Source organism: Variovorax sp. RCC_210, assembly GCF_041355175.1.
GTDB lineage: Bacteria > Pseudomonadota > Gammaproteobacteria > Burkholderiales > Burkholderiaceae_C > Variovorax.
In genome coordinates this window covers 1-55,782 of the sequence record NZ_JBFUPJ010000004.1, presented here as the reverse complement: position 1 = coordinate 55,782, position 55,782 = coordinate 1, and the positions used below count along the sequence as shown (strand labels likewise).

Below are 55,782 nucleotides of genomic sequence, written 5' to 3'. Positions count from 1 at the left end.
GCGTCACGTGCACGAACCGCCCCTCGCGCACCACCGAATAGAGCAGCGAGCCGCACCGGCCGCAGTGCATGTCGCCCGCGTCGGGCGCGCCGTAGACCATCAGCGCGTCCGCGCCCTGGGTGATCGACAGCTTGCTCCGCTCGATGCCCGCGAAGGGCTTGAACGCCGAGCCGGTGGCGCGCCGGCAGTTCCCGCAGTGGCAGTTCAGTGCGTACGCGAACTCGTCCGCCACCGCGTACTGGACGGCGCCGCAGAGGCACTTTCCCGCGAGCATGTGGCTGAGCGCGTGGTTTCGGTGTGGGTACCGGTCAGCCCGCCAGCCCCACGAACACGTTCTGCACGTCGTCGTTCGCGTCGATGGCGGCCAGGAAGGTCTCGACCTCTTCCAGGTCTTCCGCGCTCAGGCTGGCCGGATCGACCGGGTTCTTCGGCTTGTAGCCCAGCTTGGCCGACAGCACGGTAAAGCCCTGCGCCGGCAGCGCGCGGCTCACGAGGTCGAGGTCGGTCGGGTCGGTCAGGAAGACGGCGGGGTGGCCTTCGCCGGCCGGTTCGAAGTCTTGCGCGCCGGCTTCGATGGCGGCCACCTCGGGGTCGGCGTCGGGCTTGGCGGGTTCGGCCTCGATCATGCCGACGTGGTCGAAGTCCCACGACACCGAACCCGAGGTGCCCAGCTGGCCCTTGCGGAACAACACGCGCATTTCAGGCGCGGTGCGGTTCACGTTGTCGGTCAGGCACTCGACCATCACCGGCACGCGGTGCGGCGCGAAGCCTTCGTAGATCACATGCTCGAAGTGCACGGCCTCGCCGGTGAGGCCGGCGCCTTTCTTGATGGCACGGTCCAGCGTGTCCTTGGGCATCGAGACCTTGCGGGCCTGTTCCACCACGAGGCGAAGCCGCGAATTGCCGGCCGGATCGGCGCCGTTGCGCGCGGCCATCATGATTTCCTTGGCGAGCTTGCCGAACAGCCGGCCCTTGGCATTGGCCGCCAGATCCTTGTGTTTAGCTTTCCATTGGGCGCCCATGTCTGTGTCCTTGAATGTGTGGTTGCGGCCTGGCCTGGCAGTTGTCTGGCGCGTGTGGAGCGCGTGGCAGAAAGAAGGGCTGTATGACCGGATCGGGGCGACTACTGTAGCTGGAGCGCGCACGGGTGGAAACCTTGGCGTGCGCCTGCCACCTTCTGACCCATCTGCCCCATCCGCCCCCGCCTGCTACGCTGCCCAGCCTTCTGAAACCTGTTGTTGCACGAACGGAGTTCTGTCATGACGGCCACGCCTCACCCCCTCTACCCCACGCCCTTCGAAAGCGGCAACGGCAACCAGACCGCCACCTGGGCCGAGTGCATCGCCTTCTACGAGCAGCTGGCCCAGCGATTCCCCGGCGTGCTGCAGTGGCGCCGCATCGGCGTGTCCGACACCGGCATTCCGATGCACGCCGGCGTGGTCACGGCCGACGGCGTGTTCGAGCGCGAGGCGCTGCAGCGCCAGCGCCGCCCCGTGTTCTTCAACAACAACGGCATCCACCCCGGCGAGCCCGAGGGCATCGACGCCTGCATGGCGCTGGTGCGCGACTTCTGCACGCAGCCCGAGCGGCTGGCGGCGCTGGGCGACACGGTGTTCCTGTTCATTCCGGTCTACAACGTCGACGGTTGCCTGAACCGCCAGAACACCTCGCGCGTGAACCAGCTGGGGCCGGAGTCGTTCGGCTTTCGCGGCAACGGCCTGCACCTGGACCTGAACCGCGACTTCATCAAGTGCGACAGCCTGGCCGCGCAGGTGTTCAACCGCTTCTTCACCGCGTGGGACCCCGACGTGATGGTCGACACCCACACCTCGAACGGCGCCGACTACGCCTGCACCATGACGCTGATTCCGACCCAGCCCGACAAGCTGGGCGGCACGCTGGGCGACTTCCTGCGCGAGCGCATGCTGCCCGCGATCTACGGCGACATGGACCGGCGCGGCTGGCCGACCTGCCCCTACGTCAACCTGCTGGGCGAGACGCCCGACGAGGGCATCGAAGACTTCCTGGACCTGCCGCGCTTTTCCACCGGCTACGCCGCGCTGCACCACACCATCGGCTTCATGCCCGAGACCCACATGCTCAAGCCCTACGCCGACCGCGTGGCCGCGATGCGCACGCTGGTGGAGGTGGTGCTGGGATTCACCGTGGCGCACGCGGCACGCATCCAGGGGCTGCGTCGCGACGCGCGAGCGGCCGCAGCGCTTCAGGCGCGCTGGCCGCTCGCATGGCGCAACGACCACAGCCGGCCCGCCACGCTGCGCTTCAAGGGCTACGAGGCGGTGCGCACGCCCAGCCAGCTCGGCAGCTACCAGCGCCTGGCCTACGACCGCAACCAGCCGTGGGAGAAAGACATCGTGCACTTCGACCGCTGCGTGGAAGAAGCGGTCGTCGCCGCGCCCAGGGCCTACCTGGTGCCGCAGGCCTGGCGCGAGGTGATCGAGCGGCTCGAATGGAACGGCGTGCTGCTGCGGCGCCTGGAGGCAGACCAACTGTTCGATGCGGCGCGCGTGTACCGCGTGCAGGAGGCCGTGCCGCGCCCGAACGCCTACGAAGGCCACATGTTCCACGACCGCGTGGTGCTCGCCACGCACACCGAGGCCTTCCAGGCGCGCGCGGGCGACGTGTGGGTGCCGCTGGACCAGCCCGCCGCGCGCTACGCCGTCGAAACGCTGGAGCCCGAGGCGCACGACAGCTTCTTTCGCTGGGGCTTCTTCAACAGCGTGCTGGAGAAGAAGGAGGCCTTCTCCGCCTACGTGTTCGAGGACACCGCGCTGCGGATGCTGCAGGACGAGCCCGCGTTGAAGCACGCGTTCGAACAGTGGAAGGTGGCGCACCCCGAGCTGCTGTCCGATCCGCAGGCGGTGCTGGGTTTTCTCTTCGCGCACGGCCAGCGCCATGCGGAGCGCGGGTGGCGGCGCTACCCGGTGGTCGCGCTGATGTAGGCCGCGCCGCTCATGTAGGCCGCGGCGCTCATGCGGGCCGGAACCCCGGCAGCGCATGCATGCGCGCGCGCAGCGCCTCCACGAACGCGGTGACGCGCGCCGGCCGGTACAGCCCCGGCGGCAGCGCCACGTACACCCCGATGGGCTCCAGCCACCAGTTGGGCAGCACGCGCTTCAGGCGGCCGGCCTGCATGTCGTCGTGGCACATCCAGGGCGCGGCCGCGCCGATGCCCGCACCGTTCAACACCGCGCGGTAGCTTGCGAGCAGGCTGTCGGTGCGCATGGGCGTGTCCAGCGCCACCATGCGCGAGCGCCCGCCCCGGTCGATGAGCCGCACGCTGCCCGTCACGTACGGCACCAGGCCCACGCAAGGCAGCTGCGGCAGCCGGGCCATCGTGACGGGGCCGATGCGCTTGAGCAGCTCGGGCGTGGCGATCAGCACGCGCTCCATGCGGCCCAGCGGCCGGCTCACCAGGCCGGGGTCGCGCACCTCGCCCACGCACACCCAGCATTCGGCGCCGGAGGCCGCGAGGTCGACCACGCGGTCGGTCAGCGTGAGCTCCACGCGCACCTGCGGATGCGCCGCGTGCAGGTCGGTCACCGCGTCGGTCAAAAAGCCCGTGCCGTAGCCCGACGGGCCGATCACGCGCAGCGTGCCCTCGGGCCGGCTCTGGCCGCCCAGCAGCCGCTGCGACAGGCCCGACCAGCGGTCGGTGAGGTCGTGCGCCTCGGCCAGCAGCGAGCGGCCCTCGTCGGTGAGCGAGAAGTTGGCGGTGTTGCGAATGGCCAGCTTGCAGCCCAGCAGGCGCTCCAGCTCCAGCAGGCGGCGGCTCACCGTGGGCTGCGTGGTGCCCAGCAGGCGTGCCGCCTTGCTGAGCGAGCCGCTCTCGCCGATCTTGATGAAGGTGTCCAGCAGGTCGAGTCGGTCGTGGGTGTTCTTCATGCGCCAGACGTATAGCACTTCATCGCTTGATACGTCTACCCATGGCGGCGGCCTCTGCCTATCGTCGGGCCGTTCAAGACAAGCGAATGGAAATTCACCGATGAGCGCCACGATCGAAGACACCGCCCGCACCGTGGGCGACACGCCCAAGGGCGGCTCCGTGCTCGGCTTCTATGCCGCCAAGGGCACGCCCCGGCCGCCGCGCATCGCGCGCGGCGAAGGCATCTACCTGTGGGACACCGGCGGGCGCCGCTTTCTCGACGCCACGGCGGGCGCGGTGGTCGCCAACATCGGCCACGGCAACCCGCGCGTGCTGGCCGCCATGCAGGCGCAGGCGGCGAAGGTGACCTTCGCCTACCCGCGGTTCTTCGAGAGCGAGCACAGCATCGAACTGGCCGACCGCGTGTGCAAGCTGGCGGGCGAAGGCTTCGACCGCGCCTTCTTCGTCTCGGGCGGCTCGGAGGCCAACGAGTCGGCCTTGAAGCTGGCGCGGCAGTACGCGGTGGTCACGGGCCAGCCGCGCCGCGCCAAGGTCATCTCGCGCAACCCGAGCTACCACGGCTCCACGCTGGGCGCGCTGGCCGTCACGGGCGATGCGCACACGCACTCCCTGTACGGCCCGATGGTGCGCGAGATGCCGAAGGTGGCCGCGCCGCTGTCGTATCGCGTGCCCGAGGGCCACACGGTGGAGTCGCATGCCATGGCCTGCGCCGACGAGCTCGAGGCGACCATCGTGCGCGAAGGGCCCGACACCGTGCTCGCCTTCATCCTGGAGCCCATTGGCGGGCTGTCGACCGGCGCGGTGGTGTCGGGCGCGGCGTACTTCGAGCGCGTGCGGCAGATCTGCGACCGCCACGGCGTGCTGCTGATCTACGACGAGATCATGAGCGGCGCCGGGCGCACCGGCGCCTTTCTGGCGGCGCACCACTGGGCCGGCGCGCGGCCCGACCTGGTCACGCTGGCCAAGGGGCTGGCCGCGGGCTACACGCCGCTGGGCGCCATGCTGGCACCCAACCGCATCGTCGACGCCGTCGCGCAGAGCGGCGGCTTCGTGCACGGCCACACCTACTTCACCAACCCGCTGTCGTGCGCGGTGGCCAACGCGGTGGTGGGCGAGGTGATCGGGCAAGACCTGGTGCGGCGCGCGCGCGACAGCGGCGAGCTGCTGATGGCCCGCCTGCGCGAGGTGGCCGCGCGCTCGCCCATCGTGGGCGACGTGCGCGGCAAGGGGCTCTTCACCGCCATCGAGATCGTGGCCGACAAGGCCACCCGGCGCCAGCTGCCGGCCAGCTTCAACGCGCCGGCGCGGCTCACCGAGCACGGGCTGAAGCACGGCATCGCGCTGTACAACCGGCGCGCCAACCTGGGCGCCTTCGGCGACTTCCAGATGATCACGCCGCCGCTGACCATCTCGCCCGCGGAAATCGACGAGCTGGCCGACCTGCTGGAGCGCTCGCTGCGCGACCTGGCCGACGAGATCGCGGCCAGCGGCCTGGCTGTCTCGGCGTGATGCAGGACGCCTGCATGCCCAAGCCCATGCCTCATCCCATGCCACCGTTGCCGCCCCACCGCGGCCTGCACGTGCCCGGCGTGCACGGCTACACCGACCGCAAGAGCGTGGCCGCCGGCGAGGTGGTGCGCTTTCACCTGAGCAGCGACGTGCCCTGCACGCTGTCGGTGTGCCAGCTCGGGCCCGATGTCGAAGGCCGCTCGGCCGACACCGTGCTGCACACCTTCGCGCCTTCGCCGGCGCGCGCGCATCCGATCTACCCCGGCTCCTACGTGCAGGTGGCGCGCGGGCTCGACCAGCCGCTGCGCGCGCTCACGCTCGAATGCTGGGTGCAGGTGTGGAGCACGGGCACGCGGCAGAGCGTGCTCGGGCAGTTCGACCTGCCGGCTGCCTGCGGCTACGGGCTCTTCATCGATGAAGACGCCCGCGCGGTCTTCTACCTGGGCGACGGCGGTGCGTTCTACGGCCAGGGCCAGCTCGCGGGCGGCGCCTTGCGCCCCAAGCGCTGGCACCACCTGGTGGCGACCTGGGACGGGCAGGAGACGGTGCTGTGGGTCGACGGCGAGGTGGTGGCGCGCGGCCGATGGAGCGGCAGTGCGCAGCCCGGCCGCGGAAGCGGCTCTCTGCAACCGGGCACTGCACCGCTGCGCCTGGGCAGCAGCGGCATCGACGGCCTGGCGGACGCGTTCCTCGAAGGCGACATCGTCATGCCCGCCATCTATTCGCATGCCCTGCAGCCCGACGAGGTGCGCGCGCGTTTCGCCGACCGCGGCCTGCACACGCCGCGCGGGCGCACGGTGCTGGCCTGCTGGCCGCTTCGCGAGGAGCGCGGCGACACGGTGGCCGACGCCAGCGGGCACCAGCGCACGGGGCGCATCGTCAACCACGGCACCTGGATGATCGTGGGCCCGGCCTTCGAGCCGAAGCGCGTGAACGAGTTTTCGGACGACGGCTACGACCCGCTGGCCGACCCCACGCGCGGCCACGGCCTGCGACTGGCGAGCGACGACCTGTACGACTGCCGCTGGCCCGAGAGCCACGCCTTTCGCATTCCCGAGACTGCGAAGTCGGGCGTGTACGTGGGGCGCGTGCACTTCCTGCTCGACGGCGAACCGGCCGTGTACGACATCACTTTCATCGTGCGCCGCGCCGCGCACCGGGCGCCCGCGCCGGTGCTGGTGCTGTGCGCCACCAACAGCTGGCTGGCCTATGCGAGCACGCCCTTCGCGAAGAACGTGGCGAGCGACCCGGTGTGGCCGCGGCGCTCGGTCGGGCTGGAAAACAGCCACCCCGACGCGCCCGCCTACAGCAGCTACACCTACCACCGCGGCGGCCAGCCGACCTACCAGGTCGGCCTGCGCATGCCGTGGCCCAACGCCAGCCCCAACGCGCTGTACGACCCGGACGACGCGGGCTTCAGCCAGTGGACGCGGCTGGAGCGCCGCCTGCACGTGTGGCTGGACCAGGCGGGCTACGACTACGACGTGGTGAGCGACCTGGACCTGCACCGCGACCCGGGCCTGCTGAAGGCCTACAAGACCGTGGTCATCAACGGCCACAGCGAGTACTGGTCGCTGCCGGCCTGCGACGGGCTGGACGACTATCTCTCGGGCGGCGGCACGGCCGTGGTGCTGTCGGGCAACACCATGTACCTGCGCGTGAGCTACGACGAAGACGGCACGGTGATGGAGCAGCGCAAGGTGCTCGGCCCGAACGACGCAGACTGCGAGCATGGCGAGCGTGGCGAGGAGGCCGCCCAGGCGGCCCAGGCCTCCCAGGTGCGCCCGCCCGCCGGCCCCTTCGGCGAGCAGTACCACGCGCAGGACTGGGCGCGCGGCGGCCAGTTCCGCCAGGCCGGGCGCTCGTGCGCCGAGCTCATCGGGCTGGAGTCGGCGGGCTGGGCCTTTGCCGAGGGCAGCGACTTCGGCGTGTACCACGCGACGCAGCCGCGCCACTTCCTGTTCACGCAGCCGCACCCGCTGGGCCTGGCCGAGGGCGCGACCTTCGGCCACGCGCCGGGCGGCGGCCTGCCGCGTGCCATCGGCCACGAGTGGGACCTGAGCGTGGCCACGCTGCGCCGCATGACGCACACGCTGCCCGCGGGCCAGCAGTTGCCCGAGCCGCAGCGCGGCATCGAGGTCATCGCGCAGGGGCGCCGGCTGCAGCCGGGCCGGCTCGATGCGTACCTGGACTACTTCTCGAACCTGACCGACTCGCTGGACGGGCTCTCGGCCGAGATGATCTATTGGGAGCGCCCGCAGGGCGGCCGCGTGTTCAACGCCGGTGCCGTCGGTGCGAGCTGGGTGCTCGGTGTCGATCCCTTGTTCGAAGGGGTGCTGCGCAACGTGCTGCACCATTTCGGCGTTCGCCCCGCCACGGGGGCGGACCGCCCGGTTCAACCATCCCTGGAGCACGCAACGCCATGAGCACACTCGCCCCACGCACCGCCGGCCTGCCGGAGCAGGCCGATTCGGCACAACCTGCCCAACCCGTCGAGCCCGCCGAGGCCGCCGTTGTGCGGCAAAGCACCCTGCGCGTCATCACCGCCATTTCCATCGGCAACGCGCTGGAGTGGTTCGAGATCGTGATCTACGGCTTCCTGGCCGTGACCATCTCCAAGCTGTTCTTTCCCGCGGAGAACGAGAGCGTGTCGCTGCTCATCACGCTGGGCACCTTCGGCGTGACCTTCGTGATGCGCCCGGTCGGCTCGCTGGTGCTCGGCGCCTACGCCGACGCACGCGGACGCAAGAACGCGCTGACGCTGTCGATGGCGATCATGCTGTGCGGCACGCTGCTGATCGCGGTGTCGCCGACCTTCGCGCAGATCGGGCTGTGGGCGCCGGGGCTGGTCATCCTCGCGCGGCTGCTGCAGGGCTTTGCCGCGGGCGGCGAGTTCGGCAGCGCCACCGCGCTGCTGGCCGAGCAGGACCCGCGCCGGCGCGGCTTCTTCGCCAGCTGGCAGTTCGCGAGCCAGGGCATCACCACCTTCCTGGCGGCGGGTTTCGGCATGGGGCTGAACACGCTGCTCACGCCCGAGCAACTGCTGGCGTGGGGCTGGCGCATTCCGTTCTTCTTTGGGCTGCTGATCGGGCCGGCCGGCCTGTACATCCGCCGCCACCTCGACGAGGGGCAGGAGTTCAAGCGCGCGGCGCAACAGGTGCAGCAAGCCACGCCGGTGCGCACCACGCTGGTCGAGCAGCGCGGGCGCACGCTGGCGGCCATGGGGCTCATCATCCTGGCCACGGTGGTGGCCTACACGGGGCTGTTCATGCCCACCTTCGCGGTGCGCCAGCTGGGCCTGCCGGCGTCGATGGCGTTCGCGGGCACCTTCTGGTTCGGCGTGCTGCAGTTTGTGCTGGTGCCGGTGTTCGGCGGCCTGTCGGACCGTGTGGGGCGCGTGGTCATCATGCGCGGCGCGGCGCTGGTGATGGGCGTGATGATCGTGCCGCTGTTCTACCTGCTGGTGAACCATCCGTCGGTGCCGGCGCTGATGCTCGCGCTCACCGCGATGGGCGTGGTGGCCTCGGCGTACTGGGGGCCGATCTCGGCGGCGATGTCGGAGCTGTTCCCCGCGGCCACGCGCGGCACGGGGCTGTCGGTGAGCTACAGCTTCGGCGTGGCGATCTTCGGCGGCTTCGCGCCCTTCATCAGCGCCTGGCTCATCGCGGCCACGGGCAGCAAGATCGCGCCGTCGTTCTACGTGGCCTTCGGCGTGGTGGTGAGCCTGGTGGCGCTGCGGGCGGCGCGGCGCTACGGAGTGAAATGAGGTTCACCGGCCGGTGGCGGTGAGGTGAGTTCGCCGGCCGGCGCCGCGAACAGCAGTTTTTTCCAAGTCGGGCCGGTGCATCGTAGGTAGGCTGCGTTCATTCCCACTCCTTCGGAACGAACGACCATGCGGCCCAGCGACGCGCAATGCCAGACAGACGTCTTCCATCAACTGCACACGCGCTCCGAGCCGCTCGTGCTCGTGAACGCGTGGGACGCCGTCAGTGCCCGCGTCGTCGAGCGCGCCGGGGCGACGGCCATCGGCACCACCAGCGCGGGCATGGCCTGGTCGCTGGGCTACGCGGACGGCGAGCGCATGCCGGCGAGCGAGCTGCTCGCGGCCTGCGCGCGCATCTGCCGCGCGAGCGCCGTGCCGGTGAGCGTCGACATCGAGAGCGGCTTCGGCGAGAGCACGCAGGCGGTGGTCGACGTGGCGGGCGCGCTGATCGACATGGGTGTGGCCGGCATCAACATCGAGGACGGCACGCGGCCCGGCACCCGTGAGCTGGCACCGGCCGATGTGCTGTGCGAGCGCATCGCCGCCATCCGCGAGCTGGACGCGCGCTTCTTCATCAACGCGCGCACCGACGCCTACTTCGTGCCCTGGGACGATCCCGCGGCCCGCTTCGAAGAGGCGAAGCGCCGCGCGCGGCTGTGCGAGGCGGCGGGCGCGAGCGGCATCTTCGTGCCCGGCATGGCCGGGCTGGACGAGATCGCCGGGCTCGCGAGCGCGGTGCGCCTGCCGGTGAACGTGTACGCGGGCTATGCCGGCGCGCCGCCGGCCGGCGACCTGGCGCGCGCCGGGGCCCGGCGCATCAGCCTGGGCTGCGGGCCGCTGCAGTCGGCGCTGGGGCTGGTGCAGCGCATCGCCACGGAGGCCTTCGCGCAGGGGCGCTTCGCCGCGATGGGCGAGGGCATGCTGTCGGTCGGGGAGATCAACGGGCTGTTTCCCGCCGCGCGCTGAGCACCCCGTCCGCAGGGCGGGTTCAGATGCCGACCCGCAGGGCGGGTTTGGGGCCGGTCCGCAGTGCGGGTTCGGGTACAGTGGGCGCCCCTTGCAGCAGCCCACCCCGCCCGAAACCCGTTCCCCGCACAGCATCCGCCTCGACGCGGTGACGCTGGTGCGCGGCAGCCAGCACGTGTTCGAGGGGCTCACGCTGAGCCTGCACGAGGCGCGCATCGGCCTGGTCGGCGACAACGGCGCGGGCAAGAGCAGCCTGTTTCGGCTGATCAGCGGGCTGGAGCAGCCGCAGCAGGGCCGGGTCACGGTGCACGGCTTCGACACGCAGACCGACCGCAAGCAGCTGTCGAAGCACGTCGGCCTGATGTTCCAGAACCCCGACGACCAAATCATCTTTCCCACCGTGGCCGAGGAACTGGCCTTCAGCCTCACGGCGCGCGGCGAAACCCGCCAAGCCGCGCGGCAGCAGGCGCGCGAGTTTCTTGCGCGGCGGGGGCTCGAAGCCTGGGCCGGGCGCGCCGTGGGCGAACTGAGCCAGGGGCAGCGCCAGCAGGTGTGCCTGCTGGCCTTGCAGATCAGCGAGCCCGCCACGCTGCTGCTGGACGAGCCCTTCGCCAGCCTCGACCTGCTGAGCCAGGCGCGGCTCGCGGCGCAACTCGAGGCCACCGACCACCAGATCGTGCTGTCCACGCACCTGCTGGACCACGTGGTCGATTTCGAGCGCGTGCTGTGGCTCGAACAGGGCAAGGTGCGCGCCGACGGCCCGGGCCGCGAGGTGTGCGAGGCCTATGCCGCGAACGTGCGCGAGCGCGCCGCGCTGGAGCGGGCCCGCCATGCGTAGCCTCTATTCGGACCAGCCGACGTGGATGCACGCAATGGCCGCGTGGGTCAAGCTCGCGGTGCTGTCGGTGTGCGGCACGCTGCTGGTGCTGGTGGAGCGGCCCGTGGTGCTGGCCGTGGCCTGCGCGGTGGTGCTTGCGATCTTCGCGTCGCTCGGGCCGCCTGCGTGGCGCCGCGCGCGCATGCTGCTGGGCGTGGCCATCGCGGGCGCGATGATCGTCGGCTTCCACTGGGCCATGGGCACCACGTCGTTCGGCGTGGTGAGCGCGCTGCGCCTGGCCAGCGCCGCCACGCTCGCGCTGATGCTCACGCTCACCACCCGCTTCGAGGACCTGCTGGCGGTGCTGGAGGCGGTGCTGCACCCGCTGCGGCGCCTGGGCGTGCCGACCGAGCGCATCGCGCTGGGCCTGGGGCTCATGCTGCGCTTCGCCGAAAATTTCTACGTGCAGTGGCAGCGCCTGGACGACGCCTACCGCGCGCGCACCGGCCACGGCGGCGGCCTGCGGCTGCTGGCGCCGCTGACCATCCGCACGCTGCAGACGGCCGAGCGCGTGGCCGACGCGCTGGCGGCGCGGCTGGGCCGCTGACCTTTCATTTCTTCACCGATCCACCGATCGCGATTGCATTGCCATGACCACCACCGGCTCCCTCACTTCGTCCCGCTCCCTGTCGTACATCGCGCTGTTCGCGGCGCTGATGGCGGTGTTCGGCCTGATTCCGAAGATCGACCTGCCGTTCGGCGTGCCGATCACGCTGCAGTCGCTGGGCGTGATGCTGGCGGGCTGCCTGCTGGGGCCGCGCCGCGGCTTCCTGGCCATCGGGCTGTTCCTGCTGGCGGTGGCGCTGGGGCTGCCGCTGCTGTCGGGAGGGCGCGGCGGCCTGGCGGTGTTCGTGGGGCCGACCTCGGGCTTCTTGTTCGGCTGGCTGTTCGGGGCCTTCGCTTGCGGCTTGGCGATGCGGCTGCTGATGCGCGTGGCGGTGCGCCGTGGCACGGGTGCCGCAAGTGCAGCGGGGGCTTCGAGCGCTTCCGGTGCTTCCGGTGTTGGAGGCCTGCCGCTGCTGGCCGCGGCCTTCGTGTCGTCGGTGCTGGGCGGCATCGGGGTGGTCTACGCCATCGGCATCGTCGGGCTGTCGTGGGTGGCCCACATGTCGCTGGCGCAGGCCACGCTGGCCATGCTGGTGTTCATTCCGGGCGACCTGATCAAGTGCGGCATCTGCGCGATGCTCGTGCAGACGGTGGCGCGCGGCATGCCGGGCTGGCGGCTGGACCGCGACTGAGCGCCCGAGCTACCCGGCGCGGCGCCTGAAGACGGTGGCCGACAGGTAGTCCTTGCGCGGGCCGTGCACCGTGTGGCGGATGGTGAAGCTGCCGTCCGGCAGGAAGCAGTAGGCGCTGTCGTAGGTGTCGGGCGTGCACAGGTGCGTGGCCGAGCCGGCGAGCGCGTCGCCCTCGGGCAAGACCGCGATGGCATGGAACAGCCGCCGCGGCGTTTCCGCGAAGTGCACCACGAAGCCACCCGGGGCGCGCTCGAACACGTAGTCGCGGTGCCCGTCGAACTCCTTGCCGTCGGCAAGGCGGATGCGGCCTTCTTCCCGGTACTTCAGCAGGCCGGCCTCCAGCGGGGTGAACACGGCGGTGCCGGACATCGTGGCCTGGCCCTCGATGGTTCGCTCCAGCGCCCAGGCGCCGGGCAGGCGATCGAACACGGTTTCGGGGGTGCCCCACGAGGCGAAAGAAGGCAAAGGGGGCAAAAAGGAGGGGGCCGGCGCGCGCATCCGACGACTCTACGACAAGGCCGCAGGCCGCCTTCGGGCTGCGTGATTGTTTCCAGAGTGTGAACACCGCGGTTCTGGTTCATAAGGGTTTTTACTTAGATCCAGGCGCACAATTCATTCACAGACCGGCCCCCAAGCCGATCTGGGTGAACAGGGCCCCGAGCGAGGTGGCCGCCCCCCGGAGGGACGGTGACCCACCCAAGACCGGTTCGAAATCATCCAAGCAAGAACAAACGAATTGAAGGAAATCCAAATGACCGCCTCGAAGCTCCTCTCCGCCATCTCCATCGCCCTGCTGGCCGCTGCCGGTGCAGCCCACGCCGAAACCTACGAAGGCGTGCACCAGCTGACCTCGGCCGCCAGCCGCGCCGACGTCGCCAGCCAGGCCGTGGTTGCAGCGCACAGCGCCAACCCCTACGCCACCGGCGCCAACTCGGGCCCGGCCCCGGTGATCGTGTCGACGGCCGACCGCGCCATCGTCCGCTCTGAAGCCGTTGCCGCCGCCCACAGCGCCGACCCGTACGCCGAAGGCGCCAACTCCGGCGTCGCACCGCTGGTGGCCAGCTCGGTGGACCGCGCCGCGGTGCGTGCCGCAGCCCGCGCTGCCGCCCATGGCGACGCTCTGCCGCTGTAAACATGGCGCCGTAAGCATCGGCCTTCTTGTCGGCCTGCCCGCTTCTGCGGGCACCGACCCGGACCTGGAAAAAGCCGGGCCCTGCGTGTGCAGGGCCCGGCTTTTTTCTGCGCGGGCCGTATCGCTCATGAAGGGCTCAGACCGCCTGGCTACGATGGCCAGGATGCAATCCCTCGACCTGAACCCCCACCAGACCGCCCTCATTTCCATCGACCTGCAGCGCAGCAATGTCGGCCGCCAGCTCGGCCCGCACACTGCCGCCGACGTGGTGCAGCGAAGCAAGCGCATCGCCGACGCGCTGCGCGCCGCCGGCGGTACCGTGGTGTGGGTGCGGGTGGACGTGGCCGCGCTGCTGAGCCTGCCGGCCGACGCCTCCATCAGCCGCCCGGCCGGCTCGCCGGTGCCGCCGCCCGAGTTCTCCGAGCTGGTGCCCGAGTTGCAGGTGCAGCCGGCCGATGTGCTGGTCACCAAGCGCCAGTGGGGCGCCTTCTACGGCACCGACCTCGACCAGCAACTGCGCCGCCGCGGCATCAAGACCTTGGTGATGAGCGGCATCGCGACCAACTTCGGCGTGGAGTCGACCGCGCGCGCCGCCTTCGACCGGGGCTACGAACTGGTGTTCGCCGAGGACGCGATGAGTTCGCTGGCGGCCGAGCCGCACGACTTCGCGAACAGGGAGCTGTTCCCGCGCATGGGCCGCGTGCGCAGCACCGACACGCTGCTCGCGGCCATCGCCTCGGCCGCGCAGCGCTGAGTCAGCGCGCGGGCAGCAGCCGCAGCGCCGCGACCATGAAGGGCGCGGCGGGGGCAGCGGTGGCGTCGTGCAGCGCTAGCCACCATTGCGCGGTCGTTGCCGAAGGAGCGTCGGCAGCCTCTAGGGGCGCGCGCAGCTCGCAGGCGTAGCGCAACCTGCCGTCGCGCTCGTCTTCGCGAAGGGCGATGGCCTCGTCGCGGCATTCGTCCACCAGCGTCCAGCCGCCGTCGGCCTCGCCGCGAACGGATCGGCGCATCAGGCGCACCGTGATGCGCTCGGGCGGCACCGTGCGTTCATCGTCCTTCGCCGGGACGGCCACCGTCGCGCGCAGGCGCAGCGCGAGCGGCTCGCCCACGCGAAAGCCCTCGCCGCGTTCCAGCGCCATGTTGTCCAGCGCCACGCAAATGCGCCTGCGCTCGCGCACCCGCTCCACGACCATCCGCACGGCCGACACCGCGAAGACGCCGAACAGCGGTGGCCCGACCAGCAGCCACAGCCAGTTCCAGCCGCCACGCAGCGCCCAGGTCATCGCCTGGAAGCCGAAGGCCGCGAAGTACAGCAGCACCGCGAGCGCGACCAGCCACGCCACCCAGTCGGAAGCCGGCTTCGCCGTGCGCTCCGTGGCCTGCGGCGCGTCGGAACGCCACTCGATGGGCAGTTGCTCCTGCAATGGCGGCAGGCCGACCGCGCGCGGGTCGGGCCAGGGCTGCCAGAAGCCGGGCGGTGCGATGTCGGCGTCGGTGTCCGCATCAGCGTGGGCCAGCCCGATCCACTGCACATCGGTCCACGCGGGCATGCAGGCGGTGGCGGTTTCCTCGCCTTCCACGCGCAACGCGGGGGCCGGCGTGCCGGGCGGGGGTGCGTCGTCGAATTCACGCGGGTACACGCCGGGGGCGCGGTGCATGCGCTGCGTGTGCAGGTCGACGATCACGGTGTCGGCGCCGACCAGCGCCGCCTGGTAGCGGCCGTCGGACGAAGCGAAGCCGTAGCCCGGCGATGCGCCCTGCAAGTGGGCGATCAGGTCGATGGAGGGGTGGCGTTGCTGCATAAAGAGCCGCCGAGCATAGCCACTGGCCTTCGCGGCACCACGCCGGTGCGCCGTGCCGGGCAGGCTCGCCCAGCTTTGCGTGAGCCCGAGGGCCTGCGCCAAACGGCGCATTGCCTTGCCACCGCGCATCCTTCATGATGGCGCGGACCGGAGGGGGTGGCTGCACGGCCATCATGCTTTTGCATTACTGCGCCATCCTGGTGCAGTGGGCGAAAATACGAAGGCGCTCCCGCCCGCAAACAAGAAAGCATGATTCGTCGCCGCCACCGCGGCAACCCAACACGCATGGCCCTCACTCTCGCCCCTGAAGACACGCGCGGACGCATCCACGACCTGGTGTGGAGCGGCTTTCATCCCGATGCCGACATCGAATGGATGATCACCGACGAGTACCTCGATCCGGACGAGCTCACCGCCGAAGACCGTGCCTGGGTCAAGGAAGAGGCCGCGCGCGCCTGCGCCGCCAAGCATGCCGACGAGGCCACCTGGCCCGCGCTGACCGAATACGACCGCCTCGAAGCGGTGTTCGCGCAGCTGCGCGGCGAGAAGATCATTGCGCTGCACCGCGCGGGCAACACGCTGGCCGACGGCCACGACGACGTGCGCGAGCACTGGCGCGCTGCGGGCCGGCAAGACTCGGGCATTCGCGGCTGCTGCTTCTATCACTCGCAAGACCTGGACACCGCGGTGCGCACCGGCCGCCTGCACCTGGCCTTCAGCGGCGGCATGATCCCCGAGATCGAGCAGCGCGAGGCCAACACCGTGGTGGTGGGCCACCGCATCGTCGAACTGCTGCGCGCCGCCGGCTTCGGCGCGCACTGGAGCGGCAACATCGAAGAGCGCATCGAGGCCGACCTCGGCCAATGGCGCAAGCGAGGCCCCGCCGCGTGAGCGTGCAGGCCTGGCAGCCGCCGCGCCGCATCGACGCGATCGACTTCTGGCTGCGCTCGCGGCTGCTCGCCACGGTCCACGCACTGCGCGAAACGCTGCGGCCGTCGGCGCGACGCTGGCAGGTCGGCCACGCGCTGGCCGACGCGCCTGTGCTCGCGCACTGCCGCACGCCCTTGTGGGCCGACGGTCGAGCGGACGAATTTCCCCTGGTGGCGGGCAAGGTGCAGAACCTGCGCGTGGCGCGCCGCGCGTTCGACGCCATCGAGGTGCCTGCCGGCGAGGTGCTGAGCTTCTGGCGCCAGCTGGGCCGGCCCGGCGCATGGCGCGGCTTCGTCGTGGGCCGCGAGCTGCGCGGCGGTTGCGTGGTGCCGACGCTGGCAGGCGGCCTGTGCCAGTTGTCGAACGCCTTGGCCACCGTCGCCGCGCGCGCGGGTTTCGAGCTGGTCGAGCGCCATGGGCACAGCGCGCGCATCGAGCAGGCTGGGAGCGCCGGCGGCGATGCCATCGACGCCACCGTGTTCTGGAACTACGTCGACCTGAAGCTGCGGGCCCGGCACGCGTGGCGGCTCGAGGTGGAGCTGACCGACAGCGAACTGGTGCTGCGCATTCGCGCGCGTTCGCCGCTGGTGTCGAAGCCCGCGCTGGTGCTGCGGCGCGCGAACGAAGCTGGCGAAGTTGGCGACACCCCGGTGCTGCCGCTCGCGCGCGGCTGCCTGAGCTGCGACCAGACCACCTGCTTTCGCCATCGCCCGCCCGTCGATGTCGGGCCGCGCGGGCGCACCGCCGTGCTGGTCGATGGCTGGACGCCCGAGTTCGCGCGCTACCTTCATGCGCATCACCCCGACGCGCAACGCATGCAGCCGCTGCCCTTGCGGCTCGCGTTCTGGCGGCGGCCTGCGACGGGCTGGCACCGCGAACCGGTCGCCGAAGGCACGCCGCCGCCGCAATCGCCGGCCGCCGTGAGCGTGCGCCGCGCGCTGTGGCAGCGGTTGTGGGCGCGGCAGGCGGGGCGGCGGCAGGCCAGCCTGATCGACGGCCAGCGCTGGCTTGCGCTCGCCTTCGCGGCGCGCCTGGAGCCCGCGCACACGCACCTGGTCGTCGAGCAGGCGCTGTTGCCGCACCTGCAGCGCATCGGCGCGCTCGATGGCCGCCGCGTCACGGTGCTGGCCGGTGCGTTGCCGATGGCCGAGGTGGAAGCACGGCTCGACGCCGCGGCCCGGCAGTGGCCTGAAGACGCCACGCTGCGCGACTTTCGCGCCGACCCGCTGCTTGTGCGCGCCGAGGCGCTTGCGCTGGCGCGCGCGGCCGTCGTGGTGACGCCGCACGCCGAGGTCGCGCGGCATCTGGGCGTGCTGGTGCCGCAGGCCACGCTGCAGCCGCTCGATTGGGTGCTGCCTGAAATGAAGGCAACCGCGATCGAGCGTGAGCACGAGCGCTTGCCGCTCGTCGTGTTCGCCGCCAGCGCGTTGGCGCGCAAGGGCGCACGCGAGCTCGCCGCCGCGCTGCAGGGCATGCCGTGCCGGCTGCGCGTGTGGGGCTCGCCGTCGGACGACGCACGCCTGTGGCAAGGCATTGCGCACGTCGAACACATGAACTGGCGCGGCGATGCACTGGCGGGTGCCAGCGTCGTCGTGCTTCCGGCGCACATCGAACACGCGCCGCGCGCCTTGCTGCGCGCCGTGGCGGCCGGCGTGCCGGTGGTGGCGTCCACTGCCTGTGGCCTGTCGGGCCTCGGCGTGCGCGAAGTCGCGCCCGGCGACGTGGCCGCCTTGCACACCGCACTGCAGGCTGCCTGCAACCCCTGAACGGAGAAAAAACTTGGCATCGATCGAACAGGCCCGCGCGGCCCTCGCTCCCCACGGCGCGCTGGCAACGCAGACGGCCGCGGACCACTGGCGCGGCGACATCGCGCTGCCGCCGGCCATCGCCACTTTCTACGAGCAGGTGGGGCCGCTGGGCGAATGGATCAACGAGCGCGTCGGCCATGCCGGCCTCACGGTGCCCACCGCCGGCAACCCCTTCAGCATTCCGCCGCTCTCGCGCCTGTGGCAGCTGCAGGCGGGCTACCGCTGGCAGGGCATCACCGGCGAGCGGCTGGCCGACTGGCCCGAGCACTGGCTGGTGGTGGCCGACCAGGGCGCCGACCCGTTCATCTTCGACCTGCGCACGGGCGCGATCCAGTTCGCGATGCACGGCGCGGGCGCCTGGGAAGACAACGGGCCGCTGTTTGACGACATCTTTCAGATGGCCGCGTGCCTGGGCACCATCGGCCAGGTGTGGGACGAGGCGGGCGACGAGATCTTCACAAACGAGGACGACTGCGAGGTCGACCCCGTGCACCGCGCCCGCCTGATCGAACGCCTTGCGCCGCTGCTCGGCGGCGCGAGCGCGGCCGAGGACATTGCCGACACCTTCGGCTGGTAAGAACCAACGCATGACCATCGACCTCCAGACGCTCAAGTGCGGCGAATGCGGCAGCAGCGTGCTCAAGCGCACGGGCCTGAACGAATACACCTGCGAGCACTGCGGCTCGGTCACGCTGGTGGAAGACAAGGTGTCCGACCGGCTCGAGCGCGTGCTCGACCAGGTGAAGAACGAGGCCGGCCGGCGGCTCGCGGCGGAAGAGGCGCTGCGGCAGAAGCTGATGCTGCGCAAGGCCGGCATCGGCGTGGCCATCGTGCTGGGCGCGGTGCTGGTGTTCCAGGTGGTGGGGCTGCTGTTCTTCAAGTCGCGCGGCACGTCCGATGCGCAGCGGCCCACGGTCGCGGCGCTGGTGGACCGCACCATTCCCACCGACGGCGTGAAGCTCGGCGAGCCGCGCCAGGTGCTGGTGGGCAGCGGCAGCTCGGCACAGCCCAAGCTGCTGGTGGTGGCGCGCAACGAGACCGGCAAGCCGCTGTCGCGCGCCAGCATCCGCGCGGTGTACTACGACGGCGACAGCCGCCTCGACGAGCGCAGCGAGACGCTGCCCATCGCCGTGCTGGAGCCCGGCGAGAGCGCGCCCGCGCTCATCGACATGCCCAGCGGCAAGAACGTCACGCGCCAGGAGCTGCGCGTGCAGAAGCTCAGCGAGCCCTACAGCAGCGTGCAGGGGCCGCGCCTGGCCTTCGCGCGGGCGCGGCTCGTGCAGCAGGGCGAGCGCGTGCGGCTGGTGGGCCGCGTGGCCAACGACCGCAAGGACGCCACCGCCATCGGCGGCATCGAGGTGCTGGTCACGCTGTACGACGACGCGGGCCAGGTGATCGGCTTCGGCCACGGCTACGGGCAGGCCAACGAACTGGCGCCCGGCGCGCGCACCTCGGTGGACGTGAGCATCGCGCGCTTCGGCCGCGCCGCCGCCATTGCGGCGTGGGATTACCGCATCGGCTACAGCACGCTCGAAAGCAGCGGCGCGCGCACGCCGGTGCGCAGCGCCGACCGCGTGATTCGCACGGCCGGCGGCCCGGAAAACTTCAACCCCGACCTGCGCCTGGGCACCGACGACCTGCTGGCCGAAGACAGCGAGCGCTTCGACGACAGGCAGCTTGAGCTGCTGCCGCTGGTGGACGGGCGCAACAACATCCAGCAGCGGCTGTTCCTGGGCGAGCTGGTCAACCGCAGCACCGACGCGGTGGTGCTCGCGCCGGGCGGCGTGATCTCGCGCTACAGCGGCAACAAGTTCCACGGCACCACCAACATCGCGGGGCTGGCGTACCTGTATCCGGGCGAACGCTTTCCGATCTTCCTGGAGCCGGAGGACATGGAGCGCATCACGCAGACGCGCATCGAATGGAAGCCCATGCGCCGTGCCGCGCTGCCGGGCCCGCGCAAGCCCATGGAGGTGAAGGTGACGGGCACGAAGGCCGAGACCGGCAGCGTGCTGCTCAACTTCAGCCAGCGCTTCACCTACAAGAGCGTGGAGGTCACGGGCAGCGTGAAGAACCCGGGCAGCAGCATCGTCGGCAAGGTGCGCCTGTGGGTGAGCCTGCGCGACCGCAACGGGCAGCTCACCGGCTTCAAGCTGGTGGACAACCTGCCGGCCATCGCGCCCGGGGAAAGCGTGCCGTTCCAGGTGAACGTGGAGCAGAACGGGCGCGACTTCGCGAGCGTGAGCACGCTATACCAAACCGAATAGCCCCTCGGGCGACGCCGTCGGGCGGTTCGCGCCATGATCGCGCCATGATTCCGTTATCGATCCTCGACCTTTCCCCGATCACCGAGGGCAGCGACGCCGCGCAGTCGTTCCGCAACTCGCTCTCGCTCGCGCAGCAAGGCGAAAAGCTGGGCTACACGCGCTACTGGCTGGCCGAGCACCACGGCATGCCGGGCATCGCGAGCGCGGCCACGGCCGTGCTGCTGTCGTACGTGGGGGCGGGCACCTCCACCATCCGCATCGGCGCCGGCGGGGTGATGCTGCCCAACCATTCGCCGCTGGTGATCGCCGAGCAGTTCGGCACGCTGGAGTCGCTGTATCCGGGGCGCGTCGACCTGGGCCTGGGCCGCGCGCCCGGCTCCGACCAGCGCACCGCGCGCGCCCTGCGGCGCAACCTGGAGTCGGACTCAGACCAGTTCCCGCAGGACGTGGTCGAGCTGATGGATTTCATGTCGAAGGCGCCCCAGCAGGCCGTGAAAGCCGTGCCGGGCGCGGGGCTCGAGGTGCCGGTGTGGATCCTGGGCTCCAGCACCTTCGGCGCGCAGCTGGCGGCACACCTGGGCCTGCCCTATGCGTTCGCCTCGCACTTCGCGCCGCAGCAGATCATGCAGGCCATCCAGATCTACCGCGAGACCTTCAAGCCGTCGGCGCAGTTGAGCAAGCCGTACGTGATGCTGGGCTTCAACGTGTTCGCGGCCGACACCGACGCCGAGGCCGAGTTCCGCGCCACCTCGTGGCAGCAGGCCTTCGTGAACCTGCGCAGCGGCCGCCCCGGCCGCCTGCCGCCGCCGGTGGAAAACTACCGCCAGAAGGTCGGGCCGGCCGAGAACGCGCTGCTCGACTCGGTGCTGTCGTGCTCCGCCGTGGGCTCGGTCGAGACGGTGAAGAAGGGCGTGGAAGCCTTCGTGGCGCGCACCGGCGCGGACGAACTCATGATCACCTCGCAGGTGTTCGACCATGCGGCCCGGCTGCGCTCCTACGAGCTGCTGGCCGAGGCGTTCGGGCAGAAGAAGCAGTAACCACCGAGGCTCGAGCCCGCTGGCGGGCTTTTGCTGTTCAGCCTCGTGTTCAGCCTCGCCTGCGGGCTTCCTCGTCCACGAGGTCCTTCTTCGAGAGCTTGCCCACCGCCGTCTTCGGCAGCTCCGCGCGAATCTCCAGCGCGCCGATCATCTCGTGCTTGCCCAGGCGGTCTTTCAGGAAGGCCTTGAGCGCGTCCAGCGTCAGTTCCTGCGCGCCTTCCTTCAGCTTCACGAAGGCCTTGGGCGACTGGCCGCGGTAGTCGTCGGGAATGCCGATCACGCACACCTCGGCCACCGAAGGGTGTTCGTACACCGCTTCTTCCAGCACGCGCGGGTACACGTTGTAGCCGCCGCACAGCAGCATGTCCTTGGTGCGGTCGACGATGTAGAGGTAGCCGTCGGCGTCCATCTTGGCGACGTCGCCGCTGCGGAAATAGCCGTCGGCGGTCATCGACTCGGCGGTGGCCTTCGGGTTGTTCCAGTAGCCCTTCATCACGTTCGGGCCGCTGATGCACAGCTCGCCGGCTTCGCCGAAGGTGGTGACGTCCTTGGCCGGATCGTCCAGGCTCACGAGCTTGATGCGCACCTGCGGCAGCGGCATGCCGCACGAGCCTGCCTTGCGCACGCCGCGCGCGGGCGTGAAGGTGCCCACGGGCGAGGTCTCGGTCATGCCCCAGCCTTCGTTCAGGTGGCAGCCGGTGAGCGCGAAGAAGCGCTGCTCCACCTCCACCGGCAGCGGCGCGCCGCCCGAGCCGCAGAACTTGAGCGAGCGCAGGTCCATCTCCTTCGCCTTGGGGTGCGAGAGGATGGCGGTGTACATCGTCGGCACGCCGGGGAACACGCTGATCTTGCTGGCCGCGAGCTCGTTCATGACCGCGTCGACATCGAAGCGCGTGTGCAGCACCAGCGCCGCGCCCAGCCGCACGCCGAGCAGCATCGCGGCGCTGAGCGCGAAGATGTGGAACAGCGGCAGCACCACCAGGAAGCGCTCCTTGCCTTCGTCCAGGATGGGCGGCTCGCCGCGCGTGGACTCGTAGTACTGCGCCGAGGCCGAGGTGAGGTTGGCGTGCGTGAGCATCGCGCCCTTGGGCAAGCCGGTGGTGCCGCCGGTGTACTGCAGCACCACGATCTCCTCGGCCAGGTCGCCCAGCGGGTACGCGTGGTGCGCGCCCTGGCTCTTCAGCAGGTCGGTGAAGCGCACGTGGCGCGCGTCGGTGGGCACGGGCGCGACCTGGCCGGCCGCCTGCAGTTGCGCCTGCACCTTGTCGCCCGCCGCGCCGTAGTCGCCGAGGCTGCCGACCACCAGCGTCTTCAGGCGCGAGTTGTCGAGCAGGCGCGCCATCAGCGGGTACAGGTTGACGAGGTCGAGCGTGACCAGGATGTCGGTGCGGCTGTCCTCGATCTTGTGGGCCAGCACGCGCTCGGCGTCCAGCGGCGAGTAGTTGACGACCGTGCCGCCGGCCTTGAGCACGGCGAAGAAGGCGATCGGGTAGTGCGGCGTGTTGGGCAGGTACAGGCCCACGTGCACGCCGGGCTTCACGCCCAGGTCCTGCAGGCCCCTGGCGGCGCGATCGACCGCGGCGCCGAGCTCCCGGTAGGTGAGCGACTGGCCCATGAACTCGACCGCCGAATGGTCGGGCCAGCGCGCCACGGCCTCGTCGAGCATCTGCTGCACCGGCTTCACGGGCAGTTCGGCGTCCCAGCGCATGCCGCTCGGGTAGTTGCGCGTCCAGGGCAGGTCGTGGCCGGAAGCCGTGGCGGGGGAGGGGGTGGCCATGCGTCTTGTCTCCGCTGTGCTGTTGTTGCAAATCGCGCGGGCGGACGGGGCCGCCTCGTTCAGGGGCACTGTAGCGCCGGCCCTTCGCGCCGTGGGGTTGCCGCTGACAAGCCGGCGACACGGGTTTTCCCGATTTCCCACACGCCGCCAGCCCCTACCGCCGGGCTGGGACAATGGCGGGCTTATGGCAAATCATCGGATCGTGGTGGGACTGAGCGGCGGGGTGGACTCCGCCGTCACGGCGCACCTGCTCAAGCAGCAGGGGCATGAGGTGGTCGGCATCTTCATGAAGAACTGGGAAGACGACGACGACAGCGAGTACTGCTCGTCGAACATCGACTTCGTGGACGCCGCCAGCGTGGCCGACGTGCTGGGCATCGAGATCGAGCACGTCAACTTCGCCGCCGACTACAAGGACCGCGTGTTCGCCGAGTTCCTGCGCGAATACAAGGCCGGCCGCACGCCCAACCCCGACGTGCTGTGCAACGCCGAGATCAAGTTCAAGGCCTTTCTCGACCACGCCATGCGCCTGGGCGCCGAGAAGATCGCCACCGGCCACTACGCCCGCGTGCGGTCGAACGAAGCCACTGGCAGGCACGAGCTGCTCAAGGGGCTGGACCCGTCGAAGGACCAGAGCTATTTCCTGCACCGCCTGAACCAGGCGCAGCTGTCGAAGACGCTGTTTCCCGTCGGCGAGTTGCACAAGACCGAAGTGCGCCGCATCGCGGAAGACATCGGACTGCCCAACGCGAAGAAGAAGGACTCGACCGGCATCTGCTTCATCGGCGAGCGGCCGTTTCGCGATTTCCTGAACCGCTACATCTCCAAGGAGCCGGGCCCCATCAAGGACGACCGCGGCCGCAAGCTGGGCGAGCACCAGGGGCTGAGCTTCTACACGCTGGGGCAGCGGCAGGGGCTGGGCATCGGCGGCGTCAAGGACAAGGGCGCGCAGCGCGGCTCGGGCGACCATTCGCCGTGGTTCGTGGCGCGCAAGGACGTCGAAAAGAACACGCTGTGGGTGGTGCAGGGGCACGACCATCCGTGGCTCCTGTCGTCGGAGCTCAAGGCGGACGGCGCGAGCTGGGTGTCGGGCGAGGCGCCCCCGGCCGGCGAGTACGGATCGAAGGCGCGCTACCGGCAGGCGGATGCGCCCTGCGAGATGGGCGGCGGGGAACCCGGTGCGGCCGGGAGTGCCGACGAGGCATTCAGCCTGCGTTTCGGTGCGCCCCAATGGGCGGTGACGCCCGGGCAATCGGCCGTGCTGTACGACGGCGAGCGCTGCCTGGGCGGCGGCGTGATCGTCTGATCGGCTGATTCAGGGCGCCGAGCGCACCGAATCGTCGACCTGCACGATCTCCATCGGGTAGCGCTTGCCGGCCAGGTGGTCCTCGATGCACTGCAGCAGCAGCGGGCTGCGGTGCCGCGCCACGCTGGCGCGGATTTCGTCCAGCGTCATCCAGACCGTGCGAACGATGCCGTCGTCGAGCGCACGGCCTTCCTCGAAAGCGCCCAGCGTTCCCGCGAAGGCGAAGCGCATGTAGGTGATGTCTTCGCCGCCTTCCGCCACCGGCCGTGCGCGTGCCATGTAGATGCCGATGAGCGAGGTCGGCGTGAAATGGTGGGCGGTTTCTTCGAGCGTTTCGCGCGCGCAGCCCTCGGCCGGGGATTCGCCCGGGTCCAGGTGGCCCGCCGGCGTGTTGAGCCGAAGGCCATCGCCGGCCTGCTCCTCGACCAGCAGAAAGCGTCCGTCGCGTTCGATCACCGCCGCGACGGTGACATTGGGTTTCCAGCGTGGTGATGCCATGCGAGGCTTTTACCTCAGCACGTAGCCGCTGAAGCGCCAGATGCGGTCGCCGTCGAGGTGAAAGCTCACGAGTTCGCGCAGCGTGCCGTCGGGCTTGTTGGCGAAGCGGGTCTCGTATTCGATGCTGACGTACTGGCCCGCCGTTTCGGCATCGGGGTCCGCAAGGACCTGCCGGTTCACCGTGACCCAGGTGCGCATGCGGGGAGCGCCGAGAGGCGCGCGGCTCTTGGCGACCTGGCCCGTGAAATCGGCGCGGGTCACGCGCTTGCGGGCGGTGGCCGAGGCGCCGTCCCAGAGCTCGCCGGCCTTGCCCTGGTCGATCATCTGGATGGCCTGCATGCCGCCGCGCACCATGTCGCTGGCCTCCAGGTCTTGCGCGGCGGCCGGGCCGAGGCAGTTCCAGAGCAGCGTGATCGCGAGCAGCAGCCTGACGATGAGGTTCATTCCTTGTTTCACTGTTTCCTTGGGTTGTTGGGTCCGGGCGCGAGGGCCTGGCGCCACGCGATGCACGAACGGTTGGAGGCTGCCGCGCGGAAGAGATTCCCGGATGGCGAGTTGTCAGCCCATGGGCGCTAGCGCACGCTGAGCTTCGACATGCTGTTCTCGTCGATCGCCTCGAGCCGGTAGCCCAGCCCGTAGATGGCCAGCAGCAGGAAGCCGTTGTCCGGGCGCAGGTCCAGCTTGGTTCGCAGCCGCGAGATGTGGGTGTCGAGCGAGCGCGACAGCACCTCCACGCCCTGTCCCCAGACGGCCTCGTGCAGGTGCGCCCGCGACAGCAGGCGCCCGATGTTCTGGAACAGGAACAGCGCCAGCTCGTACTCGCGGTTCTTCAGTTCCACCGCCTTGCCGCGCACCTTCAGCACCCGCGAGGGCGGAAAGAAGTGGTACGGCCCGAACACCAGCTCCGCCTCGTGGCGCGCGGGATAGGTCCGGCGCAGCAGCGCGTTGACGCGGGCCTCGAGTTCTCCGGAGCGCAGCGGCTTGGCCATGAAGTCGTCGGCACCCGCGTTGAGGGCCGCGACCATGTCGCTCTCGTCGTAGAAGTCCGTCACCAGCAGCACGGGAAGCCGGTTCTTCAGGTCGACGCGGAGCTTCTTCACCAGCATCGGCCCCGACATGTCGGGCAGGCCCCAATCGAGGATGAGGAAGTCGAAGGTCTGCCGCCGCAGGGCATGCAAAAGTGTTCGTCCTTCTTTATAGAGGTGGCACTCGTGTCCGAGGCCCACCATGGCTTTGCGGATCAGCGCGAGCTGGTCCGGGCTGTCGTCGAGTACAGCAATACGCATTCCATCCCCTTCTTCTCCTTCGCCGACCTCCGTGAGCCGACGATTTGGGCGAAGTGTATCCATTTGCGACTGTGTCGATTTTTCGAGTTTGCAACTAATGCACGCTAATTCTGAAATTCAGACGAAGACTAAAAACAGTTAACTACAGTTACCAACAATTTGGTTTGGTGAAAGTCGCCCAAAGTGAGTGCGACCGACCGGTCATCAGGGCGCAGGAATCGCGCGACGCTCCGCGCTCCAGCTGCAGCGCAGCTTGGGGAAAACGCCGATTGATCACTATCAATTGAATAGCAGTGAATGCACTATTCATCGGAGCTTGAAGCCTGAAGAAGACTGCATGTTGGCGACATCGGGCGTCTGTAATCTTGCTGTAAGCTCTGCGCGCGTTCCGTGTGCCCCCTTGCTCTGAGGAGATCTCTATGCTGATAGGCGTGCCTGCCGAGACACTGGCTGGCGAAACCCGAGTGGCCGTAACACCCGAGACCGTGAAGAAACTGGTCGCCTCGGGGCACGCAATTCGTGTACAGGCGGGGGCCGGCATTGCCGCCAGCGTCACCGACGCGGCCTACCAGGCCGCGGGCGCGGAGATCACCGACCAAGTAGGCGCTTTTTCCGCCGACATGGTGCTCAAGGTGCGCACGCCTACTGATGCGGAAACCGCGTTGCTCAAGAGCGGTGCCGTCGTCATCGGCATGCTCAATCCCTTCGACGCGGGCGGCCTGCAGCGCCTGGCATCGGCCGGCGTCGTGGCCTTCGCCCTCGAAGCCGCCCCGCGCACCACGCGTGCCCAGAGCATGGACGTGCTCTCGTCGCAAGCCAACATCGCCGGCTACAAGGCCGTGATGATCGCGGCGGACAAGTACCAGCGCTTCTTCCCGATGCTGATGACCGCCGCCGGCACCGTGAAGGCCGCGCGCGTCGTCATCCTCGGCGTCGGCGTGGCGGGCCTGCAGGCCATTGCCACGGCCAAGCGCCTGGGCGCCGTCATCGAGGCGTCCGACGTGCGCCCCAGCGTGAAGGAACAGATCGAGTCGCTCGGCGGCAAGTTCATCGAGGTGTCCTACGACACCGACGAAGAGAAGGAAGCCGCCGTCGGCGTGGGCGGCTACGCCAAGCCGATGCCCGCGAGCTGGCTGGCGCGCCAGCAGGTCGAGGTCGCCAAGCGCGTGGCGCTGGCCGACGTGGTGATCAGCACCGCGCTCATTCCCGGCCGCGCCGCGCCCACGCTCATCACGGAGGACATGGTCAAGGCCATGAAGCCGGGCTCGGTCATCGTCGACATCGCCGCCGGCAAGGGCGCCGACGGCATCGGCGGCAACTGCCCGATCTCCGAAGCCGACAAGACCGTGGTCAAGCACGGCGTGACCATCGTGGGCGAGACCAACCTCGCGGCGCTGGTGGCGGCCGATGCGTCGGCCCTGTACGCGCGCAACGTGCTCGACTTTCTCAAGCTGATCGTCACCAAGGAGGGCGCGCTGAAGATCGACCTCGAGGACGACATCGTCGCCGCCTGCCGCATGACGCAGGACGGCCAGGTCACCCGCAAGTAGACACAGCGATCACGCGAGGAGAAGAACCCATGGATCCCGTTTCCCACACAGTCATCAACCTGATCATCTTCGTGCTGGCCATCTACGTGGGCTACCACGTGGTGTGGACCGTCACGCCCGCGCTGCACACGCCGCTGATGGCGGTGACCAACGCCATCTCGGCTATCGTCATCGTGGGCGCCATGCTCGCGGCCGCGCTCACCACCACGCCGCTGGGCAAGACCATGGGCGTGCTGGCCGTGGCGCTGGCCGCTGTGAACGTCTTCGGCGGCTTCCTGGTCACGCGGCGCATGCTGGAGATGTTCAAGAAGAAAGAGAAGAAGACGGCCGCACCCAAGGCTGAAGAGGGGGCTTCCAAGTGAGCATGAACCTCGTCACGCTGCTGTACCTGGTTGCCAGCGTCTGCTTCATCCAGGCCCTGAAGGGCCTGAGCCATCCCACCACCTCCATCCGCGGCAACGTCTTCGGCATGACCGGCATGGCGATCGCCGTGCTGACGACCATCGCGCTGATCCACGGACAGGCGCGCTCATTGAACGTTGGCTTCGGCACCGGCATCGCCTACGTGCTGGCGGCGGTGGTGGTCGGTGGCGGCCTGGGCGCCTTCATGGCCAACAAGGTCGAGATGACCAAGATGCCCGAGCTGGTCGCCTTCATGCACAGCATGATCGGCCTGGCCGCGGTGTTCATCGGCGTGGCCGCCGTGGCCGAGCCGTGGGCCTTCGGCATCACGGCCGCGCCCGTGGCCGCGCTCATCGGCGCGCAGACGCCCGACGGCGCCGTCATCCTCGACGGCTTCGTGCGCTACGCCATTCCGTACGGCAACCGGCTGGAGCTGTTCCTGGGCGCGGCCATCGGCGCCATCACCTTCAGCGGCTCGGTCATCGCCTTCGGCAAGCTCTCGGGCAAGTACAAGTTCCGCCTGTTCCAGGGCGCGCCGGTGCAGTTCAAGGGCCAGCACATGCTCAACCTGGTGCTGGGCCTGCTGACCGTCGCGCTGGGCCTGCTGTTCGTGGCCACGGAAAGCTGGGGCGCTTTCTTCGCGATGCTGGCGCTGGCCTTCGTGATGGGCGTGCTCATCATCATTCCCATCGGCGGGGCCGACATGCCGGTGGTGGTGTCGATGCTCAACAGCTACTCGGGCTGGGCGGCCGCGGGCATCGGCTTCAGCCTGAACAACGCGATGCTGATCGTGGCCGGCTCTCTGGTGGGCTCGTCGGGCGCCATCCTGAGCTACATCATGTGCAAGGCCATGAACCGCTCGTTCTTCAACGTGATCCTGGGCGGCTTCGGCGGCGAGGCGGCCACGGCCGGCGGCGCGGCCAAGGAGCAGCGCCCGGTGAAGACCGGCAGCGCCGACGACGCGGCCTTCGTGCTCGGCAATGCCGAGACGGTGGTGATCGTGCCCGGCTACGGCCTGGCGGTGGCGCGCGCGCAGCACGCGGTGAAGGAACTGGCCGCGAAGCTCACCGAGAAGGGCATCGTCGTCAAGTACGCCATTCATCCGGTGGCCGGCCGCATGCCCGGCCACATGAACGTGCTGCTGGCCGAGGCCGAGGTGCCGTACGACCAGGTCTTCGAGATGGAGGACATCAACGGCGAGTTCGGCCAGGTCGACGTGGCGATCATCCTGGGCGCCAACGACGTGGTGAACCCGGCCGCGCACACCAAGGGCAGCCCGATCTACGGCATGCCCATCCTGGAGGCCTACAAGGCCAAGACCGTCATCGTGAACAAGCGCTCCATGGCCGCCGGTTATGCCGGGCTGGACAACGAGCTGTTCTACATGGACAAGACGATGATGGTCTTTGGCGATGCTAAAAAAGTAGTGGAAGATATGGGCAAGGCCATCGAATAGGCCGAAGGTCCACGCCCGCCACGCGGGCGAATCTTCGCGGCGCCACTTCGTGCGCCGTTTTCGTTTTCAACTGTCAGATCCCGGAGGAGACAAACCCAATGACCGACCGTCCCTGGCTCAACAGCTACCCGCAAGGCGTGCCCGCCGACATCGACGCTTCGCAATACCCGTCGCTGGTCGCGCTCATGGAAGAGAGCTTCAAGAAGTACGCCGACCGCACGGCCTACAGCTTCATGGGCAAGGACATCAGCTACGGCGAGACCGACAAGCAGAGCAAGGCCTTCGCCGCGTATCTGCAGGGGCTGGGCCTGGTCAAGGGCGACCGCGTGGCCGCGATGATGCCCAACTGCCCGCAGTACCCCATCGCGGTGGCGGCCATTCTTCGCGCGGGCCTGATCCTGGTGAACGTGAACCCGCTGTACACGCCCCGCGAACTCGAGCACCAGCTCAAGGACTCGGGCGCCAAGGCGATCGTCATCATGGAGAACTTCGGCACCACGCTGCAGCAGTGCATCGCGGCCACGCCCATCAAGCACATCGTGCTGGCCTCCATGGGCGACCGGCTCGGCTTCCTGAAGGGCGCGCTGGTCAACTACGTGGTGCGCAACGTCAAGAAGCTGGTGCCGCATTTCAGCCTGCCGGGCGCGGTGCGCTTCAACGATGCGCTCGACAAGGGCGCCGGCGCTTCGCCCAAGCCCGTGGCCATCGGCCCCGACGACGTGGCCGTGCTGCAGTACACCGGCGGCACCACCGGCGTGTCGAAGGGCGCGGTGCTGCTGCATCGCAACGTGATCGCCAACGTGCTGCAGTCGGAAGCCTGGAACGAGCCGGCCATGAAGAAGGTGCCGGCCAGCGAGCAGCCCACCAGCGTGTGCGCGCTGCCGCTGTATCACATCTTCGCGTTCACGGTCGGCATGATGTTGAACATGCGCACGGGCGGCAAGCTGATCCTGATCCCGAATCCGCGCGACATCGCGGGCGTGCTGAAAGAGCTGTCGAAACACACCATCCACAGCTTCCCCGCCGTCAACACGCTGTTCAACGGGCTGGCGAACCACCCCGACTTCAACACCGTCAACTGGAAGAACCTCAAGATCTCGGTCGGCGGCGGCATGGCCGTGCAGGCCGCGGTCGCCAAGCTGTGGCTCGAGAAGACGGGGTGCTCCATCTGCGAGGGCTACGGCCTGTCCGAGACCTCGCCCTCGACCACCTGCAACCCGACCGACAGCACCGCCTACACCGGCACCATCGGCCTGCCGCTGCCCAACACCTGGCTCAAGCTACTCGACGACGAAGGCAACGAAGTGCCCGTGGGCGAGCGCGGCGAAATCGCCATCAAGGGCCCGCAGGTGATGGCCGGCTACTGGCAGCGCCCCGACGAGACCGCCAAGGTCATGACGCCCGACGGCTACTTCAAGAGCGGCGACATCGGCGTGGTCGACGAGCGCGGCTACTTCAAGGTGGTCGACCGCAAGAAGGACATGATTTTGGTGTCGGGCTTCAACGTGTACCCGAACGAGATCGAGGACGTGGTGGCGCTCATTCCGGGCGTGCTCGAATGCGCCGCGGTCGGCGTGCCCGACGAGAAGACCGGCGAGGGCGTGAAGCTGGTCATCGTGAAGAAAGACCCGTCGCTCACCGAGGCGCAGGTGCGCGAGTACTGCAGGGCAAACCTTACGGGTTACAAGCAGCCGCGAATCGTAGAGTTTCGTACCGACATGCCGAAGACACCGGTCGGCAAGATCCTGCGCCGCGAGCTGCGCGACGCCAAGAAGTAGCCCGCGTGTAAGGGTTCGGCCCGGGTAGGGCCACGGCATCGATCTTGCATATTCGCGGGTCGATGCTTCGATTCCTCCTGACCCGTGTGAGCCTGCTGGTGCCGACCTTCATCGGCATGACGCTGCTCGCGTTCTTCCTCATCCGGCTGGTGCCGGGCGACCCCATCGAGACGATGGCCGGCGAGCGCGGCATCGACCCCGAGCGCCACGCCCAGTTGCGCGCCGCCTACGGCTTCGACAAGCCGGTGATCGTGCAGTACGGCATCTACATCGGCCGCGTGCTGCACGGCGACCTGGGCAAGTCGATCATCACGCAGGACACGGTGATGAGCGAGTTTCTGGCGCTGTTCCCCGCCACCATGGAACTCGCGGTGTGCGCCATTCTTTTCGCGCTGCTGCTCGGGCTGCCGGCGGGCATTCTTGCCGCGGTGCGGCGCAACTCCATCTTCGACCACGGCGTGATGGCCACGTCGCTCACCGGCTACTCGATGCCGATCTTCTGGTGGGGCCTGCTGCTCATCCTGTTCTTCTCGGTGCAGCTGGGGTGGACGCCGGTGTCGGGGCGCATCGCGGTGCAGTACTTCATCGAGCCCGAGACCGGCTTTCTCTTGATCGACGCGCTGCGCGCGGGCGACATCGATGCCTTCTGGTCGGCGCTGCACCACCTCATTCTCCCGGCCATCGTGCTGGGCACGGTGCCGCTCGCGGTCATCGCGCGCATGACGCGCTCGGCCATGCTCGAGGTGCTGGGCGAGGACTACATCCGCACCGCGCGCGCCAAGGGCCTGTCGCGCTTTCGCGTGGTAGGCCTGCACGCGCTGCGCAACGCGCTGATACCGGTGGTGACCGTCATCGGGCTGCAGGTGGGCGTGCTGTTCACGGGCGCCATCCTCACCGAGACCATCTTCTCCTGGCCCGGCGTCGGCAAGTGGCTCATCGAGGCCATCGGGCGGCGCGACTATCCGGTGCTGCAGGGCGGCATGCTGCTGCTCGGCGGGCTGGTGATGCTGGTCAACCTGCTGGTGGACGTGGCCTACGGCGTCATCAACCCGCGCATCCGGCACTGACGCCATGGCCGACACACACGCAGTTTCAACCTCCGGCAAGAACAAGAGCACGGGCGAGCGTGCAGTACCGCCCGGCCCCTGGCGCGAGTTCTGGACCGCCTTCTCGGCCAACCGCGGCGCGGTCATCGGGCTGGTCACCATCGTTGTGCTGCTGCTGGTCGCGCTTTTCGCGCCGTGGATCGCGCCGCACGCGCCCAACGAGACCAACAGCGCCGTGTTCCTGTTGCCGCCCGCGTGGCAGCAGGGCGGCTCCGCGAGCTACCTGCTGGGCACCGACGCCATCGGGCGCGACATTCTTTCGCGGCTGATGCACGGCGCGCGGCTGTCGCTGTCGATCGGCGTGGCGGTGGTGGCCATCTCGGTGGCTGTGGGCGTGGTGCTCGGGCTGGTCGCGGGCTTTTTCCGCGGCGTGCTCGAGATCGCGATCATGCGGCTCATGGACATCGTGCTCACCATGCCGAGCCTGCTGATGGCCATCGTGATCGTCGCGATCCTCGGGCCGGGGCTGATCAACGCGATGGTCGCCGTGGCCATCGTGGTGCTGCCGCACTACGTTCGCATCACGCGCGCGGCCGTCATTGCCGAGGTGTCGCGCGACTACGTGACCGCCGCGCGCGTGAGCGGCGCCGGCACGCTGCGCCTGATGTTCCGCGAGGTGCTGCCCAACTGCGCCGCGCCGCTCATCGTGCAGGCCTCGCTCGGCATTTCCACCGCCATCCTCGACGCGGCGGCGCTGGGCTTCATCGGCCTGGGCGCGCAGCCGCCCTCGCCCGAGTGGGGAACCATGCTGGCCGACGCGCGCGAGTTCGTGCTGCGCGCGTGGTGGGTCGTGACCTTTCCGGGCCTGGCGATCCTTGCCGCGGTGCTGGCTTTCAACCTGCTGGGCGACGGGTTGCGCGACGCGCTCGACCCCAAGCTCAAACGCTAAGGCAAAGGAAAGACAAGATGCCTTTGCTGGACATAAAAGACCTGCACGTCGAGTTCCCGACCCAAGGCGGCGTGCTGCATGCGGTTGACGGCGTGAGCCTCACGCTCGAGGAGGGCGAGGTGCTCGGCATCGTCGGCGAGTCGGGCTCGGGCAAGAGTGTGACGATGATGGCGCTGATGGGCCTGGTCGGCTTTCCGGGCCGCGTGCGCGCGGACCACATGCGCTTCGCGGGCAAGGAGCTGCTGGGCATTTCCGACAAGGCGCGCCGCGCGCTGGTCGGCAAGGAGGTCGCGATGATCTTCCAGGAGCCGACCACCAGCCTCAACCCCTGCTTCACCATCGGCTTTCAGCTCATGGAAACGCTGCGGCTGCACCTGAAGCTCGACAAGCGCGAGGCGAAGAAGCGCGCGACCGAGTTGCTGGAACAGGTCGGCATTCCGGCCGCGTCGTCGCGCCTGGGCAGCTACCCGCACCAGCTCTCGGGCGGCATGAACCAGCGCGTGATGATCGCCATGGCCATCGCCTGCAACCCGCGCCTGCTGATCGCCGACGAACCCACCACCGCGCTGGACGTGACCATCCAGGCGCAGATCCTCGACCTGCTGCGCGACCTGCAGAAGGAGCGCGGCATGGCGCTGGTGCTCATCACGCACAACATGGGCGTGGTGAGCGAAATGGCGCAGCGCATCGCGGTGATGTACGCGGGGCAGGTGATGGAGCACCAGCGCGTGGACCGGCTCTTCGCGTCACCGCAGCACCCTTACACCGAGGCCCTGCTCGCCGCGTTGCCCGAGCGCGCCGCGCCCGAAGGCCGGCTGGCCACCATCAGCGGCGTGGTGCCCGGCGTGCACGACCGGCCCGCGGGCTGCCTGTTCGCGCCGCGCTGCGGCTACGTGACGGAGCGTGCGTGCCAGGTGCGTCCGGCGTTGCGCGAGGTGCACGGTATGCAAGGTGCCCAGGGTGCTCAGGTGCGTTGCCACTTTCCGCTCGGCGAGCCGGGGCGCCTGGCCGCCATCGCGCAAGACCCGCCGCGACAACAGGTGGCGGAGGTGATGCCGTGACCAGCGCATCGACCGACGTATCTGCTGACGCATCCACCGGCGCATCCACCGACGTGGTCGTCGAAGCCCGCAACCTGCAGCGCACCTACGACATCCGCCGCGGCATGTTCCGCGCGCCGGCGCACCTGCGCGCGGTGGGCGACATCTCTTTTCGCATCGAGCGCGGTCGCACGCTGGCCGTGGTCGGCGAGTCGGGCTGCGGCAAGTCGACGCTGGCGCGCATGGTCGCGCTCATCGAGAAGCCCACGGCCGGCCAGCTCACGCTGGTCGGCGCCGACGCGGTCGACACGCCGCAAGACCGCAAGCGCGAGCTGCGCCAGGCCGTGCAGCTGGTGTTCCAGAACCCGTACGGCTCGCTCAACCCGCGCAAGAAGATCTCGGCGGTGCTCGAAGACCCGCTGGCCATCAACACCACGCTGGGCAAGGCCGAGCGCGCCGCCAGGGCGCGCGACATGCTCGCGCGCGTGGGCCTGCGGCCCGAGTACGCCAACCGCTATCCGCACATGTTCTCCGGCGGCCAGCGCCAGCGCATCGCGATCGCGCGCGCGCTCATGCTGTCGCCGCGCCTGCTGGTGGCCGACGAGCCGGTGTCGGCGCTCGACGTGTCGATCCAGGCGCAGGTGCTCAACCTGCTGGCCGACCTGCAGGCCGAGCTGGGGCTGGCGTACCTCTTCATCTCGCACGACCTCGGCGTGGTGCGCCACATTGCGCACGACGTGCTCGTGATGTACCTGGGCCATGCGGTGGAGCAGGGGCCCAAGTCGCGCATCTTCGCGCGGCCGCTGCACCCGTACACGCAGGCGCTGCTGGCCTCCACCCCGGGGCTCAGCAGCCAGCGCATCGTGCTCAAGGGCGAGCTGCCGTCGCCGCTGAACCCGCCCACGGGCTGCGTTTTCAACACGCGCTGCCCGCATGTGGCGCCGCGCTGCCGCGAAGAGCGGCCGCTGCTGCGCATGCTCGACGAGCGGCAGGTGGCCTGCCATTTCGCCGAGCAGTTTCTCGAGGGCGCGCCGGTGGTGCGCGCCGATGTCCCGATGGCGGCGATCGCCTGAGGGCCGCCTGTTTTCACTTTTTCAACCGTGTTTCAAGGAGTCGACATGAAGCCCCAGTCCACCGTTTCGCGCCGCCCACGCAAGCTGGCGCTGCTGGCACCGACCGCGCTCGCCGCCGTGGCCCTGAGCCTGGCCTGCGGCGCCGTGTCCGCCAAGACGCTGGTGTATTGCTCCGAAGGCAGCCCCGAGAACTTCTACCCGGGCATGAACACCACCGGCACCTCGTTCGACGTGACCACGCAGGTCTACAACACCATCGTCGAGTTCGAGCGCGGGGGCACCAAGGTCGTGCCGGGCCTGGCCGAGAAGTGGGACATTTCCGCCGACGGCACGCAGTACACCTTCCACCTGCGCAAGGGCGTGAAGTGGCATACCACCAGCAAGAGCTTCAAGCCCACGCGCGACTTCAACGCCGACGACTTCATCTTCATGCTCGAGCGCCAGTGGAAGGAGAGCGACCCCTTCTTCAAGGTGACGAGCCAGAACCACTCCTACTTCAACGACATGGGCATGCCCAAGCTGCTGAAGACGGTGGACCGCGTGGACGACTACACGGTGAAGATCGTGCTCAACCAGCCCGAGGCGCCGTTCCTCGCGAACCTGGCCATGCAGTACGCGGGCATCCAGTCGAAGGAATACGCCATCGCCATGCTGAAGGCCGGCACGCCCGAGAAGGTCGACCAGGACCCGATCGGCACCGGCCCCTTCTACCTGGTGCAGTACCAGAAGGACGCGATCATCCGCTTCAAGGCCTTCCCGCAGTACTGGGGCGGCAAGGCGAAGATCGACGACCTGGTGTTCGCGATCACGCCCGATGCCTCGGTGCGCTGGGCCAAGCTGCAAAAGGGCGAGTGCCACGTCATGCCCTACCCGAACCCGGCCGACCTCGACGCGATCCGCAAGGACCCGAACGTGCAGGTGCTGGAGCAGCCCGGCCTGAACGTGGGCTACCTGTCGTTCAACACCACCAAGAAGCCTTTCGACGACGTGCGCGTGCGCAAGGCGGTGAGCATGGCGATCAACAAGAAGGCCATCATCGACGGCGTGTACCTGTCGACCGGCGTGGCCGCGAAGAACCCGATTCCGCCGAGCATGTGGTCCTACAACGACGCCGTGAAGGACGACCCCTACGACCCCGAGGCCGCCAAGAAGCTGCTGGCGCAGGCCGGCTTCCCCGACGGCTTCTCCACCGACCTGTGGGCCATGCCCGTGCAGCGCCCGTACAACCCGAACGCCAAGCGCATCGCCGAGCTGATGCAGGCCGACCTGGCCAAGGTCAACGTGAAGGCCGAGATCAAGAGCTTCGAATGGGGCGAGTACCGCAAGCGCCTGCAGGCCGGCGAGCACCAGATGGGCATGATGGGCTGGACCGGCGACAACGGCGACCCGGACAACTTCCTGTACACGCTGCTGGGCTGCGCATCGGCCAAGTCGGCCAGCGGCAGCAACGTGTCGAAGTTCTGCTACCAGCCGTACGAAGACCTGGTGGTGAAGGCCAAGAGCACGACCAAGCAGGCCGACCGCGACGCGCTCTACAAGAAGGCGCAGGTGATCTTCAAGGAGCAGGCGCCGTGGTTCACCATCGCGCACGCGGTGCAGCTGAAGCCGGTGCGCAAGGAAGTGGTCGACTTCAAGCTGAGCCCTTTCGGACGCCATACCTTTTACGGCGTGGACATGAAGTAAGCGCATGGCCGGTCCTGCCGCTCCTGTTGCCATCGTCGCCGCCATGCAGCAGGAGCTGGGCGCATTGCTCGCGCTCATGCCCGACGAGCAGCGCGTGCGCGTCGCGGGGCGCGACTTCTGGGTTGGCCATCTGCACGGCCAGCCGGTGGTCGCGGTGCTGTCGCGCATCGGCAAGGTCGCGGCGGCGGTCACGGCCACTGTGCTGCTCGAACGCTTCGGCGTGCGGGCCATCGTGTTCACCGGCGTGGCGGGCGGACTGGCGCCGGGCGTGAACGTGGGCGACGTGGTGGTCGCGACCGAGCTGCTGCAGCACGACATGGACGCATCGCCGATCTTTCCGAAGCACGAGGTGCCGCTGATGGAGCTGTCGCGCTTCGCGGCCGACGCAGCGATCAGCGATGCGCTGGCGCAGGTCGTCACGAACGTGCTGCGCGACCCGGTGGCGTTGATCGGGCAGGAGGGCGTCGACGAGTTCGGTTTGTCGTCGCCCCAGGTGCATCGCGGGCTGCTGGTGAGCGGCGACCGCTTCGTCTCGACCACGGCGGAGAGCGCGGCGCTGCAGCGCGAGTTGCCCGACGCGCTCGCCGTCGAGATGGAGGGGGCGGCGGTGGCGCAGGTGTGCCACGACTACGGCGTGCCCTTCGCGGCGATGCGCACCATTTCCGACCGGGCCGACGACGCGGCGCATGGCGACTTCGCGCGCTTCGTGGCCGTGGTGGCCAGCCGCTACAGCCTGGCGCTGGTCGGCGCCTGGCTGGCCACGCTGCCGGCGCTCAGCTGAGCGGGGCGGCCCTGCGGCGCGGAATGTCGCGCAGCAGCGGCGGAATCGACAGCGCGAGCAGCAAGGCGGCCAGCGGCACCACGCACACGAAGCCGACGTACTTGAAGCCCAGCGCGCCCATCGCGCCGCCGAGCACGAACATGCCGACCAGCCCGCCGGCGCGGCGCATGCGGGCGCGGTCGTGGCGCACCGCCGTCGTGTCTTGTCTGGCGCGGCCGTTCCAGTAGAGCATCTTGCCGATCTCGATGCCCATGTCGGTGATGTTGCCGGTCATGTGCGTGGTGCGGATGCTGCCGCCCGAGGTCTTCGACGCCACCGCGTTCTGCAGGCCCATGATGAAGGACAGCAGCAGCACCGTGAGCGGCACCGCGAACGGCGTGGCCCAGGTGAGCGTGATGGCGCCCATGAGGCCGAAGGGGAACATCAGCGCCGCCTCCAGCACCAGCGGCAGCGCATACACGCCGTGCATGCGGTGCTGCCGGCCCCAGTTGACCAGCACCGCGCACACCGCGGCGCCGCTCACGAACGCGAGGATGGCGCCCAGCGCGTTCAGCAGCAGCGTGAGGTTGCCCAGCACCATGCCGTCGGCCAGCTGCGAGGCGAAGCCGGTCATGTGCGAGGTGTACATGTGCAGGACGAGGAAGCCGCCCGCGTTGACGGCGCCGGCATTGAAGGCCAGCAGCAGGCCGAGCGCGATGTTGGTGGACGGCGCGCGGTGGCGGTTGGTGAGGAAGCGAAGTCTGCGCACGGGGGGCTCTCCGGGTCGGCAGCCACTCTACACCCGTTGTCCCCCGCGCTTGCGCTGCGCCGGCGGTGCGCGTTACTTCAGCCAGCCGCGCCGGCGGAAGTACCACATCGGCCCCAGCGCGCTGGCCGCCATCAGCACCAGCGCGTAGGGGTAGCCCAGCGACCAGTCGAGCTCGGGCATGAACTTGAAGTTCATGCCGTAGATGCTCGCGATCAGCGTGGGCGGCAGCAGCGCCACGCTGGCCACCGAGAAGATCTTGATGGTCTTGTTCTGGTTGATGTTGATGAAACCGACGGTCGCATCCATCAGGAAGTTGATCTTGTCGAACAGGAAGGCCGTGTGGTTGTCCAGCGACTCGATGTCGCGCAGGATCTGGCGCGCTTCCTCGAACTGCTCGGCGTTGAGCATCTTGCTGCGCATCATGAAGCTCACGGCGCGGCGCGTGTCCATCACGTTGCGGCGGATGCGGCCGTTCAAGTCTTCCTGCCGCGCGATGGCGCCCAGCACCTCGCCGGCCAGCTCGTCGCTGACGTTGCCCGAGAGCACCTTCTTGCCGGCCACTTCGAGCTCGTCGTAGATGTTCTCCAGCGTGTCGGCCGAGTACTCGGCGTCGGCGTCGAACAGCTTGAGCATCACTTCCTTCGCGTCCTCGATCAGCCCCGGGGCGCGGCGCGCGCGCATGCGCAGCAGGCGGAACACGGGCACGTCCTCGTCGTGGATCGAGAACAGCACGCCGCGGCTGCGCAGGTCGGTGTTGTGTTGGTTGAGGATGAAGGCCACGCGCACGGTGCGGGGGTCTTCGTCGTCGTCGATCAGGAAGTCGGAGCGGATGTGCAGTTCGCCGTTGTCTTCCTCGTAGAAGCGGGCGGACTCCTCGATGTCCTCGTCCATCGCGTCTTCGGGGATCGACAGGCCGTAGTACTGCTTGATCCAGCGCTTTTCCTCGAGCGTGGGCGACTCGAGGTCGACCCAGATGGGCTGGAATTTGGAGAGCTCTTCGAGCGCCTCGATCTCTTCCTGGACGAGGCGGCCGTTGGCGAGCGTAAAGATATTGAGCATGGGCTCACTCCCGGGTGTGACTGAAACGTGGGCGGGGAGGGGGGCGCTTTCAATTCCCGGGCCCGACGTGAGCGAAAAATCGCGTCAGTGAAAGGGAGTTGAAAGCTGCCGAGACGGGGCGGTTTCCATGGGAAGAATCTCCGGTTGCAGCGAGGCGCGATTATGTCACCGGCCATATGACGCCGGGGTGGCCGGACTGGACGGACATACAGTAAAGTCGTGCGCCATGCAGACCACTGCGCTCCCCGTTTTCCCTTCCGCGCCGAAGACCCAGGCCGAGCGCCTGGCCGCCGCGCTGTCCGCGCTCAACGAGGCGCAGCGCGCGGCGGTGGAGCATGGCGTGGGAGCCGCCATCGGCCATGCCGAGGGCGATGCCGGGCGCGACAAGGGCGACGAGCGTCCCTTGCTCGTCATCGCCGGCGCCGGCTCGGGCAAGACCAGCACGCTGGCGCACCGCGTGGCGCATCTCATTGCCGGCGGCGTCGATCCGCAGCGCCTGCTGCTGCTGACCTTCTCGCGCCGCGCGGCGCAGGAAATGGAACGCCGCGCCGGCCAGGTGCTGGCCAAGGTGCTGGGCCTGAAGTCCGAGGCGCCGCCCGTGCTGCCGTGGGCCGGCACCTTCCACGGCATCGGTGCGCGGCTGCTGCGCGAGTACGCCCCGCAGATCGGGCTGGACGAAAACTTCACCATCCACGACCGCGGCGACGCCGAAGACCTGATGGGGCTGGTGCGCCACGAGCTGGGCCTGTCGTCCACCGTGAACCGTTTTCCGCGCAAGGGCACCTGCCTGTCGATCTACTCGCGCTGCGTGAACACGCGCGCGGCGCTGGGGCAGGTGTTGAAGGAGTCCTTCCCCTGGTGCGCCGAATGGGAGGCCGAGCTCAAGAAGCTGTTCGGCGCCTACGTGGAGGCCAAGCAGCAGCAGAACGTGCTCGACTACGACGACCTGCTGCTCTACTGGGCCGAAATGGCCGCCGAGCCCGCGCTGGCCGCGCAGATGGGCGGGCGCTTCGACCATGTGCTCATCGACGAATACCAGGACACCAACCTGCTGCAGGCCTCCATCCTGCTCGGGCTCAAGCCCGACGGGCGCGGCGTGACGGTGGTGGGCGACGACGCGCAGTCGATCTACTCGTTCCGTGGCGCCACGGTGCGCAACATCCTCGACTTTCCGTCGCAGTTCACGCAGGCCGCGCGCGTGGTCACGCTGGAGCGCAACTACCGCTCGACGCAGCCCATCCTCGACGTGTCGAACCGCGTGATCGCGCAGGCCGCCGAGCGGCATGCCAAGACGCTGTGGACCGACAAGCCGTCGGCGGGCAAGCCGCTGCTGGTGCTGGTGGCCGACGAGGCCGGGCAGGCACGCTGGGTGGCCGACAAGGTGCTGGCGCACCGCGAGGGCGGGCTGGCGCTGAAGTCGCAGGCGGTGCTGTTTCGCACCTCGTCGCACAGCGCAGGGCTCGAACTGGAGCTGGCGCGGCGCAACATTCCGTTCGTGAAGTTCGGCGGGCTCAAGTTCCTGGAGGCCTCGCACGTGAAAGACCTGCTGGCGGTGCTGCGCTTTGCGCAGAACCCGCGCGGGCGCATGGCGGGCTTTCGGGTGACGCAGCTCATTCCGGGCATCGGGCCCGCCACGGGCGCGCGGCTGCTCGACGCGATGGACAAGGCCGCCGACCCGGCGGCGGCGGTGCGCGACTTCGTGCCGCCCGCCGCCGCGCGCGCGCAGTGGACCGAATTCGCCGAAACCTACGCCGCGCTGCGCACGCCTGCGCTGCAGTGGCCGGCCGACGTGGAGGTGGCCATGCGCTGGTACCAGCCGCACCTGGAGCGGCTGTACGAAGACACCTCCGGCGTGCGTCGCGCCGACGTGGAGCAGCTCGCGCGGCTGGCCGCCGGCTACGGCTCGCGCGAGCGCTTTCTCACCGAGCTCACGCTCGACCCGCCCGATGCCACCAGCGACCGCCCCGGCCCGCCGTTGCTCGACGAGGACTACCTGATCCTCTCGACCATTCATTCGGCCAAGGGGCAGGAATGGAATTCGGTGCACGTGCTCAACGTGGTCGACGGCTGCATGCCGGCCGACGTGGCGCAGGGCGCGCAGGAGCTGGAAGAAGAACGCCGGCTGCTCTACGTGGCCATGACCCGGGCGCGCGACCACCTGCACCTGCTGGTGCCGCAGCGCTTCTATGTCACGCAGCAGGCCGCGCGCGGCGACCGGCACCTGTACGCCAACCGCACGCGCTTCATCGCCGATGCCGACCTGGCTGGCTTCGAACAGCAGACCTGGCCGCCCCCGCCCGAACGTCCACCGGCGGTGCCGCCGCCGAGCGCGGTGATCGACCTGCGCAACCGGATGCGCGCCGCCTGGCGGTGAGCCGGCGCGGGAGCGGGCAAGCCCTGTCGCCGGGAGGGTCACCGGGTTTTTCGAGCTGACACACATCTGCGCGAACGGCTGCAAGGCCTGCCCGGCGCGCATGGGCTGCTATGGATTCATGAGCGTGCGAAACGCCGCGCGCCCGTTCGCGGCACCGCGGGCAACCCTGGTATTGCAATACCGTGACAGCTTGGGCATAGTGAATCGACCGCCCCAATTTCTGTCTCATTTCTCCTTCTCTTCCCCCTTTCCCTCTCTCTCCCTCTACTTCCCAGTTCCCCCGGCCACGCTTCATTCCGGAGCGCGGTCATTTCCCCAACCGTCAATTCCAGGAGGTCATTCATGAATTTGACGATCAGCGGTCATCACCTCGACGTCACACCTGCCTTGCGCACCTACGTCACGAGCAAGCTGGACCGGATCACACGGCACTTCGACCAGGTGGTCGATGTGAAGGTGATCCTCACGGTGGAAAAGCAAAAGGAAAAGGAACGCCGCCAAAGGGCGGAGTGCAACATCCACGTCAAGGGCAGTGACATGTTCGCGGAATCGAGCCACGCTGATCTCTACGCCGCGGTCGACGAACTGGTCGACAAGCTGGACCGCCAGGTGGTGCGCCACAAGGACCGGCTGCAGGACCACCATCACGCCGCGCCCAAACGCCTCATGTAGGCAAAGCGCCCCGCGCGCAAGCCGAAGGCCGCCTGCGGGCGGCCTTTTTGTTTTCCGACCTCTGCACTGGGACTTTGGCAAGCTTCCCAGGCGCCAAGAGGCGTGCGGGCAACATGTAGACAGAAAGTAAATAGGGGGACTGGGGGTTTTTACCAAGCGGGTGCATAATCGCCCCCGCTCTGCACCCACCATGAATCGCCTCGCGTCCATCCTGCCGCCCGCTCAAGTGCTCGTGAGCGTTGACGCCACCAGCAAAAAACGTGCTTTCGAAGAAGCAGGTTTGCTGTTCGAAAGCCTTCACGGCCTGGGCCGTGCCCTCATCACCGACAGCCTGTTCGCGCGAGAGCGCCTCGGCTCCACCGGATTGGGCCATGGCGTTGCCATTCCGCATGGCCGCATCAAGGGCCTGAAGGCACCGATGGCCGCGGTGTTCCAGCTGGCCAACCCCATCGGTTTCGACGCACCCGACGAGCAACCCGTCGCGCTGCTGATCTTCCTGCTGGTGCCCGAAGCGGCCACGCAGAAGCACCTCGAGATCCTGTCTGAAATCGCCGAGCTGCTGAGCGACGCCAGCCTGCGCGAACAGATCAAGTCCAGCACCGACGCGGCCGCCCTGCACGGGCTGATCGCCGGCTGGCAGTCCACGCAAGTCGCCTGAGCGCATGCGTCGGCACGCGCGGCTGCTGATAAGCTGCGCGGCTCCCTCTTCCGTCACTCCAACGCAATGCCTGCGCCCGTGCGCCGGCGCCTGAACGCATGAAGCCGACCGTCATCAGCGCCGATGCCATGTTCGAGGAGTTCCGCGGCTCGCTCCGCTGGGAATGGCTCGCGGGGCTGGGCGCGTCCGAACGCCAGTTCGACCCCGAGGTCATCAGCCGCGCGCAATCTGCCGCCGACCTGGTCGGCTACCTCAACTACATCCACCCCTACCGCGTGCAGATCCTGGGCGCCCGCGAGGTCGCCTACCTCACGCGGGGCAGCCAGGAAGACTGCGCCCGGCGCATCGCCCGCATCGTGACGCTGGAGCCGCCGATGCTGGTGCTGGCCGACGGCCAGGCCGCGCCGGACGAGCTGCTGTCGATCTGCGAGCGCGCGCAGCTGCCGTTGTTCGCCACGCGCGAGTCGTCGGCCTTCGTGATCGACCTGCTGCGCGCCTACCTGTCCAAGCACTTCGCCGAGCGCACCTCGATGCATGGCGTGTTCATGGACATCCTGGGCATGGGTGTGATGATCACGGGCGAGTCGGGCCTCGGGAAAAGCGAACTGGGCCTCGAACTGATTTCACGCGGCAACGGCCTGGTGGCCGACGACGCGGTCGACCTGTACCGCATCAACCAGAACACCATCGAGGGGCGCTGCCCCGACCTGCTGCTGAACCTGCTGGAGGTGCGCGGCATCGGCCTGCTGGACATTCGCGCGATCTTCGGGGAGACGGCGGTGCGCCGGAAGATGCGGCTGAAGCTCATCGTGCACCTGGTGCGGCGCGACAGCTTCGAGCGCGACTACGAGCGCATGCCCTCGGCGCCGCTCACGCAGGACGTGCTGGGCATTCCGGTGCGCAAGGTCATCATCCAGGTGGTGGCGGGGCGCAACATTGCCGTGCTGGTGGAGGCGGCGGTGCGCAATTCGATTTTGCAGCTGCGCGGCATCGACACTTATGCCGACTTCGTGGCGCGGCACCACAAGGCGATGGAAAACGGGCAGGACTGAGCGCGGTTTCTGCGCCCAGTGAGCCCAGTGCGCTCAGACGTGGCGCTCCGCGGTCGGTGTCAGTGCTTGCTGGCGCAGTCGCCGCACAGGCCGTACAGCGACATGGCGTGGTCCTGCAGGATCCAGCCCTTGTCCTTGGAGATCATTTGCTGGCGGCGCTCGATTTCGGCGTCGTAGAACTCCTCGACCTTGCCGCACGAGGTGCAGATCAGGTGGTCGTGGTGGGTGCCTTCGTTCAGTTCGTAGACGGCCTTGCCGCTCTCGAAGTGGCTGCGCTCCAGGATGCCGGCCTGCTCGAATTGCGTGAGCACACGGTAGACCGTGGCCAGGCCGATGTCGGAGTGTTCGTTCAGCAGCACGCGAAAGACGTCTTCCGCCGTCATGTGCCGCTGGCTGCCGGTCTGGAAGATCTCGAGGATCTTCAGGCGCGGCAATGTGGCCTTGAGGCCGGTGTTCTTGAGTTCGTCGATGTTGGCCATGTTGGTTCCTGCGCCCTGGGCTGCGGCAAAGGCCCTGGAAAAGGGGCTGCCGCTACAATGGCCGATCATATCGCTACCCCCTTTTCCTCCCATGCCTGCCATTTTCCAACGCCGTCCCTGGCTGATGGTCGCCGCCGTGGCCGCCACGCTTTGCCTCGGTGCCTGCAGCAGCTTCAGCGATCGGACGCGGAGTGCATTGTCCGCGGTCACCCCGTACAAGGTCGAAGTGGTCCAGGGCAATTTCGTGTCGAAGGAACAGGTCGCGGCGCTCAAGCCCGGCATGTCGCGCCAGCAGGTGCGTGAAATTCTCGGCACTTCGCTGCTGACCGACGTGTTCCACGCCAACCGCTGGGACTACGTGTTCACCATCCGCCGCCAGGGCGTCGACCCGCAGGAACGCCACCTCACGGTGTTCTTCAACGGCGAAATCATGGACCGCTTCGAAGGCGACGAGATGCCGAGCGAAGAAGACTTCGTCGCTACGCTCGACACCCGCAAGAAATCCGGCAAGGTGCCCACGCTCGAGGCCTCGGAAGACGACCTGAAGAAATTCGCCCCCTCCAAGGACGACAAGAAAGCGGACACCGCCGACAAGGCCGACGCGCAGGCTTCGCTCCCGCCGCTGCCCGCCGCCTACCCCCCGCTCGAAGCCGCGCGCTGAACGCGCCGCAGCCAGACAGACAGCCGTAGCGGGCGGCGCCCGCCGAGCCAGGCAGTGCCCGTTCCGTGTTCCCCGTGTTTTTGCATGACTGAATCCGCGTGACCGAACCCACTTCCGCCTCCGCCCATCCCGCTTCCACTTCCGCCGCCGCTTCTGATGCGCGCCGCGTTGCCATCGCCGGCGCCTCGGGCCGCATGGGCCACATGCTGGTCGAGGCCGTGCGCAACGCGCCCGACCTGCGCCTGGCCGGCGCGCTCGACATCGCGGGCAGCCCGGCCCTGGGCACCGACGCCGGCGCCTTCCTCGGCTTCGACAGCGGCGTGTCCATCGTGTCCGACCTGCGTGCCGGCCTGAAGGACGCCCAGGTGCTCATCGACTTCACCCGCCCCGAAGGCACGCTGGCGCACCTGGCCGTGTGCCGCGAACTCGGCGTTCAGGCCGTCATCGGCACCACCGGCTTCAGCGACGCGCAGAAGGGGGAGATCGCAGAGATCGCGAAAGACATCGCCATCATGATGGCGCCCAACATGAGCGTGGGCGTCAACGTGACCTTCAAGCTGCTCGAGATGGCGGCCAAGGCCATGTCCAGCGGCTACGACATCGAGATCATCGAGGCGCACCACCGCCACAAGGTCGACGCGCCCTCGGGCACCGCCCTGAAGATGGGCGAGGTCATTGCCGACGCGCTGGGCCGCGACCTGAAGGAATGCGCCGTGTACGCCCGCGACGGCATCACCGGCGAGCGCGACCCGTCGACCATCGGCTTCTCGGCCATCCGCGGCGGCGACATCGTGGGCGACCACACCGTGCTGTTCGCGGGCACGGGCGAACGCATCGAAATCACCCACAAGTCGTCCAGCCGCGTCACCTACGCCCAGGGCAGCCTGCGCGCGGTGCGCTTCCTGGCCGGGCAGCGCGCGGGCCTGTTCGACATGTACGACGTGCTGGGTCTTCGCTGAAGACCTGCCGCGTTTTCGCTGAACCAAAGGACCGCCGATGAGCGTGCTCGAACTGCTGACCCACGGCGACGGCGTCAGCCGTTCGGTGGCGGCGCTGCTGCTGGCGATGTCCATCGCAAGCTGGGTCATCATCTTGTGGAAGGCCTGGCTGCTGCGCGGCGGCACGCGCGACGTGCTGCGCAGCATCGCCGCGTTCTGGCAGTCGTCCACGCTGGCCGACGCCGAACACAAGCTCAAGGCCTTCGACAAGGCTGGGCTGGTCTGGCCCGCCGTGTCCGCCATCCAGGGCGTGGCCACGCGTGCGCCCGACGGCACGCTGGGCGCCACGGTCGATCGCAACCAGCGCCTGACCCGTGTGCTGCGCGACGCGCTGCACGGCGCGCTGCGGCGGCTGCAGGCGGGCCAGATCCTGCTGGCCACCGTGGGCGCCACCGCGCCCTTCGTCGGGCTGCTGGGCACGGTGTGGGGCATCTACGGGGCGCTGGCGGGCATTGCCGGTCAAACCGGCGGCTTCACCATCGACAAAGTCGCCGGCCCCGTCGGCGAGGCGCTGGTCATGACGGCCTTCGGCCTGGCCGTGGCCATTCCGGCCGTGCTGGCCTACAACGTGTTCGGCCGCGTCATCGGGCGCATCGAGGCCGAGCTCGAAGGCTTCGCGCACGACCTGCTGGCCAGCTTCGGCACGCCGCCGGCCCCCGTGGCACCGCCGCCCGCGCGGCCGATGCCGGTCTGACGGCTTCCACCGCTTCAACAGCTTCAACACGGCACGCTGCACCATGGCCTTCGGACGCACATCGCTAGGCAGCAGCACCGGTGCCGGCGGGCGCGCCATGGGCGGCGGCGCGCAGCGGCCGCTGTCGGACATCAACGTGACGCCGCTGGTCGACGTGATGCTGGTGCTGCTGGTGATCTTCATCATCACCGCGCCGCTGATGGCCAGCTCCATCAAGCTCGACCTGCCTCAGACCGACGCCGGCCAGCCCAACGACGCGCCCAAGTTCGTGAGCCTGGCGGTCGATGCGTCGGGCAAGGTGTTCTTCAACGACCAGCCGGTGACCGACGACGAACTGGCCACCCGGCTCGAAAAGGCCGCGGCCGACAGCAAGGACACCGAGGTGCAGCTGCGCGCCGACCAGACCGTGCCCTACGGCAAGGTGGTGGCGCTGATGGGCATCGCGAACAAGGCCGGGCTGAGCCGCATCGGCTTCGTGACGGACGCGCCTCAGGCAACCTCGGCCACGCCCGCAGCGCCGCGCTGAGAGATCGCCGCCGCTCAGGCCACGAGCGGCAACCCGATCAGCAGCGTCGTGCCGCTCGACCACCGCAACCGCGGGTTCAGCCCAGCACCACCGGCTTGGTCTTCCAGATTTCATGCGCGTACTGCGCGATCGTGCGGTCAGACGAGAACGCACCCATGCCCGCCACGTTCAGGATCGCCTTGCGCGTCCACGCGTCGGAGTCGCGGTACAGCGCATCGACCTCGGCCTGCTTGGCCACGTAGCTCGCGTAGTCGGCCAGCAGCAGGTAGTGGTCGCCCCAGTTCACGAGCGCGTCGTAGATGCCTTGGTAGCGCGCGGGCTCGCCCGCGGAGAACGCGCCGTCGCGGATGGCGTCGAGCACGCGCTTGAGCTCGGCGTTCTGCTCGTAGATGTCGCGCGGCTGGTAGCCGTGGGCGCGAATGTCGGCCACCTCGGGCGTGGTGTTGCCGAAGATGAAGATGTTCTCCGGCCCCACGTTCTCGCGCATTTCCACGTTGGCGCCGTCCAGCGTGCCGATGGTCAGCGCGCCGTTCAGCGCGAACTTCATGTTGCCGGTGCCCGAGGCCTCGGTGCCGGCGGTGGAAATCTGCTCCGACAGGTCGGCCGCCGGCATGATGATCTCGGCCAGGCTCACGCTGTAGTTCGGCAGGAACACCACCTTCAGCAGCTTGCCCACGCGCGCGTCGGCATTGATGGTGGCCGCCACGTCGTTGATGAGCCGGATGACCAGCTTGGCCATCACGTAGGCCGACGCCGCCTTGCCCGCGAACACCACCACGCGCGGCACGATGTCGAGCGTTTCACCGGCGGCCTGAGCATCCAGGATGCGGTGGTAGCGCGCCACCACGTGCAGCGCGTTGAGCAGTTGCCGCTTGTATTCGTGGATGCGCTTGACCTGCACGTCGAACATGGCGTCCGTGTCGATGTCGATCTTCAGGTGCTGCTCGACCCAGTTGGCCAGCCGCAGCTTGTTCTCGCGCTTGGCATGGCGAAAGGCGCGCACGAAGGCCGGTTGGTCGGCCATGGGCTTGAGCGCCTCCAGCTGCGACAGGTCGCGCCGCCAGCCCTTGCCGATGCGCTGGTCGAGCAGCGCCGCCAGCGGCGGGTTGGCCTGCGCCAGCCAGCGGCGCGGGGTGACGCCGTTGGTCTTGTTGTTGAAGCGCTCGGGAAAGATCTTGTCGAAGTCGGCAAAGATCGACTGCTTCATCAGCTCCGAGTGCAGCCCCGACACGCCGTTGATCGAGTGGCTCGCCAGCACCGCCACGTAGGCCATGCGCACGCGCCGCTCGCCGGCCTCGTCGACCAGCGACAGCCGGCGCAGCAGCTCGACGTCGTTGCCCGCCTTCTGCGTGACCGTGGCCAGGAACTTGGCGTTCATGTCGTAGATGATCTGCAGGTGCCGCGGCAGGATGCGCCCCAGCATCTCCACCGGCCAGGTCTCCAGCGCCTCGTGCATCAGCGTGTGGTTGGTGTAGCTGAACACCTTTTGCGTGTGCTCCCACGCGGTGTCCCAGTCGAGGCCGTGCTCGTCGAGCAGCAGCCGCATCAGCTCGGGCACGGCGAGCACGGGGTGCGTGTCGTTCAGGTGGATGCTGACCTTCTCGGAGAGCTGGTCGAAGGTCTTGTGGTTGCGCAGGTAGCGGCGCAGCAGGTCTTGCACGCTGGCGCTGCAGAAGAAGTACTCCTGGTGCAGCCGCAGCTCGCGGCCCGAGGGCGTGGAGTCGTCGGGGTAGAGCACGCGCGACACGTTCTCCGACTGGTTCTTGCTTTCCACCGCGCCCATGTAGTTGCCGCGGTTGAAGGCCGAGAGGTCGATTTCCTCGGTGGCGCGCGCCGACCACAGCCGCAGCGTGTTGGTGGCCTGCGTGCCGTAGCCGGGAATGATGGTGTCGTAGGCCACGGCGCGCACGTCGTGCGTGTCGACCCAGTCGGCCGCGCCGTAGGGGGCGTTGGTGCCCTCGCGCTTCTGCACGCGCCCGCCGAAGCGCACGCGGTAGTTCACCTCGGGCCGCTGGAACTCCCACGGGTTGCCGCGCGTGAGCCAGTAGTCGGGCGTCTCGACCTGCTGGCCGCCGACGATCTGCTGGCGGAACATGCCGTACTCGTAGCGGATGCCGTAGCCCATGCCGGGCACGCCGAGCGTGGCCATCGAGTCGAGAAAGCAGGCCGCCAGCCGGCCGAGACCGCCGTTGCCCAGGGCGGCATCGGGCTCGCGCTCGGCCAGGGCGTCCATGTCGACGCCGAAGTCGGCCAGCGCCTCGCGCACGGTGTCGAACAGGTCGACGGCCAGCAGCGCGTTGGTGAAGGTGCGCCCGATGAGGAATTCCATCGAGAGGTAGTAGACGCGCTTCAGGTCCTGCGCGTAGTTGGCGCGCGTGGTCATCATCCAGCGCTCCACCAGCTGGTCGCGCACGGCCTGCGAGGTGGCGTTGAGCCAGTCGTCCTGGCTGGCGGCCACGGGGTCCTTGCCGACCGCGTAGATCAGCTTGTTGGCCACCGCGCGCTTGAAGGCCGCCACGTCGCGGTCAGGGTGGTCGTAGGCGAAGTCTTTGATCGTCATGGTGGGCACTCTCGATGTGTGTGGTGTTTGGGGGCCGTGCGCTGGGTCGGCACGGTCTTGTTGCAGGAACACCGCGGGACCTGCTGGGTCGGGTTTTTGCGGGCTCGGACTGTTCGGGGCGAGAGCCCAGGCCACCGGGGTGATCGCGCCCTGCGTGCAGGCTGCGTCGAATGAACAGACGGCAAGTCATGCCAGCGCCTGCCGATAAACGTCGATGTACTGCCCGGCCGCAGTCCCCCAGTCCGCAGGCCGGCGCATCGCATGGCCGCGCACGCGCCGCCAGTCGGGTGCGCGCTGGTACAGGGCGAAGGCGCGGCGCAAGGCGCGTTCGTAGTCCGGCACGTCGAAGCGGTCGAACACGAAGCCCGTGGCCTCGCCGCTGGCCAGGTCTTCCAGCGACGCATCGACCACCGTGTCCGCCAGCCCGCCGACCCGGCGCACCAGCGGCAGGCTGCCGTACTTCAGGCCGTACATCTGCGTGAGGCCGCAGGGCTCGAACAAAGAGGGCACCAGCGTCACGTCGCCCGCGCCGAAGAGCTGGTGCGCCAGCGCCTCGTTGTAGCCGATGGTCACGCTGACCGATTGCGGCGACGCTGCCGCGCGCTCGCGGAAGGCTTGCTCCAGCCACGCCTCGCCGGCGCCCAGCAGCGCGAGCTGGCCGCCCTGCGCAAGCAGGGCATCGAGCCCGTTCAGCACCAGGTGCAGGCCCTTCTGCTCGGTGAGCCGGCTCACAAGGATGAACAGCGGCGCATCGGGCCGCTCGGCCAGCCCCAGCTGGTGCTGCAGCACCGACTTGCAACGCGCCTTGCCGGCCATGTGGCGGCCTTCGGGCGTGTGGAAGCCCTGCACCAGCGCCGCGTCGCTCGACGGGTTCCAGACCTTGTCGTCGACCGCGTTGAGGATGCCGCTGAGCACCCCGCTGCGCTGGCGCAGCAGGCCGTCGAGGCCGCAGCCCTGCTCGGGCGTCTGGATTTCGCGCGCGTAGGTCGGGCTCACCGTGGTGAGCCGGTCGGCGTAGCTCAGGCCGCCCTTCATGAACGACACCTGGCCGTGGTATTCGATGCCGTTCATCTGGAACGCCTGGGCGGGCAGGCCCAGGTCGGTGAAGTTCCAGGGGGCGAACAGGCCCTGGTAGGCCAGGTTGTGCACGGTGAACACGCTGCCCACGTGCCGGCCCCGCAGGTCGCCGGCCTCGCGCGCGAAGTGCAGGTACGCCGGCGCCAGCGCGGCGTGCCAGTCGTGCGCGTGCACCACCTCGGGCTGCCACAGCGGATCGAGCCCTTGCGCCAGCTGCGCCGCGGCCCAGCCGAGCAGGGCGAAGCGGCGGTGGTTGTCGCCGTAGGGCTGGCGCGACGCGTCTTCGTAGGGGTTGCCGGGGCGGTCGTACAGCGAGGGCGCGTCGATCACGTAGGCCGGAACGGCCGGGGTGCCATCGGTGGCAAGGTGCCCGAAGCGCAGGGCGAAGCGTTCGCCCCAGGGCGCATTGAATTCGGCCACCGGCACCAGGTCGTGCAGGCCCGCCACGATGGCCGGAAACCCCGGCAGCAGCACGCGCGCGTCCTCGCCCTCGGCCATGAGCGCGAGCGGCAGCGCGCCGGCGATGTCCGCCAGGCCGCCGGTCTTGAGGAGGGGAAAGAGCTCGGCGCTGACCTGGAGGATTCGCATCGTCGGCGTGGTCAGGCGGCGGCGAGCCGTTTGAGCATCTCGCGCGTGACCAGCACCACGCCGTTCTCGGTGCGCTCGAAGCGCGCGGCGTCGGCCTCGGCGTCCTCGCCGATCACCATGTCGTCGGGAATGACGCAGGCGCGGTCGATCACCACCTTGCTCAGCCGGCAACCGCGGCCGACCTCGACGTCGGGCAGCAGCACGGCCTCGTTGATCTCGCAGAAGGAGTGGATGCGCACGCCCGAGAACAGCACCGAGCTGCTCACCTTGGAGCCCGAGACGATGCAGCCGCCCGACACGATGGTGTTCACCGTCATGCCGTGCTGGCCGTGGCGGTCGAGCACGAACTTGGCCGGGGGCAGCTGCCGCTGGTAGGTCCAGATGGGCCAGTCCGTGTCATAGATGTCCAGCTCCGGGGTGATGGCGGCCAGGTCGAGGTTGGCTGCCCAGAATGCATCAATCGTGCCCACGTCGCGCCAGTAGGTCTTGGCGCCCGGCCCGCGCGAGGCCCGCGTGACGCACGACATGCCGAACGGATGCGCCAGCGCGCGACCCTGCGCCACGGCGCGCGGAATGATGTCCTTGCCGAAGTCGTGGCTCGAGTCGGGGTTGACGCTGTCTTCCTCCAGCAGCTGGTAGAGGTACTCGGAGTCGAACACGTAGATGCCCATGCTGGCCAGCGCCACGTCGGGGTGGCCGGGCATGGCGGGCGGGTCGGCGGGTTTCTCGAGGAACTCGGTGATCTGGCGGTCGCCGTCCACGGCCATCACGCCGAAGGCCGTGGCCTCCATGCGCGGCACCTCGATGCAGCCGACGGTGCAGCCCAGGCCGCGCTCGGCGTGGTCCTTCACCATGAGCGAGTAGTCCATCTTGTAGATGTGGTCGCCGGCCAGCACCACCACGTAGTCGTGCTTGGTGGAGCGGGTCTGGATGATGTCCAGGTTCTGGAACACGGCGTCGGCCGTGCCGCGGTACCAGTGCTCGTCGCCCACGCGCTGCTGCGCGGGCAGCACGTCGACCATTTCATTGAGCTCGGCCCGCAGGAAGCTCCAGCCGCGCTGCAGGTGGCGCATGAGCGAGTGCGACTTGTACTGCGTGACCACCGCCATGCGCCGGATGCCGGAGTTCAGGCAGTTCGACAAGGCGAAATCGATGATGCGGAACTTGCCGCCGAAGTACACGGCCGGCTTGGCGCGTCGGTCGGTGAGCTGCTTGAGGCGGGAGCCGCGTCCGCCGGCCAGCACCAGGGCGATGGTGCGACGGACCAGTTGATGGGCCTGCAGCTCGTGCTGCGGCGGTTGGGGTATGAACTTGTCCATCCTGTGTCTCCGTTCGTTGGAATTCGTCGTCAGAGTTTCTGTATCGAGACTAGCACCGCGCCGTGTCCCTGGCTGCTACGTTCTTGCAATCCCGAGGCACTGGGAAGGCACTTCGAGCGCTGCGCCGAGCGGCTGGCCGGCATCCCCGGGGTCCAGGCCCGGATCGCTCGACAGGCACAGGCGCCACGCCCCCGCGGGCAGCTTGAAAGAGACGGTGTCGGGGCCCGCGTTCACCATCACCAGCCAGTCGCTCGCGGGGGTGTCCGTCGCGTCCTTCGCGGTCGTTGCAGCATTCGGAAACAGGATTGCAAGGGCCGTGCCCGCGTGCCAGTCCTGCGGTGTCATCGGTTCGCCATCGGGGCGCAGCCAGCGGATGCCGGCGGGCGTTCCCTGCGGCGGCTCGGCGGGCCACCAGCGCGTGCTGCGCAGGGCCGGGGCCTGGCGGCGCAGGGCGCCCAGTCGGGCGACAAAGGCGCTCAGCCCTGCCGCGTCGGTGCCGGTGCCGGTGCCACTGTCGGGTGCCGACGCTTCGCCCCACGCGAGCCAGGTGGTTTCGTTGTCCTGGCAGTAGGCGTTGTTGTTGCCCTGCTGGCTGTGCCCGAGCTCGTCGCCGGCCAGCAGCATGGGCGTGCCCTGCGACAGCATCAGCGTGGCGAGCAGCGCGCGTTGCAGCCGCGTGCGCCGCGCCAGCACGGCGGGGTCGTCGCTGGCGCCCTCGACGCCGCAGTTGTCGCTCATGTTGTGGCCGTGGCCGTCGCGGTTGTCCTCGCCGTTGGCCAGGTTGTGGCGCTCGTTGTAGCTCACCAGGTCGCGCAGCGTGAAGCCGTCGTGCGCGGTGACGAAGTTGACGCTCGCCGTCGGCGCGCGGCCGCTGTGCGCGAACTGCGCGCTGGAGGCAGTCAAGCGGTGGGCGAAGTCGCCCAGGCTGGCCTTGTCGTCGTGCGCCTGCCGGAGCCAGAAGCCGCGCTGCGTGTCGCGGTAGCGGTCGTTCCATTCGAGCCAGCCGGGCGGGAACTCGCCCAGGCGGTAGCCGCCGGGGCCGATGTCCCAGGGCTCGGCGATGAGCAGGGTGCGCGAAAGCACCGGGTCTTGCGCGACGGCGGCGAGAAAGGGCGCGCGCGGGTCGAAGCCGCGTTGCGCGTCGCGCGCCAGCACCGGGGCGAGGTCGAAGCGGAAGCCGTCCACGCCCATCTCGCAGGCCCAGAAGCGCAGGCTGTCCATCACCAATTGCAGCACGCGGGGCTCGCCCAGGTTCAGGCAGTTGCCGGTGCCGGTCCAGTTCTCGTAGAGGGCGCGGTCGTCGGGGCGCAGGTGGTAGTACAGGGCGTTGTCGATGCCGCGCAGCGACAGCGTGGGGCCGAGCTCGTCGGTCTCGGCGCTGTGGTTGTAGACGACGTCGATCACCAGCTCCATGCCACGCGCGTGCACGGCGTCGGCCATGGCGTGGAATTCGCTGGCGGGCGTGGTGCCGGGGCGGCCGCTCCAGTAGCGGGCCTCGGGCGCGAACCAGCCGATGGTGGTGTAGCCCCAGTAGTTGCTCAGGCCCATGCGCTGCAGGCGCTGCTCGTCGGCGCGGTGCTGCACGGGCATGAGGCTGAGGGTGGTGACGCCCAGGCGTTGCAGGTGGTCGAGCACTGCCGGTTCCGCCAGGCCGGCGTAGGTGCCTCTGAGTTGCTCTGGTAATGCGGGGTGCAGCCGGGTTTGGCCTTTGACGTGGAGTTCGTAGAGGACGCGGTCTCCGGCTGGGATGCGGGCATGGCCCTGATGTGCTGGTGCGTCTGTCGATGCACCTGCCGATGCATTTGCCGATGCATTTATCGGAGCTGTGGCCCGGGCGACCCTGGCTTTCAGGGCGATGGCTGCGTTGTCTCGGTTGTCGCGTTCTTGGGGGCGTCCGGGCACGTGGCCCAGGAACAGGTCGCTGCCGTCGTAGGTTCCCGCTATTTCGCGTGCGTACGGGTCTAGCAGCAGCTTTGCCGGGTTGAAGCGCTGGCCCGCTTCCGGCCTCCATGGGCCATGGACGCGGTAGCCGTAGACCAGGCCCGGCCTGGCGCTGGGGAGGGTGCCGTGCCAGACGCCGTCCGTGAATGCGGGGAGCTTCAGGCGCTGCTGCTCATGGGTGCCCGTGCTGTCGAAGATGCAGAGGTCTACCTGCTCTGCTGTGGGGGCTGCCAGGGCGAAGTTGACGCCTTGAGGGGTTTGGGTTGCGCCCAAAGGGAAAGGGGTGCCTGGGCTCAGCATGCTGTCTGCTCTCTTTGGTGTTTTGTTTTCGGGGCCGGGACTCGCCCCGGCGGGCGACTTACTTTCTTTTGCTTCGCCAAAAGAAAGTAAGCAAAGAAAAGGCGACCCCACTGTCTGCGACCCCTGCGCTGCGCTACGGGGCAACCTGCGGTGCTCACGTTTCGCGGGGTCTCGCCCAAACTCGCTTCGCTCAAACAAGGGCGAGCCCTGATCCG

At 68.9% G+C, this 55,782-nt stretch carries 50 protein-coding genes (1 of these 50 only partly in view); 34 read left to right on the top strand and 16 right to left on the bottom strand.

Annotation, left to right across the window (positions count from 1 at the left end; genetic code table 11):
- Window positions 1–274, bottom strand: the 5' portion of a protein-coding gene (locus AB6807_RS15135; RefSeq protein ID WP_371085222.1) for a GFA family protein. 125 nt of this gene lie to the left of the window's left edge; 274 of the gene's 399 nt are visible here — the first part of the coding sequence; its start codon is at window positions 272–274; its stop codon lies beyond the left edge, outside the window.
- A gap of 34 nt (window positions 275–308) precedes the next feature.
- A complete protein-coding gene (locus AB6807_RS15130; protein WP_371085221.1) occupies window positions 309–1,022 on the bottom strand; it encodes a YebC/PmpR family DNA-binding transcriptional regulator in 714 nt (237 codons plus the stop codon).
- A gap of 237 nt (window positions 1,023–1,259) precedes the next feature.
- Here AB6807_RS15130 and AB6807_RS15125 point away from each other — a divergent pair, with 237 nt between their 5' ends.
- A complete protein-coding gene (locus AB6807_RS15125; protein ID WP_371085220.1) occupies window positions 1,260–2,963 on the top strand; it encodes a M14 family zinc carboxypeptidase in 1,704 nt (567 codons plus the stop codon).
- Window positions 2,964–2,991: 28 nt separating this feature from the next.
- On the opposite strand, the gene AB6807_RS15120 is transcribed toward AB6807_RS15125, so the two are convergent.
- The gene (locus AB6807_RS15120; RefSeq protein WP_371085219.1) at window positions 2,992–3,906 is read right to left on the bottom strand and encodes a LysR substrate-binding domain-containing protein; all 915 of its coding nucleotides are present in this window, start codon (window positions 3,904–3,906) and stop codon (window positions 2,992–2,994) included.
- A gap of 100 nt (window positions 3,907–4,006) precedes the next feature.
- Between AB6807_RS15120 and AB6807_RS15115 the strand changes: the two genes are divergently transcribed.
- The 7 genes from AB6807_RS15115 (at window position 4,007) to AB6807_RS15085 (ending at window position 12,260) form a co-directional block, all read left to right on the top strand.
- Entirely contained in the window at window positions 4,007–5,416 is a 1,410-nt protein-coding gene (locus AB6807_RS15115; RefSeq protein ID WP_371085218.1) for an aspartate aminotransferase family protein, read from the top strand.
- Between the two features lie 14 nt (window positions 5,417–5,430).
- Complete coding sequence (locus tag AB6807_RS15110; protein WP_371085217.1) at window positions 5,431–7,842, top strand: N,N-dimethylformamidase beta subunit family domain-containing protein; 2,412 nt, start codon at window positions 5,431–5,433, stop codon at window positions 7,840–7,842.
- A complete protein-coding gene (locus tag AB6807_RS15105) occupies window positions 7,839–9,182 on the top strand; it encodes an MFS transporter (protein WP_371085216.1) in 1,344 nt (447 codons plus the stop codon). Before AB6807_RS15110 ends, AB6807_RS15105 begins: the two co-directional genes overlap by 4 nt.
- Before the next feature lie 126 nt (window positions 9,183–9,308).
- Window positions 9,309–10,145: an isocitrate lyase/phosphoenolpyruvate mutase family protein gene (locus AB6807_RS15100; protein ID WP_371085215.1), complete on the top strand. Its 837-nt coding sequence runs from the start codon at window positions 9,309–9,311 to the stop codon at window positions 10,143–10,145.
- A 91-nt stretch (window positions 10,146–10,236) separates the two neighbouring features.
- Window positions 10,237–10,983 carry an energy-coupling factor ABC transporter ATP-binding protein gene (locus tag AB6807_RS15095; protein ID WP_116912493.1) on the top strand — a complete coding sequence of 249 codons (747 nt, stop codon included), beginning with the start codon at window positions 10,237–10,239 and terminating at the stop codon, window positions 10,981–10,983.
- Complete coding sequence (locus AB6807_RS15090) at window positions 10,976–11,569, top strand: energy-coupling factor transporter transmembrane protein EcfT (protein WP_116912492.1); 594 nt, start codon at window positions 10,976–10,978, stop codon at window positions 11,567–11,569. The genes AB6807_RS15095 and AB6807_RS15090 overlap by 8 nt, the downstream gene beginning before the upstream one ends.
- Before the next feature lie 43 nt (window positions 11,570–11,612).
- Entirely contained in the window at window positions 11,613–12,260 is a 648-nt protein-coding gene (locus AB6807_RS15085; protein WP_371085214.1) for a biotin transporter BioY, read from the top strand.
- 9 nt (window positions 12,261–12,269) lie between these two features.
- Here AB6807_RS15085 and AB6807_RS15080 read toward each other — a convergent pair whose 3' ends face one another.
- Entirely contained in the window at window positions 12,270–12,725 is a 456-nt protein-coding gene (locus AB6807_RS15080; RefSeq protein WP_371085212.1) for a DUF6314 family protein, read from the bottom strand.
- 286 nt (window positions 12,726–13,011) lie between these two features.
- Between AB6807_RS15080 and AB6807_RS15075 the strand changes: the two genes are divergently transcribed.
- Both AB6807_RS15075 and AB6807_RS15070 read left to right on the top strand, forming a co-directional pair.
- Window positions 13,012–13,392: a helicase SNF2 gene (locus AB6807_RS15075; protein ID WP_371085211.1), complete on the top strand. Its 381-nt coding sequence runs from the start codon at window positions 13,012–13,014 to the stop codon at window positions 13,390–13,392.
- A gap of 163 nt (window positions 13,393–13,555) precedes the next feature.
- Complete coding sequence (locus AB6807_RS15070; RefSeq protein WP_371085210.1) at window positions 13,556–14,146, top strand: isochorismatase family protein; 591 nt, start codon at window positions 13,556–13,558, stop codon at window positions 14,144–14,146.
- Window position 14,147: 1 nt separating this feature from the next.
- Here AB6807_RS15070 and AB6807_RS15065 read toward each other — a convergent pair whose 3' ends face one another.
- Complete coding sequence (locus AB6807_RS15065) at window positions 14,148–15,194, bottom strand: hypothetical protein (RefSeq protein WP_371085209.1); 1,047 nt, start codon at window positions 15,192–15,194, stop codon at window positions 14,148–14,150.
- Between the two features lie 285 nt (window positions 15,195–15,479).
- On the opposite strand from AB6807_RS15065, the gene AB6807_RS15060 reads away from it, so the two are divergent.
- From AB6807_RS15060 to AB6807_RS15040, 5 genes are read left to right on the top strand one after another with little or no spacing between them, the layout of a single operon-like run.
- A complete protein-coding gene (locus AB6807_RS15060) occupies window positions 15,480–16,085 on the top strand; it encodes a hypothetical protein (RefSeq protein WP_116912488.1) in 606 nt (201 codons plus the stop codon).
- The gene (locus AB6807_RS15055; protein WP_371085208.1) at window positions 16,082–17,890 is read left to right on the top strand and encodes a VanW family protein; all 1,809 of its coding nucleotides are present in this window, start codon (window positions 16,082–16,084) and stop codon (window positions 17,888–17,890) included. Before AB6807_RS15060 ends, AB6807_RS15055 begins: the two co-directional genes overlap by 4 nt.
- A gap of 13 nt (window positions 17,891–17,903) precedes the next feature.
- Window positions 17,904–18,509, top strand: coding sequence for a hypothetical protein (locus AB6807_RS15050; RefSeq protein ID WP_371085207.1), 606 nt, complete (start codon window positions 17,904–17,906; stop codon window positions 18,507–18,509).
- A gap of 10 nt (window positions 18,510–18,519) precedes the next feature.
- The gene (locus tag AB6807_RS15045; protein WP_371085206.1) at window positions 18,520–20,199 is read left to right on the top strand and encodes an FxLYD domain-containing protein; all 1,680 of its coding nucleotides are present in this window, start codon (window positions 18,520–18,522) and stop codon (window positions 20,197–20,199) included.
- Between the two features lie 44 nt (window positions 20,200–20,243).
- A complete protein-coding gene (locus tag AB6807_RS15040; RefSeq protein WP_116912484.1) occupies window positions 20,244–21,236 on the top strand; it encodes an LLM class flavin-dependent oxidoreductase in 993 nt (330 codons plus the stop codon).
- A gap of 49 nt (window positions 21,237–21,285) precedes the next feature.
- Here AB6807_RS15040 and AB6807_RS15035 read toward each other — a convergent pair whose 3' ends face one another.
- Window positions 21,286–23,013, bottom strand: a complete 1,728-nt coding sequence (locus AB6807_RS15035) for a long-chain fatty acid--CoA ligase (RefSeq protein ID WP_371085205.1) — start codon at window positions 23,011–23,013, stop codon at window positions 21,286–21,288.
- 184 nt (window positions 23,014–23,197) lie between these two features.
- Here AB6807_RS15035 and mnmA point away from each other — a divergent pair, with 184 nt between their 5' ends.
- The gene (mnmA, locus tag AB6807_RS15030) at window positions 23,198–24,319 is read left to right on the top strand and encodes a tRNA 2-thiouridine(34) synthase MnmA (protein ID WP_371085204.1); all 1,122 of its coding nucleotides are present in this window, start codon (window positions 23,198–23,200) and stop codon (window positions 24,317–24,319) included.
- A gap of 9 nt (window positions 24,320–24,328) precedes the next feature.
- Here the strand turns inward: mnmA and AB6807_RS15025 are convergent, their stop codons facing one another.
- From AB6807_RS15025 to AB6807_RS15015, 3 genes are all read right to left on the bottom strand, one after another.
- Window positions 24,329–24,817: an NUDIX hydrolase gene (locus AB6807_RS15025; RefSeq protein WP_371085203.1), complete on the bottom strand. Its 489-nt coding sequence runs from the start codon at window positions 24,815–24,817 to the stop codon at window positions 24,329–24,331.
- Between the two features lie 9 nt (window positions 24,818–24,826).
- Window positions 24,827–25,261, bottom strand: coding sequence for a DUF4019 domain-containing protein (locus tag AB6807_RS15020; RefSeq protein WP_371085202.1), 435 nt, complete (start codon window positions 25,259–25,261; stop codon window positions 24,827–24,829).
- A 128-nt stretch (window positions 25,262–25,389) separates the two neighbouring features.
- Window positions 25,390–26,103 (bottom strand): response regulator transcription factor, encoded by a 714-nt coding sequence (locus AB6807_RS15015; RefSeq protein ID WP_116912479.1) that lies wholly within the window; start codon window positions 26,101–26,103, stop codon window positions 25,390–25,392.
- Between the two features lie 419 nt (window positions 26,104–26,522).
- Between AB6807_RS15015 and AB6807_RS15010 the strand changes: the two genes are divergently transcribed.
- The 10 genes from AB6807_RS15010 (at window position 26,523) to AB6807_RS14965 (ending at window position 37,861) form a co-directional block, all read left to right on the top strand.
- Complete coding sequence (locus AB6807_RS15010) at window positions 26,523–27,653, top strand: Re/Si-specific NAD(P)(+) transhydrogenase subunit alpha (RefSeq protein WP_371085201.1); 1,131 nt, start codon at window positions 26,523–26,525, stop codon at window positions 27,651–27,653.
- A gap of 29 nt (window positions 27,654–27,682) precedes the next feature.
- Window positions 27,683–28,015: an NAD(P) transhydrogenase subunit alpha gene (locus tag AB6807_RS15005; RefSeq protein WP_116912477.1), complete on the top strand. Its 333-nt coding sequence runs from the start codon at window positions 27,683–27,685 to the stop codon at window positions 28,013–28,015.
- A complete protein-coding gene (locus AB6807_RS15000) occupies window positions 28,012–29,511 on the top strand; it encodes an NAD(P)(+) transhydrogenase (Re/Si-specific) subunit beta (RefSeq protein WP_371085200.1) in 1,500 nt (499 codons plus the stop codon). The genes AB6807_RS15005 and AB6807_RS15000 overlap by 4 nt, the downstream gene beginning before the upstream one ends.
- Window positions 29,512–29,609: 98 nt before the next feature.
- Window positions 29,610–31,289, top strand: a complete 1,680-nt coding sequence (locus tag AB6807_RS14995; protein ID WP_116912475.1) for a long-chain-fatty-acid--CoA ligase — start codon at window positions 29,610–29,612, stop codon at window positions 31,287–31,289.
- Between the two features lie 62 nt (window positions 31,290–31,351).
- A complete protein-coding gene (locus AB6807_RS14990; RefSeq protein WP_116912474.1) occupies window positions 31,352–32,356 on the top strand; it encodes an ABC transporter permease subunit in 1,005 nt (334 codons plus the stop codon).
- A 4-nt stretch (window positions 32,357–32,360) separates the two neighbouring features.
- Window positions 32,361–33,284, top strand: coding sequence for an ABC transporter permease subunit (locus AB6807_RS14985; RefSeq protein WP_371085199.1), 924 nt, complete (start codon window positions 32,361–32,363; stop codon window positions 33,282–33,284).
- A 17-nt stretch (window positions 33,285–33,301) separates the two neighbouring features.
- Window positions 33,302–34,345 carry an ABC transporter ATP-binding protein gene (locus tag AB6807_RS14980; RefSeq protein ID WP_371085198.1) on the top strand — a complete coding sequence of 348 codons (1,044 nt, stop codon included), beginning with the start codon at window positions 33,302–33,304 and terminating at the stop codon, window positions 34,343–34,345.
- A complete protein-coding gene (locus AB6807_RS14975; protein WP_371085197.1) occupies window positions 34,342–35,397 on the top strand; it encodes a peptide ABC transporter ATP-binding protein in 1,056 nt (351 codons plus the stop codon). Before AB6807_RS14980 ends, AB6807_RS14975 begins: the two co-directional genes overlap by 4 nt.
- 45 nt (window positions 35,398–35,442) lie before the next feature.
- On the top strand, window positions 35,443–37,080 hold the full coding sequence (locus tag AB6807_RS14970) for an ABC transporter substrate-binding protein (RefSeq protein ID WP_116912470.1): 1,638 nt from the start codon (window positions 35,443–35,445) through the stop codon (window positions 37,078–37,080).
- Between the two features lie 4 nt (window positions 37,081–37,084).
- Window positions 37,085–37,861 carry a 5'-methylthioadenosine/adenosylhomocysteine nucleosidase gene (locus AB6807_RS14965; protein WP_371085196.1) on the top strand — a complete coding sequence of 259 codons (777 nt, stop codon included), beginning with the start codon at window positions 37,085–37,087 and terminating at the stop codon, window positions 37,859–37,861.
- Here the strand turns inward: AB6807_RS14965 and AB6807_RS14960 are convergent.
- Complete coding sequence (locus AB6807_RS14960; protein ID WP_116912468.1) at window positions 37,854–38,609, bottom strand: YoaK family protein; 756 nt, start codon at window positions 38,607–38,609, stop codon at window positions 37,854–37,856. The two genes, AB6807_RS14965 and AB6807_RS14960, sit on opposite strands and share 8 nt — an antisense overlap.
- Before the next feature lie 72 nt (window positions 38,610–38,681).
- Window positions 38,682–39,668 (bottom strand): magnesium/cobalt transporter CorA, encoded by a 987-nt coding sequence (gene corA / locus AB6807_RS14955; protein WP_116912467.1) that lies wholly within the window; start codon window positions 39,666–39,668, stop codon window positions 38,682–38,684.
- A 226-nt stretch (window positions 39,669–39,894) separates the two neighbouring features.
- Here corA and AB6807_RS14950 point away from each other — a divergent pair, with 226 nt between their 5' ends.
- From AB6807_RS14950 to hprK, 4 genes are all read left to right on the top strand, one after another.
- A complete protein-coding gene (locus tag AB6807_RS14950; protein WP_371085195.1) occupies window positions 39,895–42,042 on the top strand; it encodes an ATP-dependent helicase in 2,148 nt (715 codons plus the stop codon).
- Between the two features lie 342 nt (window positions 42,043–42,384).
- Entirely contained in the window at window positions 42,385–42,714 is a 330-nt protein-coding gene (gene hpf / locus AB6807_RS14945; RefSeq protein WP_116912465.1) for a ribosome hibernation-promoting factor, HPF/YfiA family, read from the top strand.
- Window positions 42,715–42,904: 190 nt separating this feature from the next.
- Window positions 42,905–43,372, top strand: coding sequence for a PTS sugar transporter subunit IIA (locus tag AB6807_RS14940; RefSeq protein WP_093127334.1), 468 nt, complete (start codon window positions 42,905–42,907; stop codon window positions 43,370–43,372).
- Between the two features lie 98 nt (window positions 43,373–43,470).
- Window positions 43,471–44,424, top strand: a complete 954-nt coding sequence (gene hprK / locus AB6807_RS14935; RefSeq protein WP_116912464.1) for an HPr(Ser) kinase/phosphatase — start codon at window positions 43,471–43,473, stop codon at window positions 44,422–44,424.
- A 59-nt stretch (window positions 44,425–44,483) separates the two neighbouring features.
- On the opposite strand, the gene fur is transcribed toward hprK, so the two are convergent.
- Entirely contained in the window at window positions 44,484–44,903 is a 420-nt protein-coding gene (gene fur, locus AB6807_RS14930) for a ferric iron uptake transcriptional regulator (RefSeq protein WP_116912463.1), read from the bottom strand.
- Window positions 44,904–44,994: 91 nt separating this feature from the next.
- Between fur and AB6807_RS14925 the strand changes: the two genes are divergently transcribed.
- From AB6807_RS14925 to AB6807_RS14910, 4 genes are all read left to right on the top strand, one after another.
- Entirely contained in the window at window positions 44,995–45,564 is a 570-nt protein-coding gene (locus AB6807_RS14925) for an outer membrane protein assembly factor BamE (protein ID WP_371085194.1), read from the top strand.
- Window positions 45,565–45,737: 173 nt separating this feature from the next.
- Window positions 45,738–46,523 (top strand): 4-hydroxy-tetrahydrodipicolinate reductase, encoded by a 786-nt coding sequence (dapB, locus tag AB6807_RS14920; RefSeq protein ID WP_371085427.1) that lies wholly within the window; start codon window positions 45,738–45,740, stop codon window positions 46,521–46,523.
- A 37-nt stretch (window positions 46,524–46,560) separates the two neighbouring features.
- Entirely contained in the window at window positions 46,561–47,256 is a 696-nt protein-coding gene (locus tag AB6807_RS14915; RefSeq protein WP_116912460.1) for a MotA/TolQ/ExbB proton channel family protein, read from the top strand.
- Between the two features lie 43 nt (window positions 47,257–47,299).
- A complete protein-coding gene (locus AB6807_RS14910; protein ID WP_116912459.1) occupies window positions 47,300–47,782 on the top strand; it encodes a biopolymer transporter ExbD in 483 nt (160 codons plus the stop codon).
- Window positions 47,783–47,858: 76 nt separating this feature from the next.
- Here the strand turns inward: AB6807_RS14910 and AB6807_RS14905 are convergent, their stop codons facing one another.
- The 4 genes from AB6807_RS14905 to glgX form a co-directional block, all read right to left on the bottom strand.
- A complete protein-coding gene (locus AB6807_RS14905) occupies window positions 47,859–50,342 on the bottom strand; it encodes a glycogen/starch/alpha-glucan phosphorylase (RefSeq protein ID WP_371085193.1) in 2,484 nt (827 codons plus the stop codon).
- Window positions 50,343–50,528: 186 nt separating this feature from the next.
- Window positions 50,529–52,007 carry a glycogen synthase GlgA gene (glgA, locus tag AB6807_RS14900; RefSeq protein ID WP_371085192.1) on the bottom strand — a complete coding sequence of 493 codons (1,479 nt, stop codon included), beginning with the start codon at window positions 52,005–52,007 and terminating at the stop codon, window positions 50,529–50,531.
- An 11-nt stretch (window positions 52,008–52,018) separates the two neighbouring features.
- The gene (gene glgC, locus AB6807_RS14895) at window positions 52,019–53,326 is read right to left on the bottom strand and encodes a glucose-1-phosphate adenylyltransferase (protein ID WP_116912456.1); all 1,308 of its coding nucleotides are present in this window, start codon (window positions 53,324–53,326) and stop codon (window positions 52,019–52,021) included.
- Window positions 53,327–53,401: 75 nt separating this feature from the next.
- Window positions 53,402–55,567: a glycogen debranching protein GlgX gene (gene glgX / locus AB6807_RS14890; protein WP_371085191.1), complete on the bottom strand. Its 2,166-nt coding sequence runs from the start codon at window positions 55,565–55,567 to the stop codon at window positions 53,402–53,404.
- Window positions 55,568–55,782: the final 215 nt, after the last annotated feature.

What these genes read in the sequence shown, in the direction of transcription:
- AB6807_RS15130 (WP_371085221.1), bottom strand. Translation starts at nt 1,022, where the DNA reads ATGGGCGCCCAATGGAAAGCTAAACACAAGGATCTGGCGGCCAATGCC.
- AB6807_RS15125 (WP_371085220.1), top strand. Translation starts at nt 1,260, where the DNA reads ATGACGGCCACGCCTCACCCCCTCTACCCCACGCCCTTCGAAAGCGGC.
- AB6807_RS15120 (WP_371085219.1), bottom strand. Translation starts at nt 3,906, where the DNA reads ATGAAGAACACCCACGACCGACTCGACCTGCTGGACACCTTCATCAAG.
- AB6807_RS15115 (WP_371085218.1), top strand. Translation starts at nt 4,007, where the DNA reads ATGAGCGCCACGATCGAAGACACCGCCCGCACCGTGGGCGACACGCCC.
- AB6807_RS15110 (WP_371085217.1), top strand. Translation starts at nt 5,431, where the DNA reads ATGCCCAAGCCCATGCCTCATCCCATGCCACCGTTGCCGCCCCACCGC.
- AB6807_RS15105 (WP_371085216.1), top strand. Translation starts at nt 7,839, where the DNA reads ATGAGCACACTCGCCCCACGCACCGCCGGCCTGCCGGAGCAGGCCGAT.
- AB6807_RS15100 (WP_371085215.1), top strand. Translation starts at nt 9,309, where the DNA reads ATGCGGCCCAGCGACGCGCAATGCCAGACAGACGTCTTCCATCAACTG.
- AB6807_RS15090 (WP_116912492.1), top strand. Translation starts at nt 10,976, where the DNA reads ATGCGTAGCCTCTATTCGGACCAGCCGACGTGGATGCACGCAATGGCC.
- AB6807_RS15085 (WP_371085214.1), top strand. Translation starts at nt 11,613, where the DNA reads ATGACCACCACCGGCTCCCTCACTTCGTCCCGCTCCCTGTCGTACATC.
- AB6807_RS15075 (WP_371085211.1), top strand. Translation starts at nt 13,012, where the DNA reads ATGACCGCCTCGAAGCTCCTCTCCGCCATCTCCATCGCCCTGCTGGCC.
- AB6807_RS15070 (WP_371085210.1), top strand. Translation starts at nt 13,556, where the DNA reads ATGCAATCCCTCGACCTGAACCCCCACCAGACCGCCCTCATTTCCATC.
- AB6807_RS15065 (WP_371085209.1), bottom strand. Translation starts at nt 15,194, where the DNA reads ATGCAGCAACGCCACCCCTCCATCGACCTGATCGCCCACTTGCAGGGC.
- AB6807_RS15060 (WP_116912488.1), top strand. Translation starts at nt 15,480, where the DNA reads ATGGCCCTCACTCTCGCCCCTGAAGACACGCGCGGACGCATCCACGAC.
- AB6807_RS15045 (WP_371085206.1), top strand. Translation starts at nt 18,520, where the DNA reads ATGACCATCGACCTCCAGACGCTCAAGTGCGGCGAATGCGGCAGCAGC.
- AB6807_RS15040 (WP_116912484.1), top strand. Translation starts at nt 20,244, where the DNA reads ATGATTCCGTTATCGATCCTCGACCTTTCCCCGATCACCGAGGGCAGC.
- AB6807_RS15035 (WP_371085205.1), bottom strand. Translation starts at nt 23,013, where the DNA reads ATGGCCACCCCCTCCCCCGCCACGGCTTCCGGCCACGACCTGCCCTGG.
- mnmA (WP_371085204.1), top strand. Translation starts at nt 23,198, where the DNA reads ATGGCAAATCATCGGATCGTGGTGGGACTGAGCGGCGGGGTGGACTCC.
- AB6807_RS15025 (WP_371085203.1), bottom strand. Translation starts at nt 24,817, where the DNA reads ATGGCATCACCACGCTGGAAACCCAATGTCACCGTCGCGGCGGTGATC.
- AB6807_RS15020 (WP_371085202.1), bottom strand. Translation starts at nt 25,261, where the DNA reads ATGAACCTCATCGTCAGGCTGCTGCTCGCGATCACGCTGCTCTGGAAC.
- AB6807_RS15015 (WP_116912479.1), bottom strand. Translation starts at nt 26,103, where the DNA reads ATGCGTATTGCTGTACTCGACGACAGCCCGGACCAGCTCGCGCTGATC.
- AB6807_RS15010 (WP_371085201.1), top strand. Translation starts at nt 26,523, where the DNA reads ATGCTGATAGGCGTGCCTGCCGAGACACTGGCTGGCGAAACCCGAGTG.
- AB6807_RS15005 (WP_116912477.1), top strand. Translation starts at nt 27,683, where the DNA reads ATGGATCCCGTTTCCCACACAGTCATCAACCTGATCATCTTCGTGCTG.
- AB6807_RS14995 (WP_116912475.1), top strand. Translation starts at nt 29,610, where the DNA reads ATGACCGACCGTCCCTGGCTCAACAGCTACCCGCAAGGCGTGCCCGCC.
- AB6807_RS14990 (WP_116912474.1), top strand. Translation starts at nt 31,352, where the DNA reads ATGCTTCGATTCCTCCTGACCCGTGTGAGCCTGCTGGTGCCGACCTTC.
- AB6807_RS14985 (WP_371085199.1), top strand. Translation starts at nt 32,361, where the DNA reads ATGGCCGACACACACGCAGTTTCAACCTCCGGCAAGAACAAGAGCACG.
- AB6807_RS14980 (WP_371085198.1), top strand. Translation starts at nt 33,302, where the DNA reads ATGCCTTTGCTGGACATAAAAGACCTGCACGTCGAGTTCCCGACCCAA.
- AB6807_RS14970 (WP_116912470.1), top strand. Translation starts at nt 35,443, where the DNA reads ATGAAGCCCCAGTCCACCGTTTCGCGCCGCCCACGCAAGCTGGCGCTG.
- AB6807_RS14965 (WP_371085196.1), top strand. Translation starts at nt 37,085, where the DNA reads ATGGCCGGTCCTGCCGCTCCTGTTGCCATCGTCGCCGCCATGCAGCAG.
- corA (WP_116912467.1), bottom strand. Translation starts at nt 39,668, where the DNA reads ATGCTCAATATCTTTACGCTCGCCAACGGCCGCCTCGTCCAGGAAGAG.
- AB6807_RS14950 (WP_371085195.1), top strand. Translation starts at nt 39,895, where the DNA reads ATGCAGACCACTGCGCTCCCCGTTTTCCCTTCCGCGCCGAAGACCCAG.
- hpf (WP_116912465.1), top strand. Translation starts at nt 42,385, where the DNA reads ATGAATTTGACGATCAGCGGTCATCACCTCGACGTCACACCTGCCTTG.
- AB6807_RS14940 (WP_093127334.1), top strand. Translation starts at nt 42,905, where the DNA reads ATGAATCGCCTCGCGTCCATCCTGCCGCCCGCTCAAGTGCTCGTGAGC.
- hprK (WP_116912464.1), top strand. Translation starts at nt 43,471, where the DNA reads ATGAAGCCGACCGTCATCAGCGCCGATGCCATGTTCGAGGAGTTCCGC.
- fur (WP_116912463.1), bottom strand. Translation starts at nt 44,903, where the DNA reads ATGGCCAACATCGACGAACTCAAGAACACCGGCCTCAAGGCCACATTG.
- AB6807_RS14925 (WP_371085194.1), top strand. Translation starts at nt 44,995, where the DNA reads ATGCCTGCCATTTTCCAACGCCGTCCCTGGCTGATGGTCGCCGCCGTG.
- AB6807_RS14915 (WP_116912460.1), top strand. Translation starts at nt 46,561, where the DNA reads ATGAGCGTGCTCGAACTGCTGACCCACGGCGACGGCGTCAGCCGTTCG.
- AB6807_RS14910 (WP_116912459.1), top strand. Translation starts at nt 47,300, where the DNA reads ATGGCCTTCGGACGCACATCGCTAGGCAGCAGCACCGGTGCCGGCGGG.
- AB6807_RS14905 (WP_371085193.1), bottom strand. Translation starts at nt 50,342, where the DNA reads ATGACGATCAAAGACTTCGCCTACGACCACCCTGACCGCGACGTGGCG.
- glgA (WP_371085192.1), bottom strand. Translation starts at nt 52,007, where the DNA reads ATGCGAATCCTCCAGGTCAGCGCCGAGCTCTTTCCCCTCCTCAAGACC.
- glgC (WP_116912456.1), bottom strand. Translation starts at nt 53,326, where the DNA reads ATGGACAAGTTCATACCCCAACCGCCGCAGCACGAGCTGCAGGCCCAT.
- glgX (WP_371085191.1), bottom strand. Translation starts at nt 55,567, where the DNA reads ATGCTGAGCCCAGGCACCCCTTTCCCTTTGGGCGCAACCCAAACCCCT.